General features: G+C 57.0%; 52 protein-coding genes, 1 other RNA gene and 1 other annotated feature (1 of these 54 running past the window's edge). Of the genes, 28 read left to right on the top strand and 25 right to left on the bottom strand.

Annotation, left to right across the window (positions count from 1 at the left end):
- The 4 genes in view from IM303_RS06090 to IM303_RS06075 are tightly spaced (at most 11 nt apart) and all read left to right on the top strand, a layout consistent with a single transcriptional unit that may run on beyond the window.
- Window positions 1-740: the 3' portion of a DUF1116 domain-containing protein gene (locus IM303_RS06090; RefSeq protein WP_048959576.1), read on the top strand. It extends 676 nt beyond the left edge of the window; only the last 740 of its 1416 coding nucleotides appear in the window; the start codon falls outside the window, past its left edge; the stop codon is at window positions 738-740.
- Between the two features lie 11 nt (window positions 741-751).
- Window positions 752-2302, top strand: a complete 1551-nt coding sequence (locus IM303_RS06085; RefSeq protein WP_088204888.1) for a xanthine permease — start codon at window positions 752-754, stop codon at window positions 2300-2302.
- A complete protein-coding gene (locus IM303_RS06080; RefSeq protein ID WP_193359715.1) occupies window positions 2299-3255 on the top strand; it encodes a carbamate kinase family protein in 957 nt (318 codons plus the stop codon). Before IM303_RS06085 ends, IM303_RS06080 begins: the two co-directional genes overlap by 4 nt.
- 1 nt (window position 3256) lies before the next feature.
- Window positions 3257-4636: an amidohydrolase family protein gene (locus IM303_RS06075; protein WP_048998563.1), complete on the top strand. Its 1380-nt coding sequence runs from the start codon at window positions 3257-3259 to the stop codon at window positions 4634-4636.
- Window positions 4637-4654: 18 nt separating this feature from the next.
- Here IM303_RS06075 and IM303_RS06070 read toward each other — a convergent pair whose 3' ends face one another.
- On the bottom strand, window positions 4655-5575 hold the full coding sequence (locus IM303_RS06070; protein ID WP_028014161.1) for a LysR substrate-binding domain-containing protein: 921 nt from the start codon (window positions 5573-5575) through the stop codon (window positions 4655-4657).
- Between the two features lie 215 nt (window positions 5576-5790).
- On the opposite strand from IM303_RS06070, the gene IM303_RS06065 reads away from it, so the two are divergent.
- From IM303_RS06065 to IM303_RS06045, 5 genes are all read left to right on the top strand, one after another.
- A complete protein-coding gene (locus IM303_RS06065; RefSeq protein ID WP_041908551.1) occupies window positions 5791-7122 on the top strand; it encodes an MFS transporter in 1332 nt (443 codons plus the stop codon).
- A gap of 36 nt (window positions 7123-7158) precedes the next feature.
- On the top strand, window positions 7159-7908 hold the full coding sequence (locus IM303_RS06060; RefSeq protein WP_003862216.1) for an SDR family NAD(P)-dependent oxidoreductase: 750 nt from the start codon (window positions 7159-7161) through the stop codon (window positions 7906-7908).
- 12 nt (window positions 7909-7920) lie between these two features.
- Window positions 7921-8766, top strand: coding sequence for a transketolase (locus tag IM303_RS06055; RefSeq protein WP_048957980.1), 846 nt, complete (start codon window positions 7921-7923; stop codon window positions 8764-8766).
- Window positions 8766-9764 carry a transketolase family protein gene (locus tag IM303_RS06050; protein ID WP_047364369.1) on the top strand — a complete coding sequence of 333 codons (999 nt, stop codon included), beginning with the start codon at window positions 8766-8768 and terminating at the stop codon, window positions 9762-9764. The genes IM303_RS06055 and IM303_RS06050 overlap by 1 nt, the downstream gene beginning before the upstream one ends.
- A 74-nt stretch (window positions 9765-9838) precedes the next feature.
- Window positions 9839-10573 (top strand): bifunctional 2-polyprenyl-6-hydroxyphenol methylase/3-demethylubiquinol 3-O-methyltransferase UbiG, encoded by a 735-nt coding sequence (locus tag IM303_RS06045; protein WP_193359714.1) that lies wholly within the window; start codon window positions 9839-9841, stop codon window positions 10571-10573.
- On the opposite strand, the gene IM303_RS06040 is transcribed toward IM303_RS06045, so the two are convergent.
- Window positions 10567-11169, bottom strand: coding sequence for a short chain dehydrogenase (locus IM303_RS06040; RefSeq protein WP_028014155.1), 603 nt, complete (start codon window positions 11167-11169; stop codon window positions 10567-10569). The genes IM303_RS06045 and IM303_RS06040 overlap by 7 nt on opposite strands.
- Before the next feature lie 97 nt (window positions 11170-11266).
- Here IM303_RS06040 and IM303_RS06035 point away from each other — a divergent pair, with 97 nt between their 5' ends.
- Both IM303_RS06035 and IM303_RS06030 read left to right on the top strand, forming a co-directional pair.
- Entirely contained in the window at window positions 11267-12154 is an 888-nt protein-coding gene (locus tag IM303_RS06035) for a LysR family transcriptional regulator (RefSeq protein WP_048998566.1), read from the top strand.
- Between the two features lie 20 nt (window positions 12155-12174).
- Window positions 12175-13356, top strand: coding sequence for a PLP-dependent aminotransferase family protein (locus tag IM303_RS06030; RefSeq protein WP_048998569.1), 1182 nt, complete (start codon window positions 12175-12177; stop codon window positions 13354-13356).
- A gap of 45 nt (window positions 13357-13401) precedes the next feature.
- On the opposite strand, the gene IM303_RS06025 is transcribed toward IM303_RS06030, so the two are convergent.
- The gene (locus IM303_RS06025; RefSeq protein WP_049136897.1) at window positions 13402-13821 is read right to left on the bottom strand and encodes a nuclear transport factor 2 family protein; all 420 of its coding nucleotides are present in this window, start codon (window positions 13819-13821) and stop codon (window positions 13402-13404) included.
- A 97-nt stretch (window positions 13822-13918) separates the two neighbouring features.
- On the opposite strand from IM303_RS06025, the gene IM303_RS06020 reads away from it, so the two are divergent.
- Window positions 13919-14650, top strand: a complete 732-nt coding sequence (locus IM303_RS06020; RefSeq protein WP_048998571.1) for a helix-turn-helix domain-containing protein — start codon at window positions 13919-13921, stop codon at window positions 14648-14650.
- Between the two features lies 1 nt (window position 14651).
- Here IM303_RS06020 and IM303_RS06015 read toward each other — a convergent pair whose 3' ends face one another.
- The 8 genes from IM303_RS06015 to IM303_RS05980 form a co-directional block, all read right to left on the bottom strand.
- Complete coding sequence (locus IM303_RS06015; RefSeq protein ID WP_047367527.1) at window positions 14652-14999, bottom strand: HigA family addiction module antitoxin; 348 nt, start codon at window positions 14997-14999, stop codon at window positions 14652-14654.
- Window positions 15000-15009: 10 nt separating this feature from the next.
- Entirely contained in the window at window positions 15010-15309 is a 300-nt protein-coding gene (locus IM303_RS06010) for a type II toxin-antitoxin system RelE/ParE family toxin (protein WP_048957972.1), read from the bottom strand.
- A 303-nt stretch (window positions 15310-15612) separates the two neighbouring features.
- Window positions 15613-16782, bottom strand: coding sequence for an HlyD family efflux transporter periplasmic adaptor subunit (locus IM303_RS06005; protein ID WP_088204896.1), 1170 nt, complete (start codon window positions 16780-16782; stop codon window positions 15613-15615).
- A 10-nt stretch (window positions 16783-16792) separates the two neighbouring features.
- On the bottom strand, window positions 16793-18988 hold the full coding sequence (locus IM303_RS06000; RefSeq protein WP_028014148.1) for a type I secretion system permease/ATPase: 2196 nt from the start codon (window positions 18986-18988) through the stop codon (window positions 16793-16795).
- Complete coding sequence (locus IM303_RS05995) at window positions 18985-20388, bottom strand: TolC family outer membrane protein (protein WP_041908566.1); 1404 nt, start codon at window positions 20386-20388, stop codon at window positions 18985-18987. The genes IM303_RS06000 and IM303_RS05995 overlap by 4 nt, the downstream gene beginning before the upstream one ends.
- 80 nt (window positions 20389-20468) lie before the next feature.
- Entirely contained in the window at window positions 20469-30575 is a 10107-nt protein-coding gene (locus tag IM303_RS05990) for a BapA/Bap/LapF family large adhesin (RefSeq protein ID WP_048998573.1), read from the bottom strand.
- A gap of 821 nt (window positions 30576-31396) precedes the next feature.
- On the bottom strand, window positions 31397-31753 hold the full coding sequence (locus IM303_RS05985) for a hypothetical protein (RefSeq protein ID WP_028014145.1): 357 nt from the start codon (window positions 31751-31753) through the stop codon (window positions 31397-31399).
- A 401-nt stretch (window positions 31754-32154) separates the two neighbouring features.
- Complete coding sequence (locus IM303_RS05980) at window positions 32155-33072, bottom strand: LysR family transcriptional regulator (protein WP_048998575.1); 918 nt, start codon at window positions 33070-33072, stop codon at window positions 32155-32157.
- A gap of 98 nt (window positions 33073-33170) precedes the next feature.
- Between IM303_RS05980 and IM303_RS05975 the strand changes: the two genes are divergently transcribed.
- The 3 genes from IM303_RS05975 to IM303_RS05965 all read left to right on the top strand — a co-directional run bounded on the left by IM303_RS05975 (window position 33171) and on the right by IM303_RS05965 (window position 35863).
- Window positions 33171-33893: an SDR family oxidoreductase gene (locus IM303_RS05975; RefSeq protein ID WP_193359713.1), complete on the top strand. Its 723-nt coding sequence runs from the start codon at window positions 33171-33173 to the stop codon at window positions 33891-33893.
- 163 nt (window positions 33894-34056) lie between these two features.
- Entirely contained in the window at window positions 34057-34833 is a 777-nt protein-coding gene (locus IM303_RS05970) for an isocitrate lyase/phosphoenolpyruvate mutase family protein (RefSeq protein WP_193359712.1), read from the top strand.
- Complete coding sequence (locus IM303_RS05965) at window positions 34817-35863, top strand: bifunctional transcriptional activator/DNA repair enzyme AdaA (RefSeq protein WP_045631577.1); 1047 nt, start codon at window positions 34817-34819, stop codon at window positions 35861-35863. Before IM303_RS05970 ends, IM303_RS05965 begins: the two co-directional genes overlap by 17 nt.
- Before the next feature lie 141 nt (window positions 35864-36004).
- On the opposite strand, the gene ssrA is transcribed toward IM303_RS05965, so the two are convergent.
- Both ssrA and smpB read right to left on the bottom strand, forming a co-directional pair.
- Window positions 36005-36368: a transfer-messenger RNA gene (gene ssrA / locus IM303_RS05960) on the bottom strand.
- A gap of 89 nt (window positions 36369-36457) precedes the next feature.
- A complete protein-coding gene (gene smpB, locus IM303_RS05955) occupies window positions 36458-36940 on the bottom strand; it encodes an SsrA-binding protein SmpB (RefSeq protein ID WP_024908331.1) in 483 nt (160 codons plus the stop codon).
- Window positions 36941-37096: 156 nt separating this feature from the next.
- Between smpB and IM303_RS05950 the strand changes: the two genes are divergently transcribed.
- Both IM303_RS05950 and IM303_RS05945 read left to right on the top strand, forming a co-directional pair.
- Window positions 37097-37534, top strand: coding sequence for a type II toxin-antitoxin system RatA family toxin (locus tag IM303_RS05950; RefSeq protein ID WP_014832955.1), 438 nt, complete (start codon window positions 37097-37099; stop codon window positions 37532-37534).
- Window positions 37524-37811: an RnfH family protein gene (locus IM303_RS05945; protein WP_048998847.1), complete on the top strand. Its 288-nt coding sequence runs from the start codon at window positions 37524-37526 to the stop codon at window positions 37809-37811. Before IM303_RS05950 ends, IM303_RS05945 begins: the two co-directional genes overlap by 11 nt.
- 102 nt (window positions 37812-37913) lie before the next feature.
- Here IM303_RS05945 and bamE read toward each other — a convergent pair whose 3' ends face one another.
- The 3 genes from bamE to nadK all read right to left on the bottom strand — a co-directional run bounded on the left by bamE (window position 37914) and on the right by nadK (window position 41016).
- Entirely contained in the window at window positions 37914-38252 is a 339-nt protein-coding gene (gene bamE / locus IM303_RS05940) for an outer membrane protein assembly factor BamE (protein WP_028014132.1), read from the bottom strand.
- A gap of 138 nt (window positions 38253-38390) precedes the next feature.
- Window positions 38391-40052, bottom strand: coding sequence for a DNA repair protein RecN (gene recN, locus IM303_RS05935; RefSeq protein WP_048957964.1), 1662 nt, complete (start codon window positions 40050-40052; stop codon window positions 38391-38393).
- An 85-nt stretch (window positions 40053-40137) separates the two neighbouring features.
- A complete protein-coding gene (gene nadK, locus IM303_RS05930; RefSeq protein ID WP_008502500.1) occupies window positions 40138-41016 on the bottom strand; it encodes an NAD(+) kinase in 879 nt (292 codons plus the stop codon).
- A gap of 122 nt (window positions 41017-41138) precedes the next feature.
- Here nadK and grpE point away from each other — a divergent pair, with 122 nt between their 5' ends.
- On the top strand, window positions 41139-41732 hold the full coding sequence (grpE, locus tag IM303_RS05925; RefSeq protein WP_032644906.1) for a nucleotide exchange factor GrpE: 594 nt from the start codon (window positions 41139-41141) through the stop codon (window positions 41730-41732).
- A gap of 51 nt (window positions 41733-41783) precedes the next feature.
- Here grpE and IM303_RS05920 read toward each other — a convergent pair whose 3' ends face one another.
- On the bottom strand, window positions 41784-43070 hold the full coding sequence (locus IM303_RS05920) for an HlyC/CorC family transporter (RefSeq protein WP_193359768.1): 1287 nt from the start codon (window positions 43068-43070) through the stop codon (window positions 41784-41786).
- Window positions 43071-43089: 19 nt separating this feature from the next.
- Complete coding sequence (locus IM303_RS05915; protein WP_032645009.1) at window positions 43090-43881, bottom strand: inner membrane protein YpjD; 792 nt, start codon at window positions 43879-43881, stop codon at window positions 43090-43092.
- A gap of 166 nt (window positions 43882-44047) precedes the next feature.
- Here IM303_RS05915 and ffh point away from each other — a divergent pair, with 166 nt between their 5' ends.
- The 7 genes from ffh to IM303_RS05880 all read left to right on the top strand — a co-directional run bounded on the left by ffh (window position 44048) and on the right by IM303_RS05880 (window position 49466).
- Window positions 44048-45409 (top strand): signal recognition particle protein, encoded by a 1362-nt coding sequence (ffh, locus tag IM303_RS05910; protein WP_003863132.1) that lies wholly within the window; start codon window positions 44048-44050, stop codon window positions 45407-45409.
- Window positions 45410-45525: 116 nt separating this feature from the next.
- Entirely contained in the window at window positions 45526-45774 is a 249-nt protein-coding gene (gene rpsP / locus IM303_RS05905; protein ID WP_022649067.1) for a 30S ribosomal protein S16, read from the top strand.
- 15 nt (window positions 45775-45789) lie between these two features.
- Window positions 45790-46329, top strand: coding sequence for a ribosome maturation factor RimM (gene rimM / locus IM303_RS05900; protein WP_028014127.1), 540 nt, complete (start codon window positions 45790-45792; stop codon window positions 46327-46329).
- A gap of 31 nt (window positions 46330-46360) precedes the next feature.
- Complete coding sequence (trmD, locus tag IM303_RS05895) at window positions 46361-47128, top strand: tRNA (guanosine(37)-N1)-methyltransferase TrmD (protein ID WP_003863138.1); 768 nt, start codon at window positions 46361-46363, stop codon at window positions 47126-47128.
- A gap of 43 nt (window positions 47129-47171) precedes the next feature.
- Window positions 47172-47519: a 50S ribosomal protein L19 gene (gene rplS, locus IM303_RS05890; RefSeq protein ID WP_002914145.1), complete on the top strand. Its 348-nt coding sequence runs from the start codon at window positions 47172-47174 to the stop codon at window positions 47517-47519.
- Window positions 47520-47651: 132 nt separating this feature from the next.
- A complete protein-coding gene (locus tag IM303_RS05885; RefSeq protein WP_045260864.1) occupies window positions 47652-48056 on the top strand; it encodes a DUF2946 domain-containing protein in 405 nt (134 codons plus the stop codon).
- Window positions 48057-48095: 39 nt separating this feature from the next.
- Window positions 48096-49466 (top strand): PepSY domain-containing protein, encoded by a 1371-nt coding sequence (locus IM303_RS05880; RefSeq protein WP_048998846.1) that lies wholly within the window; start codon window positions 48096-48098, stop codon window positions 49464-49466.
- Window positions 49467-49468: 2 nt separating this feature from the next.
- On the opposite strand, the gene IM303_RS05875 is transcribed toward IM303_RS05880, so the two are convergent.
- From IM303_RS05875 to IM303_RS05860, 4 genes are all read right to left on the bottom strand, one after another.
- Window positions 49469-49954, bottom strand: a complete 486-nt coding sequence (locus IM303_RS05875) for an OmpA family protein (RefSeq protein ID WP_028014123.1) — start codon at window positions 49952-49954, stop codon at window positions 49469-49471.
- Window positions 49955-49966: 12 nt separating this feature from the next.
- The gene (gene dgcN, locus IM303_RS05870; RefSeq protein WP_028014122.1) at window positions 49967-51187 is read right to left on the bottom strand and encodes a diguanylate cyclase DgcN; all 1221 of its coding nucleotides are present in this window, start codon (window positions 51185-51187) and stop codon (window positions 49967-49969) included.
- Window positions 51180-51641, bottom strand: coding sequence for a YfiR family protein (locus tag IM303_RS05865; RefSeq protein WP_370528543.1), 462 nt, complete (start codon window positions 51639-51641; stop codon window positions 51180-51182). The genes dgcN and IM303_RS05865 overlap by 8 nt, the downstream gene beginning before the upstream one ends.
- A gap of 228 nt (window positions 51642-51869) precedes the next feature.
- Complete coding sequence (locus tag IM303_RS05860; protein WP_041908636.1) at window positions 51870-52244, bottom strand: DUF2799 domain-containing protein; 375 nt, start codon at window positions 52242-52244, stop codon at window positions 51870-51872.
- Window positions 52245-52457: 213 nt separating this feature from the next.
- Here IM303_RS05860 and aroF point away from each other — a divergent pair, with 213 nt between their 5' ends.
- From aroF to IM303_RS05845, 3 genes are read left to right on the top strand one after another with little or no spacing between them, the layout of a single operon-like run.
- On the top strand, window positions 52458-53528 hold the full coding sequence (aroF, locus tag IM303_RS05855; RefSeq protein ID WP_041908638.1) for a 3-deoxy-7-phosphoheptulonate synthase AroF: 1071 nt from the start codon (window positions 52458-52460) through the stop codon (window positions 53526-53528).
- Between the two features lie 10 nt (window positions 53529-53538).
- A complete protein-coding gene (tyrA, locus tag IM303_RS05850) occupies window positions 53539-54660 on the top strand; it encodes a bifunctional chorismate mutase/prephenate dehydrogenase (RefSeq protein WP_028014119.1) in 1122 nt (373 codons plus the stop codon).
- 60 nt (window positions 54661-54720) lie between these two features.
- On the top strand, window positions 54721-55593 hold the full coding sequence (locus IM303_RS05845) for an SMP-30/gluconolactonase/LRE family protein (protein ID WP_193359711.1): 873 nt from the start codon (window positions 54721-54723) through the stop codon (window positions 55591-55593).
- Here the strand turns inward: IM303_RS05845 and pheA are convergent.
- The 3 genes from pheA to raiA form a co-directional block, all read right to left on the bottom strand.
- Complete coding sequence (pheA, locus tag IM303_RS05840; protein ID WP_028014117.1) at window positions 55590-56750, bottom strand: bifunctional chorismate mutase/prephenate dehydratase; 1161 nt, start codon at window positions 56748-56750, stop codon at window positions 55590-55592. The two genes, IM303_RS05845 and pheA, sit on opposite strands and share 4 nt — an antisense overlap.
- A gap of 30 nt (window positions 56751-56780) precedes the next feature.
- Window positions 56781-56906, bottom strand: a sequence feature (Phe leader region).
- A complete protein-coding gene (gene pheL, locus IM303_RS05835) occupies window positions 56858-56905 on the bottom strand; it encodes a pheA operon leader peptide PheL (protein ID WP_100249759.1) in 48 nt (15 codons plus the stop codon). Its footprint overlaps the feature before it by 48 nt.
- Window positions 56907-57009: 103 nt before the next feature.
- Window positions 57010-57351 (bottom strand): ribosome-associated translation inhibitor RaiA, encoded by a 342-nt coding sequence (gene raiA, locus IM303_RS05830; RefSeq protein WP_003863162.1) that lies wholly within the window; start codon window positions 57349-57351, stop codon window positions 57010-57012.
- Window positions 57352-57671: the final 320 nt, after the last annotated feature.

Below are 57671 nucleotides of genomic sequence, written 5' to 3'. Positions count from 1 at the left end.
TGCGCCTGATGCTGGCCCAGGCGCTGCACATGGGCGACGAGTGCCACAACCGCAACAACGCCGGCACCACGCTGCTGATCCAGGCGCTGACGCCGGGGCTGATTCAGGCGGGCTACCCGGTGGAGCAGCAGCGCGAGGTGTTTGAGTTTGTCGCCAGCAGCGACTATTTCTCCGGCCCGACGTGGATGGCGATGTGTAAAGCCGCGCTGGATGCCGCTCACGGCATTGAATACAGCACCGTGGTTACCACCATGGCGCGCAACGGCTACGAGTTCGGCCTGCGCGTTTCCGGCCTGCCGGGGCAGTGGTTTACCGGTCCGGCGCAGCAGGTGATTGGCCCGATGTTCGCAGGCTATAAGCCGGAAGACTCCGGGCTGGACATTGGCGACAGCGCCATCACCGAAACCTACGGCATCGGCGGCTTTGCGATGGCGACGGCACCGGCCATCGTTGCGCTGGTGGGCGGCACGGTGGAGGAAGCCATCGACTTCTCGCGCCAGATGCGCGAAATCACCCTCGGCGAGAACCCGAACGTCACCATTCCGCTGCTGTCGTTTATGGGCATTCCAACCGCCATCGACATCACCAGAGTGGCGGGCAGCGGTATTCTGCCGGTGATCAACACCGCCATTGCCCACAAAGACGCGGGCATTGGCATGATTGGGGCGGGCATCGTTCACCCGCCGTTTAGCTGTTTTGAAAAGGCGCTGTTGACCTTCCGCGATCGCTACGTTCTATAAGGTATGCATCCATGAAAAACATGAAACTGGAGTGGAAAAGAGGTGACTGGGCGGCCTATTTCGGGTTGATGACCAACAACCTGACTAATTTGCTGACCATGATGGGGCTGCTCATTTTTGTCGTCGGCATCCCGAAGGAGATTGTTTATGGACGCATCGCGCCGGCCTTCGGGCTGGCGGTGCTGGTAGCGAGCTTATGCTACACATGGTTTGGCCTGCAAATGGCGCGCGCCACCGGACGTACGGACGTCACCGCGCTGCCGTCCGGCCCGAGCGCACCCTCGATTTTTACCGTGACCTTCCTGGTCCTGATGCCCGTCTACCAGCAAACCGGCGATGCGGATTTCGCGATTCAGATTGGCCTGGTGTGGTGCTTCGTGGAAGCGATGATCCTCGCGGGCGGCTCGTTCCTGGGTGAGACCATCCGCAAGATGATCCCGCGTACCGTGCTGCTGTCGTGCCTGTCCGGTCTTGGCCTGCTGCTGCTGGCGATGAACCCGATGTTGCAGGCGTTCGAAGCGCCCACCGTGTCGTTCATCGTTCTGCTGCTGATCTTCATTAACTGGTTCGGTAAAAAGCCAATTTTCGCCAAAATCCCGACCGGCCTGCTGCTGCTGATTGCCGGAACGGCGCTGGCGTGGATTTCCGGACTGCAAAGCCCGGATGCCATTAAGGCGTCCATGTCATCCTTCGGCTTTAACCCGCCGGAAGTGCACGTGGACAGCTTTATGCAGGGCCTGCCGCACGCGCTGCCGTATCTGGCGTCCGCCGTACCGCTGGGGCTGGCGAACTACATCTTTGACCTGGAGAACATCGAAAGCGCCCACGCAGCGGGGGATGAGTACCCGACCCGCAAGGTGATGCTGGCGAACGGCCTGGCTTCCATGCTCGGCTGCCTGATGGGCAACCCGTTCCCGGTCACGGTCTACGTGGGCCATCCCGGCTGGAAGGCGATGGGGGCGAGCATCGGCTACACGCTGGCGTCCGGTGTGACCATGTTTATCGTGCCGCTGTTCGGGCTGGGGGCCTTTATGCTCGCCATCATACCGATGACCGCTATCGTGCCGATTCTGGTGTTTATCGGCGTTGTCACCGCCAACCAGGTGGTGCGGGAAACGCCGAAAGTGGAGGTGCCCGTCATCTTTATCTGCCTGTTCCCGTGGATCGCTAACTGGGCGCTGACCATGATGAACAGCGTGATGAGCGCGGCGGGAACCAGCGCGGCGAAAATTGGCACCGACGTGCTGCACAGCAAAGGGATCTACTACGAGGGGCTGATGCACCTCGGCAACGGTGCGCCGCTCGCCAGCATGCTCTGGGGCTGTATCGCTATCTTCGCCATCATTAACAAACCGCTGCGCGGGGCCGCCGCCGCCGCAGGAGGCGCGCTGCTGGCGCTGTTTGGCGTGATCCACGCGCCAGTGGTGGGCTTTGCCGAGGGCAGTTCCCTGATGTTCGTCACGGCCTACCTGATGATGGGCGGCATGTTTGTGGTGAAGCATTTCCTCGACAGCCGCGAAGTTGCGAGCGCTGAAGTTACTGTTGCGAAGGAAAACGTATGAAAGAGCTAATGGTCGTCGCCATCGGCGGCAACAGCATTATCAAAGACAACGCCAGCCAGTCGGTTGAACATCAGGCGCAGGCGGTCAAAGCGGTGGCCGAGTCGGTGCTTGAAATGCTGGCCTCCGACTATGACATCGTCCTCACCCACGGCAACGGCCCGCAGGTGGGGCTGGATCTGCGCCGCGCCGAGATCGCTCACGAGCGGGAAGGGCTGCCGCTGACCCCGCTGGCAAACTGCGTGGCGGATACTCAGGGCGGCATCGGCTACCTGATCCAGCAGGCGCTTAACAACCGCCTGGCGGCGCGCGGCGAGCAAAAGGCGGTCACGGTCGTCACTCAGGTGGAGGTGGATAAAAACGATCCCGGCTTTACGCACCCGACAAAACCGATCGGCGCGTTCTTCAGCGAGGCACAGCGCGACGAGCTACAGCTCGCGCACCCGGACTGGCATTTTGTCGAGGATTCAGGCCGGGGCTATCGCCGCGTGGTGGCCTCGCCCCAGCCGCTGCGCATCGTCGAGGCGGATGCGATTAAGGCGCTAACGCAGAAAGGTTTTGTGGTCATCGGCGCGGGCGGCGGAGGCATTCCCGTTGTGCGCAGCGAGCAGGGGGATTATCAGAGCGTGGATGCGGTTATCGATAAAGATCTCTCCACCGCGCTGCTGGCCCGTGAGATTTGCGCCGACGTGCTGGTGATAACCACCGGCGTGGAGAAAGTCTGCGTTAACTTCGGCAAGCCAGACCAGCAGGCGCTGGACACCGTCAGCGTGGCGCTGATGAAGCGCTACATGGATGAAGGACACTTTCCGGCGGGCAGCATGCTGCCCAAAATCGTCGCCTCGCTGGCATTTTTACACCACGGCGGCAGGCGGGTGATCATCACCTCGCCGGACTGCCTGCCTGCGGCGCTGCGCGGTGAAACGGGTACCCACATTGTTAATGAAGGAAGATAAGATGAGTGAAAACAAAAGCCGCCGCGAGTTTATCAGCCAGAGCGGCAAAATGGTCACCGCCTGCGCGCTGTTTGGCGCCACCGGCTCCGTCGCGTATGCTGCCGACTCTGCAAAGGCAACCTGTGAGACGGGGAAACCGATGAAGATCATCGCGAAACATTACTATCTGGACAACGTGCTGCTTGAAGCCGGGTTTAATTTCGAGGGCAGCGTGGCGACGAGCACCCGCACCGAGATGAAAACGCTGGAGATTAAAGACGGGAAAATTGTCGCCCTGCGCGACAACGGCAGCCATGCCGACGCGACCCTGCCGCACTACGACGCGGGTAAAAAACTGATGCTTCCGGCGATGCGCGACATGCACATTCACCTGGATAAAACCTTCTACGGCGGCCCGTGGCGCTCCCTGAACCGTCCGGCTGGCACCACCATTCAGGACATGATCCGCCTGGAGCAGAAGCTGCTGCCGGAGTTACAGCCCTACACGCAAGAACGCGCCGAAAAGCTGATCGACCTGATCCAGTCCAAAGGGTCCACCATCGCCCGCAGCCACTGCAATATTGAGCCGGTTTCCGGCCTGAAAAACCTGGAAAATTTGCAGGCGGTGCTGGCGCGCCGCAGCGCAGGTTTTGACTGCGAAATCGTTGCCTTCCCGCAGCACGGCCTGCTGCTCTCCAACTCTGAAAAGCTGATGTGCGAGGCGATGCAGGCGGGGGCGCACTATGTGGGCGGGCTAGACCCAACCAGCGTTGACGGCGCGATGGAGAAATCGCTCGATACTATGTTCCAGATTGCGCTGGATTACGACAAAGGGGTGGATATTCACCTCCATGAAACCAGCCCGGCGGGCGTGGCGGCGGTGAACTACATGGTGGAAACCGTGGAGAAAACGCCGGAGCTGAAGGGGAAGCTGACCATCAGCCACGCCTTCGCGCTGGCGACGCTCAATGAGCAGCAGGTGGATGAGATTGCCACCCGCATGGCGGCGCAGCAGGTCACCATCGCCTCCACCGTGCCGATTGGCACCCTGCACATGCCGCTGAAGCAGCTGCGGGAGAAGGGAGTATTTGTTATGACCGGCACCGACAGCGTGATCGACCACTGGTCGCCGTACGGTCTGGGGGACATGCTGGAGAAAGCCAATCTGTACGCCCAGCTCTATATTCGCCCGAACGAGCAGACGCTCTCCCGCGCGCTCGGCATCGCCACCGGCGACGTGCTGCCGCTGAGCGATAAAGGTGAACGCGTATGGCCGAAAGCGCAGGACGACGCCAGCTTTGTGCTGGTGGACGCCTCCTGTTCCGCCGAGGCGGTGGCGCGCATTTCTCCGCGCACCGCGACGTTCCACAAGGGGAATCTCGTCTGGGGCACGGTCGCCTGACGCCACGATGGGGTATCGCTACAGGTGATACCCCGACAATCGCAACTCCCGATCAATCCACTCGACGAACTGCTGGATCTTCCACGCGCGTTCGTTCATGTGCGGCATTACCAGATGATGCGCGTTAATGGCGATTCCCATCTCATCCGGCAGCACCTGTACCAGCGAGCCATCCTTCAGGTGATCGGTAGCCATCATTTTGCTCTCCAGAATAAACCCCAGCCCCATGCGCGCCGCTTCAAAGCTCATGTAGGAACGGTCGAAGCTGAGGCTGAAATTGAGCCAGGGCCTGTCGATATTGTGCCAGGCGAACCATTTTTCCCAGTTCACCAGAGTGCTGGTGGAGGAGATAAGCGACTGTTGCAGCAGATCGGCGGGCGTGCTGATGGGATGCTCTTCTGCATAGCCCGGCGAGGCCAATACTACCAGCGTGTCGTTTTTAATGGTCATCACCCGGTAAGCATCCCAGTCCGGAATACCATGACGGATATCAATGTCGATATTATCTCTGGCGAACTGCAGGTTCTCATAGGAGCAGGTGAGATTGATGGTGATATCAGGATATTCGGCGCGGAATCTGCCCAGACGGCGCAACAGCCATGACAGTCCGAAGGTGGGGGAAGAGTGCACGCGAAGCACAGCATTGTCTTTTTCTTTCACGATCTGATCGGTGGCGCGCCCAATGGCGCTCATCGCCGCCGAGACCTCCCGCAGATATTTTTCTCCCGTCGGGGTGAGTTGAACCCCTTTGCCGCTGCGGATAAATAATTTCTTGCCCAGCCACGATTCCAGCGACGCGATCTGGTGGCTTACCGCCGAAGGCGTGACGTTGAGCTGTTCCGCCGCCTGATGGATGCTCAGGGCGTTAGCAACGGCGATAAACGCCTGCAAATTTCTGAGCGAGGGCAGCGATAACGTCTGGCGATCCTGCGCGGACATGGCCTACTCCTTACACGATAATTGATAAAAAACATAACATTGAGACTGCGAGCGGGCAATTTTATCCCGATGTTATTTTTTTGAGCTGTATCGCGAATCAAATTTATCTCAGCAATAAATGAGCTTTATTGAATGGCGTTTCATGGGTGAGCCGATATATTGACGTTGAACGCAATAATAAAACGACTCACGGTGTTCGAATAATGAGGTAAGTTATGTCTCGTATAGAACAAGCTGTCCCCTACATAAAGACTAAAAAAACCAATTACCGTTTCGTTGTGCTGGCATTAATTTTTATTGTTTATGCCATTAATTATGCTGACCGAACAAATATTGGTGCGGTACTGCCGTTTATCATTGACGAATTTCATATCAATAATTTCGAAGCCGGTGCCATCGCCAGCATGTTTTTTTTGGGATACGCCCTGAGCCAAATTCCTGCGGGCTTTTTTATTGCCAAAAAGGGAATTCGCGGCATGGTGGCACTGTCGATATTCGGCTTCTCTGCCTTTACCTGGCTGATGGGCACCGCAACCTCGGTTCTGGGCCTGAAGTGTATCCGCCTGGGGCTGGGGTTAACAGAGGGGCCGTGCCCGGTCGGGCTGGCCTCCACCATCAATAACTGGTTTCCGCCAAAGGAGAAGGCCACGGCCACGGGCGTCTACATCGCCGCCACCATGTTCGCGCCTATCCTCGTGCCGCCGCTGGCCGTGTGGATCGCCATGACCTGGGGCTGGCGCTGGGTCTTCTTCTCCTTTGCGATCCCTGGATTGGTCATTGCCGTCCTGTGGTATCTGCTGGTACGCACGAAGCCGTCCGAGAGCGCATTCGTCTCTAAAGCGGAGCTGGAGACCATTACCGCCGGTCAGGAGACGCCGGACGCCAGACGTGAAAACATCGTGATTTCACCAGGCTTTGCACGCCTCGATCGGCTGATCCGTGTGCGGGAGTTAGCCCCGGTAAGCACGGTGAAAGGGCTGTTTACCTCGAAGAATATTCTCGGCGACTGCCTGGCCTATTTTATGATGGTCAGCGTGCTGTACGGACTGTTGACGTGGATCCCGCTCTATCTGGTGAAAGAGAAAGGCTTTACGTTTATGAGCATGGGGCTGGTCGCCAGCATGCCGTGCATCGGTGGATTTATCGGTGCGATTTTTGGCGGCTACGTCTCAGACAAACTGCTCGGCCGCCGACGTAAACCGACCATGATGTTTACCGCCATCAGCACCGTTTTAATGATGGTCATTATGCTGAATATTCCGCAAAGCACCGTGGCGGTTTGCGTCGGACTATTTTTTGTCGGTCTCTGTCTGAATATTGGCTGGCCCGCTTTTACAGCTTATGGCATGGCTGTTGCGGACAGTAAAACCTATCCCATTGCCGCGTCCATCATCAATAGCGGCGGTAATCTCGGCGGATTTGTTTCCCCGATGCTGGCAGGTTATCTGCTGGATAAAACAGGTAGTTTTAATTCCGTGTTTATTTATTTCGGTATTTGCGCAGCCATTGGCTTAATTATGATTATGCTGCTGGAAGAACCGAAATAAATCATTAAATCTCTCTTGTCCGAATGGAGTAAATATATGCTACTGAAAAATAAAGTCGCCGTTATTACCGGCGCGGCTTCCGTACGCGGTTTGGGTTTCGCTACGGCGAAATTATATGCCGAACAGGGTGCGAAAGTGGTGATTATCGATTTAAACGCTGAAGCCAGCCGGGCTGCCGCCGCGAGCCTGGGCGACGAACATCTGGGCCTTGCGGCGAACGTCAGCAATGAATTACAGGTTAATGCCGCCATTGAGCAGGTGCTGGGGAAATACGGGCGCATCGATATTCTGGTGAATAACGCCGGCATTACTCAGCCGATCAAGCTGATGGATATCAAACGCGAAAATTACGATGCGGTGCTTGACGTCAGCCTGCGCGGCACGCTGCTAATGTCCCAGGCGGTTATTCCCACTATGCGCGCGCAAAAGTCGGGCAGCATCGTCTGCATTTCATCGGTATCGGCCCAGCGCGGCGGCGGCATCTTCGGCGGCCCACACTACAGCGCTGCAAAAGCGGGCGTGCTGGGACTGGCAAAAGCCATGGCGCGTGAGCTGGGGCCCGACAATGTGCGGGTAAACTGCATCACGCCGGGTCTTATCCAGACGGACATCACCGCAGGCAAGCTGAGCGATGAGATGAAAACGTCCATTCTGGCGGGCATTCCGCTTAACCGCCTCGGAGACGCGCAGGATATTGCCCGCGCCGCGCTGTTCCTCGGCAGCGACCTCTCTTCTTACTCCACCGGTATCACGCTCGACGTGAACGGCGGGATGCTGATCCATTAAGGAGATACGACGATGACGGATACCACAGTTCAACAGGTTGCCGCCGCGGCCTGGCGCATTCGCCGCTACGCGCTGCGCATGGGCGAAGTGCAGGGGCAGGGCTACATCGGGCAGGCGCTGGGCTATGCCGATGTGCTGGCCACCGCGTTTACCCACGGAATGAACCTTAAGCCGGGCGAGCCGGAGTGGGAAGGGCGTGACCGTTTTCTGCTCTCCCACGGCCATTACGCCATTGCCTGTTATGCGGCCCTGATTGAAGCCGGGATCGTTCCTGAAGAGGAGCTGGAGACCTACGGTGCGGACGACAGCCGCCTGCCGATGTCCGGTATGGCAACCTACACGCCAGGTATGGAGATCTCTGGCGGTTCGCTGGGGCAGGGCTTAAGCATTGGCGTTGGCATGGCGCTGGGGCTGAAGCACAAGCAGAGCGCGGCATGGGTCGTTAACTCCATGTCGGACGGCGAGCTGGACGAAGGGTCAACCTGGGAAGCGGCGATGTCGGCGGCACATCACGGCCTGTCGAACCTGATCGTGCTGGTGGACATTAACCGCCAGCAGGCGGATGGCAACTCGCACGCGATCCTCGGCTTTGAGCCGCTGGAGGATAAATGGACCTCCTTCGGCTGGTACGTCCAGCGCGTGAACGGCAACGATGTTCCTGCGCTGGTGACGGCGTTTGATAATGCCAAACGCTACCCGGAAAACCAGCCGCGCGTCATTTTGTGCGACACGCTGATGGGCAAGGGCGTGCCGTTCCTCGAAAAGCGTGACAAGAACCATTTTATTCGCGTGGATGCTGACGAGTGGCAAAAGGCACTCGCCGTGCTGGATGCCAACAAACCTGAAGGAGTGCTGTAATGAGCCAGACCACGGAGAAAAAACCGCGTTTAACCACGTCGGCGATGATTGCCTCTATCGCGGAAGAGGGCCAGGAGACGCGCGCCGCACCGTTCGGTCACGCGCTGGTGAAGCTGGCGGAACAGCGACCGGAGATCGTCGGCATGACGGCGGATCTGTCGAAGTACACCGATCTACACATTTTTGCCCAGGCCTACCCGGAACGCTTCTTCCAGATGGGCATGGCCGAACAGCTGCTAATGGGGGCCGCGGGCGGCATGGCGAAAGAGGGCTTTATTCCTTTCGCCACAACCTATGCCGTCTTCGCTACCCGCCGCGCCTACGACTTTATCCATCAGGTGATTGCTGAAGAGCACCTGAACGTGAAGATCTGCGCGGCGCTGCCGGGGCTAACCACCGGTTACGGGCCGAGCCACCAGGCGACGGAAGATATTGCGATTATGCGCGGTATTCCGGGCATGACGATTATCGATCCCTGTGACGCAATCGACACGGAACAGGCGGTGCCGGCGATGGCAGCGCACGATGGCCCTGTCTATATGCGCCTGCTGCGCGGCAAGGTGCCGGTGGTGCTGGACCAGTACAACTACCAGTTTAAGATTGGCAAAGCTGCGCTGCTGGAAGAGGGGAGCGATGTCCTGATCGTCGCCTCAGGCCTGATGACCATGCGTGCGCTGGAGGCGGCGAAGCAGCTGCGTAAGGATAACGTCAGCGTGGCGGTGCTGCACTCGCCCACCATTAAGCCGCTGGACGAAGAGACGATCCTGGCGCAGGCCGCGAAGCCGGGACGGCTGGTCATCGTGGCGGAAAACCACAGCAGCGTAGGCGGGTTGTGCGAAGCCGTCGCGTCGCTGTTGATGCGCAACCGCGTGAACGTGGATTTCGATACCGTCGCGCTGCCGGACGCGTTCCTTGATGCGGGCGCGTTGCCCACCCTCCATGACCGCTACGGGATCTCAACCACAGCCATGGTGGAGAAAATCCGGCGCAGGCTGTGATTTATCAGACGGATACGTTGCCAACGGGCGAGGGGGGCTTTACCCTCGCCTCTGTTGCGATAAAGGAGTCCGTCATGGCACAAAACATCTACGACAACCCGGCGTTTTTTGAAGGCTACGCTCAGCTTCCGCGCTCGGTGCACGGGCTGGACGGTGCGCCTGAGTGGCCTGCGCTCAAGGCAATGCTGCCTGATTTAACCGGCAAAGCGGTTATCGATCTCGGCTGCGGTTACGGCTGGTTCTGCCGCGCGGCGCGCGCGCTGGGCGCTTGCGACGTTACGGGCGTCGATATCTCAGAAAAAATGCTTGCCCGCGCGGCTGAACTGACGGATGACGTGCAGATTCACTATCAGCGTAGCGATCTGGAATCTCTTCAGCTTCGCGAAAACAGTCTCGATCTGGTCTACAGCTCGCTGGCGCTACACTACCTGCCGGAGCTGGGCACGCTCTTCGCCAACGTTCAGCGCGCGCTAAAACCGGGTGGCAGCCTGGTCTTCTCGATGGAGCACCCGATTTACACCTGCGCCACCCGTCAGGGCTGGCTGACCGACGACAGCGGCGAGCGGTTCTGGGGCGTGAACCATTATCAGGACGAAAGCCATCGCGTCAGCAACTGGCTGGCGGATGGAGTGATTAAATACCACCGCACGCTGGGCACCACGCTTAACGCGCTGATAAAGGCCGGGTTAACGATAAGTGAAGTCAATGAGTGGGGACCAACGCAGGCGCAGATTGACGCCTGGCCTGCATTGTCCGAAGAGGCGGAGCGCCCGATGCTGGTGCTGATTTCCGCCCGTAAGGCTCAGTAACCTACCTTGTACACCCGCCCGCTCTGCACCCCTTCCACGCTGCGGCGGTAGGCCTGGGCCACGGTCGCGGCGGGAACGCTTTCAAAGCCGGGGAAAAACCCGTCATACGCTTCGGCGGATTCCGTCAGTACCGTTGGGCTAATCAGGTTGATGCGGATCCCGCGCGGCAGTTCGCAGGCTGCGGCGCGGACAAACCCTTCCAGCGCCGCATTGACCGTGGTGGCATTTACGCCCTGCGCAATCGGCTCGTGCGCCACAATCCCACTTATCAGCGTAATCGAGCCGCCTTCGTTCAGATAATGCTGGCCGGTCAGCGCCAGGCGCACCTGCCCGAGCAGCTTATCCTGCAGGCCCTGGTTGAAGTCGCTGTCCTTCATGGTCGCGAGCGGGCCAAAGTAGAGACCACCGCTGGCGGAGACAATCGCATCCACCGGGCCGATTTTCTCAAACAGCGCCTGCACGCTCGCCTGCGAGGTGATATCCACCTGGTAGTCGCCCCGCGTGCGACCCACGCGGATGACCTCGTGACGACGGCTTAACTCTTCGGTTACGGCACGACCGACCGTACCGCTGGCACCAATAATGACGATTTTCATATCCGACTCCTCATGTTGTGAGCCCTCATTCTTTAATAAATAAAAAGTCAGATAAACTGGGCTAAAGTTAGATGATTACTAACCAGGGGTTTGGAATATGGATAAGCTTCGCGGCATGGAGACGTTTATCGCGGTGGTAGAGAGCGGCAGCTTCACCGGCGCGGCGGCGCGGCTGGAGATGTCGGCGGTGATGGTCGGGAAATATATTGCGCTGCTCGAATTTCAGCTCGGCACGCGGCTGCTGGAGCGCAATACCCGTCGCCAGAGCCTGACCGACGCCGGACGCGTTTATTTCGAAGAGGCCAGGCGCGTGCTGGAGCAGGTCTCGATTGCCGAAAGCGCGGTTGAACGGCTGCGCGCGGCGCCCGCCGGCACCCTGCGCGTCACCGCCCCCACGTCGTTTGGCGGCTGCGCGATCGCCCCTCTGACGGCCACATTTTTGCAGCGCTACCCGGAAGTGCGTATCGAACTGGATCTCACCAACCGGATGGTTGATCTGGTGGAAGAGGGGGTCGATCTGGCCATTCGCATTGGCGATATCCGCAATGACGATCTGGTGGCGAAATATCTGTGTCCCTACAACATGGTGATCTGCGCCGCGCCGGATTATCTGGCGCGACACGGCACGCCGCAGACGCCCGCCGATCTGGTGGATCATCTGTGCCTGTCGCACACGGTGTGGACCGCGCGCAACGAGTGGCGGCTGCCGGGTGCGGAAGGGGAGGTGCGCTGGAAGCGGGATGCGATCTTAAGATGCAACGACGGCTACGGCTTACGCATGGCGGCGCGAGCCGGGGCAGGGCTGCTGCTGCAACCGGAAGTGCTGGTGGCGGAAGAGCTGGCAAGCGACAGGCTGGTGCGTGTGCTGGAGCCGTTCACGCCCGCGCCGAGGCCGGTGCATTTACTGTGGCGTCAGGATTTGCGTCCCCTCCCTAAGCTAACGGAATTTATTGCGCATATTCTGCTAAGATTGGGCACAATATAAAAAAAGAAGGTAATCAAAGAATGTCTGCAAACAAACTCGCCAGCAGCGCGCAGGGCCTGCAATCATCTGCCATCCGTGAATTATTAAAACATAGCAAAATGGCGGGCGTGATTTCGCTGGGCGGCGGTATTCCCAATCCGGACCTGTTCGATCGCGAAGGGCTTAAAATTGCCGCCGATGCCGTGTTGTCACAGAATTTTGGCGAGGCGTTCCAGTATGGCCTGACGGAAGGCGTACCGGGGCTGCGCGAAGAAATTAAACGCATCTGCGAGGGGCGCGGCATCGCCTGTAAGGCCGATGACGTGGTCATTACTTCCGGCTCTCAACAATCTCTGGACGTGCTGGCGCGTGCGTTAATTAATCCGGGCGATACGGTTGTCGTTGAACGTCCTACCTATCTCGCCGCGCTGCAGGTCTTTGGCCTGGCACAGGCGAATTTTGAATCCGTCGGCACCGACGGCGACGGCATGAAGGTCGATGAACTTGAGGCGTTGGTGGCGAAGAAAACCATCAAGGCGGTTTATATCGTTCCAACCTTTGGTAACCCTGGCGGCGTAACGCTTTCCGAAGCGCGCCGTAAACAGCTGGTGGAATTATCAAAGCGCTATGATTTCGTGATTATCGAAGACGATCCGTACAGCGAAATTAACTACACCGACGACGTGTTCCGCCCGCTGATTGCCCATGCGAAAGATATCGGCAATGAGGATAACGTGGTGTACACCTCTACCTTCTCCAAAATCCTCGCGCCGGGCACCCGCGTGGGCTGGGTGCTGGTGCCGGAATGGCTGAAGCGCGCGGTGGTGAACCTCAAGCAAACCACCGATCTGCACACCAGCACGCTGTCCCAGCTGATGACCTACGAGTACCTGAAAACCGGGCGTCTGGCGAACCAGATTAAAATGATCCGCGAGGCCTATCGCCAGAAATACCTGACGTTTGCAACGGAACTGGAAGCCGAGCTGGGCGATGTGATGTCGTTCCACAAGCCGAAGGGCGGGATGTTCCTGTGGGCAAAAATGAACAACGGCATGAATACGACGAAATGGCTGGAAAAAACCTTAAGCAACGGCGTGGTGTTTGTACCGGGCGAGTTCTTCTACTGCAACGAACCGGACCCGACAACGCTGCGCATGTCATTCGTCACCCCAACGGATGAGCAGCTTAAAGAAGCGGTTCGACGCCTGAAGATCTCCCTGTAACAGAGCGCGCATAACGGCAGTTGCCGTTGCGCGCGCAGGGTGAGCTTATTGCGTGGCGTGGGCGAGCGCGCGGTCTGAAGCATCGCCGCCGATCGTCTGCGTCACTTCATGGATACGACAGATTTTCCCCTCGCGCAGTGCGGCAAACATATACACCTCTAATTCCGCCTGGCGACCATCTGGATACGTCACCGTAGCCCAGTGCCGGTCTGCTAAAAGATTCTCGTGACAGGCCAGCTCTTCTACCCTGAATGCGATCGCGCGGATCTGCGAGCGGACGTGGTTCAGGTGCTGCACAAAACCCCGAAAATCAAGCGCGTGACCATCCGTGTACTGCTGGTAATCGGGCGTGAACACCTCTGCGGGATCTAATTCGCCTTTGAACAAGCGGCTTAACAGGCACGCCATTTTCTCGCGCTGTAGGGTATTGTCAGGCTGGGCTATCAGGGTTGTGATGATGCTCATGTTGGCTCCTTGTGAAGTTGAGCCACCATTATCCTTGACAGTCGACGGCGCAGTTTCTGTAATACGTCGATGAATAACGATTTTCGGCCAGGATAAGATGATCGGTACAGAGACGCTCCGCCATCCCGGCGGTTACCGCACCGCGTGGCACAGCCATCCCACCGGACAGCTCTGGCGTATTGCAACGGGGCTGCTGGTGATTGAGACCCAACAGGGGCGTTCGGTTGTACCGGCAAACCATATTGGCTGGATCCCGCCGGGCCAGCAGCACGCCGCCTTTTCTGAAAGCGCGATAGAAGGCTGCGCTATCTATCTTGACCCTGCGTGCTGTGCAATGCTTCCCGATGCCCCCGCGCTGTTCGAGCCCGACGATCTCACTCATGCACTGTTTTCCCGCTTAAGCGTTGCAGAAAACGAGTACGATCCGCGAAAGCTCACCCTGCTGCTGGATGAGCTTGCCCTGACGTCTCAGGTGCACTTTTATCTGCCCGTACCGACGGATCCGCGTCTGAAGAACGTGGTCAGCCACTTGCTGCAGTGTGTCGATGATAATCAAACGGTCAAGAGCCATGCCAGCCATGCCGGGATGAGCGTGCGTACGTTTAACCGTCGATTTAGCGCCCAGACGGGAATGAACTTCGTCAACTGGCGGCAGCTGGCGCGCGTCATGCAGGCAATGGAGTGGCTGGCGGCGGGGAAGCCGGTGGGATGGATTGCGCTGTCCTGCGGCTACAGCAGCGTCAGCGCATTTATTGAGGTTTTCAGAATGTGGACCGGTAAAACGCCGGGGCAGTGGGGGATTAAAGGTGGCGCTGTAGAGCCGGTTTGATTCAGGCCACATCCGGCTGGCCTGATTTCCTTTTTGCCATGATTTCTGCAATCGTTTTTATACGGCTCAACTCCTCCTGAGTCCGGGAATTAGTTTGTGCTTCCCAGACGTCGACGTTTAGCTGCAGGTTCAACCAGAATTCAATGGTGGTATCGAATGCCTTGGCCAGTCTGATTGCCATATCGGCCGTCAGTTTACGATTATTATTAACGAGAGCGCTGATGGTGTTACGGTGCACGTTAAGCATTTCCGCGAGATCGCTAATTTTCAGATTGAGCGGCTCAAGATATTCATACTGCAACACATCGCCCGGCGTGGTGGGTTTGCGTAGAGCCTGTTGAAGAGTCATAGGTAATGCCTCATTTGTATGGCGTGTACTTGTGCGGAGAGAGGTAGAGATCGTCTGCTTTGCCCTCTGACCACCTGAATACCAACCTGTATTGCCTGTTAACGCGAATCGCAGAGTACCCTGCAAGCGGGGGATTCAGCGATTCATACATATTGCCTGGCGGGGATCTCAGCTCCCGGTGCGAGGTGGCAGCGTTGATCATATCCAGCTTCCTCGCTAAGGCTGATTCAAGGCTTGAAGGGATCACATTGCTGGATTTCCCGTACAGAAAAAAATCCTTAAGCCATTGATCACGAAAATGATTAATCATAGCGCTTATGAGCTCCACTCCATGAAGCTATGTGAATAGTAATGCACTCTTGCACAGTGCGCAAGTGCGTTTCGATTGGCGGCTATGTTACCCTGATGCAGGCTGAAGGAAAGCGGAAGGCGTCATTAAAAGCGGTTTCTTCGAGGCGGATTCCAGAAAAGGGGGATTGTGGTGTGGGTGCGGCATGATGCCCTCTCCCACAGGGCTGAAGAATCCCCACAAATTACTGCGAGCAGCGAATCATCCCCTCGCCCCTTTGGGGAGAGGGTGAAGGGGAAGATCGTAGCCGCCGCCCGGCGAAGACTACCGCTCCCTCAGCGCCTCCTTCGCCCGGTTAAACGGCTTGATCAGATAATCCAGTACCGTTTTCTCTCCGGTCTTGATGTCCACTGTGGCAATCATCCCCGGCACGATCGAGAAATGCCTGCCCGCCTTATTCACCAGGTAATCCTGGCTGGTGCGGATAAACACGCGGTAGTAGAACACCTCCGGCTTGGCCTCGTCCTGGATAGTGTCCGGTGATATGGTCTCCACCACCCCGTGCAGCCCGCCGTAGATGGCGTAATCGTAGGCGGTGATCTTCACCAGCGCCTCCTGGTTCGGGTGGATAAAGGCGATGTCGCGCGGCGAGAGGCGGGTTTCAATCAGCAGATGATCGTCCACCGGCACAATCTCCATCAGCTCGCCGTTGGGCGGGATCACGCCACCGATGGTGGTGACTTTGATGTTTTTCACGATCCCGCGCACCGGGGATTTTACCGTCAGGCGGGTGACGGAATCCTCGCGGCCTTTGAGGATCGCCGAGACCATATCCACCTCGGCGTTGGCCTTGGATAGCGCCTCGCGCGCCTGAACGTAATACTGGGAACGCACGTCGGTGAGCTTCAGCTCCAGGTCGCTTTTCTGCCGCTGCAGGCGGAGCACTTCCACGTGGCTGGCGGCGCCGGTTTTTACCAGCCGCTGGGTGATTGCCAGCTCTTTGTTTGCGAGATCTAACGCTGAACGCAGTTCACGCTGCGTGTCCTCCAGCTGCGCGCGGCGCGAATTGTAGAGCCGCGTTTCGGCGGCGGTCAGTTCGGTCCATTTCTCCAGCGAAGGCGGGAACTTCAGCGGCAGATCGTTCACCTCGGCGTACAGACGGGCGCTGGAGGCCAGCGACGCGCGGTAGCGCGCCGCGCTTTCGCCGACGTTCGATTCGGAACGCGTTGGATCCAGCCGCGCCAGCACCTGTCCGGCCTGCACCTGATCGCCTTCGTGTACGTTCAGCTCGGTGAGGATCCCCCCATCCAGCGACTGCAGCACCTGCTCGCGCGAACTGGGGATCACTTTTCCGGTTCCCGTTGAGACTTCATCCAGCATCCCAAACCACGCCCAGACGCCCAGCGCCACAAACATCAGCAGCGAGAAGATCACAATTCGCCGCGCGCCGGTATAGCCGCTTTCTGAGTCGAGCGCATTATCCAGATCGTCCATCGCGGCTACGTCACGCTGACTGATTTTCATTTTTCCACTCCCGTCCGGTTGCTGCCTGCTGCTGTTGCTGCATTCGGCTGTTGTTCAGCGCCTGCGCTTTTGGCGCGTCCATGACCAGCATCCCATCTTTCAGCACGACCACGCGCTCCACCAGCTCCAGCACCGGCACGCGGTGGGTGGCGACAACCAGCGTCCGGTTGCCGAGCCACGCCCCCAGGCGCTGGATAAATTCCCGCTCGGTGTGTTCGTCAAGGGAGGCGGTCGGCTCGTCCATCAGCACGATATTCGGATCGCGCAGCAGCATCCGCGCCAGCAGAATCGACTGCCGCTGCCCGCCGGACAATCCCACGCCATTCTCCATAATCGGGTAGTCCAGCCCCTTTGGCAGCTTCTGCACAAAGCTGGCCGCGCCGCACATCTCCAGCACCTCGAAAATCTCTTCGTCGGTGGCGCGCGGCATGCCGAGGGTGATGTTCTCGCGCAGGGTGCCGTAAAACAGCCGCGCGTTCTGGGTCATAAAGCCGACGTTTCGCCGCACGTCGGCCACGTCCAGATGCGGTAGGCTGAGGTTGTCGAGCCGCAACTCGCCGGCCGCCAGATCCATGCCGCCCGCCATCGCCTGCAGGAGAGTGGATTTGCCCGCGCCGTTACGCCCGAGGATCGCCACTTTCTCGCCCGGCCTGATCTCCAGACGGTTAATGCGCAGCGCCATGCGCGGATCTTCCGGCTGATAGCGGAACTGCGCCTGCTCGAAAAGATAGTGTCCGCGCAGCACGTCCTGGCGGATCGGCGTCTCTTCACGCTGATTTTCAGTAGGAAGCTGCATAATGCTGTCCAGCCCCTCTTTGGCGGCCTTAACCTGCTGCCAGCGGGCGAGCACGCCGCACAGCGTCGCCATCGGGGCGATCATCCGGGAGGCCAGCATTGAGGCGGCCACCACCGAGCCGGTGGTTAGCGTGCCGTCAATCACCATAGGCGCGCCAACCACGATCACGGCGGCGTAAACCAGGCTCTGAACGGTCATCCCCCAGCTGATCAGGTTCTGCGTCAGCTCGCGGGTGCGCAGGCCGGATTCCGCGGTGATCTGGATATAGCTGTTCCACTGCTGTAAAAAGCGGTTCTCCGCCTGCATCAGCTTGATGTCCTCCAGCCCCTGCACGCTCTCCACCAGCACCGCGTTGCGCAGGGTGGATTCATGCGCCGACTGCTTCGCCAGCTCCGCCAGCTTCTTTTGCAGCAGCAGGCCCGGCAGGACCATGATCACTGCCGCTACCGGGGCGATCCACGCCAGCTGCGGGGCGATGATCGCCAGCACCACCACAAACAGGAAGAAGAAGGGCAGATCGACAATCGTCGAGATGGTGGAGGAGGTGACCATCTCGCGGATCTGCTCCAGCTCGCGCAGCTGGGAGATAAAGCTGCCGGTGGAGCGCGGAATGGCGCTGTGGCGCAGCCGTAACGCGTGGCCGAACACGCGATCCGAGACGCGCAGATCCGAGCGTTTGCCCAGCAGATCCATAATGTGCCCGCGCGCAACGCGCAGCACAAAGCCAAACAGGGTGGCGATCAGCACCCCGATGGTCAGCACGTAGAGCGTCGGGTAGGACTGGGCGGGGATCACCCGGTCATACACCTGCATGGAAAAGACAATGCCGGAGAGGGAGAGCACATTGATAAACAGCGCCGCCAGCATCACCCAGCTGTAGGGGCGCAGGTCGCGCATCACCAGCCGGTAGAGCCAGTCCGGACGGTACTTTGAGATGTAGGCGTCCACGCGGCTGTCCTTAAGCGCGGCCAGCGGACGCAGGGCGATAACGTGGCGGATGGCGGGCAACATTGCGCTCATCGACAGGCGGTTGGTGTATGTCTTGTCGTCGAAAAAGCTGACCTCGAGCGTATCTTCTCCGTCGAAATTCTCGATCACGCCGATTTTTCCGTCGTTCAGCGCCACCACCACCGGCAGACGCCAGCTGTTGATCGATTGCTGATCGGCCGTCAGCAGCTGGAACGTCAGCCCGGCTTCACGGGCAAGCTGAGTCAGCGCGGGCACCATCGGTTTGCCTTTCAGCCACGGCGCGCCCGCGACGAGCGAGCCTGGCGAACAGGCAACGCGGTAGCGCGTGGCGACAAAGCCAAACGCCTGAGCCCACTGCTCCAGCGCCTCATCCGTCATCGTTTCCCCCTGCGGGATGTCGCGTTGCTTCATGGCTGGATCTCCACGGTCTGGATGGTGCGGTTATCAAGATCGAACGCATGACGCAATTGCCCGGTGTTATACAGGCAGTTGAGCTGCAGCTGATGCAGCTGACCGAGGGTCTGCTGCTGGGTAAAGCGCGCCTGATAGACCTCCTGCTCGGCGTTGAGCACGTCCAGCAGCGGGCGCGAGCCGAGATCGAGATACTGCTGCTGGTAGAGCTCGCGGGTGCGGGCGCTGAGCGCCTCCTGGCGGCCCTGAATTTGCAGCGTGCTTTGCAGGCTCATGACCTGGCTGCGGGCCTCCAGCAGCTTCTGGCGGACATCGAGGCGCGTGCGCTGAATGGTCGACTGCGCCGCTTCCACCGCGTGACCGGCGGCGTTGCGTCGGGCGGTGAGCCCGCCGCCCTGATAGAGCGGCATCTGGACTTTCACCCAGGCGGAATATTGGGTGCGGTCCCGCGTTTCGTTACCCGCGTAGCGATCGTTCAGGTAGTGACGGACTTCCGGCTCCAGCGAGACGGTTGGCGTCATCTGCGCGTCGGCGTAGTCAAGGTTAGCCTGAGCGACGTTCGCCTGTGCCCAGGCGGCGAGGACCGCAGGCACCAGACGATCGTCCGGCTCGGCGATATCGCAACTGCGGGCCAGCTTCTGCGGAAAGTCATTGCTGATATCGTTCAGGCTGTTCCAGCCGAGAAAGCTCATCAGCGTGGCGCGGGCGCTGTCGAGGCTGGCCTGATACTGCATCAGCTGGGCGCGCGCCCCTTCAATGCGCGCGTCGGTCTGCACCACGTCAGACAGGGAAGTGGCCCCTTCGTCGTTACGCTGGCGGGTCAGGGTGCCTATTGATGAGAGGGCGTCAAGCTGCTCTTTGGCGGTGTCGACCATCTGCTGCCAGGTTTGCACCTGCACCATGGCGATAGCGGTATCGTGGGCGATGGTGTCGATGCTGACCAGCACGTTGGCCTGCTGCTGGGCGACCCCGGCGTTTTCGGCCCGCACCTGGCTTGCCACTTTGCCGAAGTCGTAGAGCATCTGTGAAAGAGAGAGCACCAGCGACGGCGTAAAGCCGTTCTGGTCGCCGTCGTGGGAATAGCCGTTGTCCATGCCGGCGTTGATTTGCGGATAGTATTTCGATTTGGCGACGTCGACCTCTTCGTTCTGTTCGTAGAGTTTGCCCACGGCTTCAGCGATCGCCGGGTGCCAGGTGACGGCGCGATTAACGGCCTCGCCAAGCTGTAGTGAACCGGGAGCGGCTTTGCCTGCCACCGGAGCGACGCGACCATTTAGTGAGGGGAGTTCCTGCGTTTCGCGGAGCTGTCCGGTATTGATGGTTGCCGCCGGGTTTGCCGCGATGGCGGGTACAGATATCAGGCAGCACGAGAGCCACCAGTAAGGCATCTTTATTCCCATGTCTTGTCCCTAATAAATAAGTACAGCTTTATTATTTATGCCCGGGCGCTGTGCGCCCGGGTCATGTCCTGCAGGTGCTATCAGGTAATGATGTGTTGCTGGTTCACAAGCTCGTCGTACGTGGTCTGCACGTTATCAAGCGTAACGAGTGCAGTATTAGTGTAGGTGCTCCCTGCGCCGTCACGGTCGATGGAGATCACAGTGTTGCTACCGCTTTGCGTGACATTGATATAATTCCCCAGCGAGGCGGTATTACCGTCCCAGCCCACCAGCAGATCGCCAATGTCGATCTTGTCTCCCTGCGCCAGGGAGAAGTTCGTCCAGTGGTCGCCGCCGGCGCTGGTGATGTTGCCCCCCGTCGCGTTGCCCGCCGTGCTGTTCAGCACCTGATAAATCAGCGTGTCGCCGTAGGCCGTACCGCTAATCACATCGTTATGCTCCGAACTGATAAATTTCGGCGCCATGTTGATGGTCAGCGACGCGGTGTCCGTGGTGCCGTTGGCATCGGTCAGGGTGTAGTTAAAGACCTCCTTTGTGGTAATGGTAGAGAGCGATATCCCCGGGTTGAGCGTATAGGTGTAACTGCCGTCTGCGGCAATCGCCAGCGTGCCGTAGTGACCCGTGATGCTCGACTGCGTGCTGCCGGTGTAGGGATCCAGCGTAGTGGTAACGCCGTCGTAGCCGGTAATGCTCACGCGGGTATCCACCGAGTGCAGCTGGTCCATCGTCCCTGCGGAACCGGTGCCGTCGAAAATGTTGCCGTCAACGGTGTGGGTGCCCGTGGCGTCGAACTGCGACAGCGAGTAGCTTGTGCCGGTGACGCTTGGGGTGATGGTGATATTTCCTACTCCCAGCGGCCCCATTCTGCCGGTATAGCTCAGGGTGTAGGTCCCCGCCTCCAGGTCGAGACCCGTCAGGTTGACCGTTGCCGTGCCGCCCAGCAGCAGCCCGCCGTTGAACGAGCCGGTTCTGACGGTGGTGGCGCCGTTGGTCAGCGTCCAGTCAACCGTCAACCCTGTAAGCGTCAGCAACGAGGCGACGTTAAACGATAGCACCACGTTGTGCAGCGCGGTATTGGCATCCACCACGAAGGTGCCGGAGCCGGAGCCCTGGGTTGAAGCGAGCAGCGCGGCGTTCCAGCTCGCCGACCCGACGGTTGTATCCGAGTACGCGGCGGTGTGGTGTACCGACGTCACGTCCATCGCGGTGCTGACATCATTCACCGCATTCATCGGCTGCGCGGTTGGGGTGATGTTGAGCGAAGCCGTGTCTTTCGTGCCGTCCGGCGCGGTAATGGTGTAGACGAAGGTATCCGGGGTGCTGATGTGGTCAACGCCGACGCCGCTATTCAGGGTGTAGGTGTACTCCCCGGCCGCGTTGATGCTCAGCGTACCGTACTCACCGGTAATGTTCGTCAGACCGCTGCTGTTCACCGCTACGCCATTAACTTCCGTCACCAGCGTGCCGACTGGCGCAATATCATCCGACAGAACGTCCCCGGTAGTGCTCGCGCTGACGCTCGCCACGCTGTAGACATGATCCTGCAGCACGTCCAGCGTGTAGGCCGTCAGGGCGGTGATCCCCGCAGCCGTATTCAGCAGGAACAGGTACTCACCGGCCGGCAGCTGCAGCGTCAGCTGAGGCGAGGTGCCGCCCAACAGCGGCGCGCGCAGCCAGCCTGGTTCAACGCGCATCTGCTCGAAGGTCTGGGTCGCGTTGTTGAACTTATAGACGTACAGATCAAACACCGACGCCAGCGCCACGCCGCCTACGGAGGCCTGGATGGTCATGGTGCGGGTAGTGCCTTCCTCCACGTTATAGATGATGGGATTGGTCATATCGTCCAGCAGGTTCAGCCCCAGCGTGTTGCCGAGATTGATTCCCACCAGGGTAAAGCCGCCCTGGGACGACGTACCGTTGTCAATCGCGTTGACGGTGGTATCGAAGGTCAGCGAGTTCGTATCGTCAACCGCGACAATACCGCTGGTGGCGGTACCGGTGCCCAGCGACAGCACTAGATTCGCCGACGCGCTGACGCCGTTATGCGTGATGGTGTAGCTGAAGCTCTCCGTCCGGCCAATCACCGATGCGCTGGTGTTGGTCAGATCGTAGGTGTAACTGCCGTCGCGGTTAATGGTCAGCGTACCGTACTGACCCTGGATCACCGTGCCGTCGGCAGTGACGCTGGTGGTGACACCCTGGGCGTTAGTGACGGCCGTGACCGTTGCCCCTGCCGGAGCGTTGTCGCTGCCTGCGGTTGGGTCAACGTCGGTGATCACGTTACCGCCGAGGCTGGTGTCGCCCGTAACGGTGCCCGGCCCGGTCTCTTTCACCGCCACGTCGAGGCTGGTGTAGGAGCCGGTTGCCAGCAGGTTGGTGTTATAGCTCAGCACGCGGTAGTTGCCGTCTGCCAGCCCGGTCAGGTTCAGCGATACGCCGGTTGCGCCGAGGGTCAGCAGGTCAGCAAACTGCGGCTGTCCGGTATCGACTACGGTAGTCCAGGTGTTGTTAACGGTGTCAAAGCGCTGAACCACCAGCTCAAGGGTGTTGAGCAGAGAGAGCACGGCCCCCGTGGCGTTGGCGTTCACGACGATATCCGCGCTGCCGCCGCTGCCCACGGTGAAGTTGACCTGAGCGGTGTCATTACCGAGCAGCGTCAGGACGTTGCCCACGGCGCCGACCAGCAGGAAGCCGTAGTCGCTGTACTGGCTGTTGGTGACGGTGGCCGTGGTGCTGAGATCCAGCTCTTCGACATTATTGCTGGCGGAGAGCGGCACCACCGGCGCGAGCGCCGAGCCGGGCTGTGAGATATTGCCCGCCGCGTCGGTGGCGGTGATTTGCAGCGTCTGGCCTTCAGTCTGTTTGTTAACGAAGGTGTAGCTGTACGTGCCGTTGCTGCCCGCTGTGGTCGTGACCGTTGAGCCGTCCGCGAGACGGATGGTGACGGTACTGCCTGCTTCAGCATTGCCGGTTAATACGCTACCGTCGGCGTTGAAGGTTCCGGTTGGTGCCGTTGGCGCGGTCAGATCGACGATAATCGTCGTCACGGCCGATGCCGGGCTGGTGTTGCCTGCGGCATCGGTGGCCGTGGCGGTGAAGTTGTGGGTGCCCTGCGTCAGCGTGGTGGTTTCCGGCAGCGTCCAGTTGCCATTGCCGTCGGCGGTGACGGTGCCCACCAGCGTGATGCCATCGTAGATCCGTACCGTTGCATTCGCTTCGGCGGTCCCGCTCAGGGCCGGACGCGTGTCGTTGGTCGGGGTGGTGCCGGTTACCGGACCGATGACGCTACCGACATCATCAATTACCGAGCTGATGACCGGCGCTGCCGGAGCAAGGGTATCGACGTTAATCGTGTACCCGGCGGTTGGCGCGCTGGCATTGCCCGTCGCATCGGTGGCGGTAAAGGTCAACGTGTGCGGGCCGTTGCCCAGCGCCGGAGAAGGCGTATAGCTCCACGCCCCGCCGGTGGCGATCACGCTGCCGATCTGCACGCCGTTATCGAAGATTTTCACCGTAGAACCCGCTTCCGCCGTACCGCTGAGGGTTGGCTGCGCGTCGTTGGTTATTCCTCCGTTCGCGACTGGCGTTGCCGCATTGCCGACGTCATCCAGAATGCTGGTGAGCACCGGCAGCGCTGGCGGCGTGGTGTCAATCGTCAGACTGAAGCTTGCGGACGACGCGCTGGTGTTGCCTGCGGCATCCGTAGCCTGCGCGGTGAAGCTGTGCGCTCCCTCTGTCAGCGTGGTATTGAGTAAGATACTCCAGCTGCCGCTGCCGTCTGCGGTGCCCGTCCCGACCAGCGTGGTTCCCTCATAGATATTCACGGTGGCAAACGGTTCGCTGGTGCCGACCAGCCGCGGTACGGTGTCGTCGGTCGTCTGCCCGGACGTGATTGGCCCGGTAATGCTCCCCACATCGTCAATCGCCTGGCTGATAACCGGCGCGGTGGGTGCCGTGCTATCGACAACCAGCGTAAAGCCTGGCGAGGCGGGGCTGATGTTCCCTGCGGCATCGGTGACCGTGGCGGTCCAGGTGTGGCTGCCAGCCGCCAGCGGCGTGGACGGCGTAAAGCTCCATGCACCGGTACCGTCTGCCAGCGCGGTGCCGACAGGCTGCCCGTTTTCATAGATGGTGACCGTGGCGTTGGCCGTCGCGGTGCCGCTCAGCGTTGGCGTGGTGTCGTCGGTGCTTTGCCCGGAAGTGAGCGGGGTTTGAATACTGCCCACGTTATCTGCCGCGGCTGAAATGACCGGCGCAGACGGCACACCCGTATCCACCGTCAGGTTAAACGGTGCCGTTGCAGTACCCACGTTGCCCGCCGCGTCGGTGGCGTTGAAAGTAATGGCATGCGGTCCGTCGATCAGATCGGTACCCGGCGTGAAGGTCCAGCTGCCCTGGGCATTGACCACGGCGGTGCCAATTTCGTTGCCATCAACAATCACGTGCACCGTAGAACCCACGTCGCCCGTACCGTTGAAGGTCGGACGCGCGTCGTTAGTGCTGTTACCCGACGTGAGCGTCCCCGTGGTCGGTGCGACATCGTCAATCACGCTGGTCACCACCGGCACGCCGGGGCCTGCGGTATCGACGGTGAAGGCGAAGACCGACGAGTTCGCCGAGGCGTTGCCCGCGGCATCCGTTGCGTACGCGCGCAGGGAATAGCTGCCGTCGTCCAGCGGCGTGGTCGGGGTGAAGGACCAGTTACCGTTTACGTCGACGGTCGTCGTACCCAACTGCGTACCGTTATTCATGATGTAGATGGTGCTGCCTGCCTGTCCGGTGCCGCTAATCGTTGGGGTGTTGTCGTTGGTCGCCTGCCCGCTGATGAGATTGCCTGTGACGCCGCCAGGGACGTTATCACTTACCGTATCCAGCGTTGGAACCGTCGGCGCCGTGAGGTCAACCACCACGCTCCACGGGTCGGAGAGCAGGCTCAGGTTACCCTGCGGATCGGTTGCCTGAACCGTGAACGCGTGTGGCCCTTCGACAAGCGCGGTCTCTGGCGTAAAGCTCCACGCGCCGGTGCCATCAGCCGTAACCACGGCAATCTGGGTAGCGCCATCGAAAATGGTCACGATGCTGTTTGCGTCCGCTGTCCCCGAAAGGGTTGGCGTGGCGTCGTTCGTTTCGCTGCCGCTGGCTACCGGGGTGGCGGTATTGCCCACATTATCCGTTACGCTGGTGATGACCGGCGTGGTGGAAATGGAATCCACCACGATGGTGAAGTCCGCCGAAGGACCGCTCTGATTTCCCGCCGGATCGGTCTCGCGGATGGTCAGAACGTTACTGCCTTCTGGCAGGGTGGGCGTGGTGTAGCTCCAGGTGCCGGTATTACCAACCACCACGCTGTCCAGCAGCACGCCGTTGTTGTAGATGGAGATGGTATCACCCACCGCGCCGGTGCCGGTGAGGGTCGGCTGGCTGTCGTTGGTGGTCTGGCCGCTGGTCAGCGGACCGGTGACAGGACCCACGTCATCAATGACCGAGCCAATAGTTGGCGTGCCCGGCGCGGTCAGATCGACGGTTACGCTGGCCGCCGGAGAGCGGCCGCTGGTGGCACCGTTGAGGGTCGCGGTCACCTCAAAGGTGTGCAGCCCCTCGCCAAGCGCGGCCGGCGTATAGCTCCAGTTGCCGCTGCCGTCGGCGGTCACCGTTGTCAATGGCGTCGTGCTACCGTCCTGATAGATAGTAATCACGCTGCCCGCTTCGGCCGTACCGGTAAGCGTTGGCGTGGTGTCGTTGGTGGTTTTGCCTTTCACATCGCCGGTGACCGGGTCCACGTCATCGACGATGGCCGTAATGACGGGTACCTGGGGCAGCTCAAGCGGCGAGTCGGTAACGATAAAAGGCACGTCAGCGCTGGCATTTCCTGCTGCGTCCGTGGCGGTCACGGTCAGCGTGGTTGGATCCAGCTGCGCCGGGCTCAGCGCAATGGAGAAGCTGCCGTCGCTGCCGACAACGCCGGTACCAATGACCGTAGTACCGTTTGTCACGGTAATGATGCTGCCCGCTTCACCGGTACCGGTCAGCGGTGTTCCTTCATCTGGCAGGCTCATGTTGCCCGGATCTGCCGGGGCAACGGTATCTACCGTCACGCTCACCGGTGCGGAACTCCCTGAAATATTGCCCGCCGGATCGCTGGAAGAGACGGTGAAGGCATACTGGCCATCCGGTAGCGTTGTGCCTGCGGTCCAGCTCCAGCTGCCGTCCGACTGTATCGTTACCGGTGCTCCTGACGGGGTACCGTCGATGGAGACGATAACGGTGGCGCCGGGCTCGCCGGTCCCGGTCAGGGTCGGCGTGCCGTCATTCGTATAAAGCAGGTTATTAGACAGCTGGCTGCCCTCAACCTCGGTAATGGCCGGGACTTCAGGCGCAAGGGTATCGAGCGTGACGGAAACGACCGGGCTCGGCGCGCTGACGTTACCTGCGGCATCGACTCCCGCAACGGTGATGTTCAGCAGGCCGTCCTGCTGTGGTGGCAGGACAAAGCTCCATTCTCCGTTAACGACATCGACACGTCCTACCTCAACGCCGTTGTTGTAAACGATGACCGTGTCGCCAGTCGTGCCGGTACCTCCGACGGTTGGCGTCGCATCGGTGATTAAGCCCCCATTCGGCTGGCCCCCGACGGCGTCAAATACCGGAACATCCGGTGCTACGGTATCCACGGTAATCGTAATCGCTGGCGACGGGTCAGAGACGTTGCCCGCCTCATCGGTGGCGGTGGCGGTATAGACGTGGCTGCCTTCCCCAATATTACTGTCAGGACGCCAGCTCCAGTTGCCGTTGCTGTCTACCGTCACGGTGCCCACGATGGTCGGTGTGCCGTTAACGGTATCAGTGATGTTGATAACGTCATTCGCCGTACCGGTGCCGCTCAGGACCGGGCGCGGATCGTTGGTGGTTCCGCCATCGGGAACGGGGCCGGTTATCTGGCTGACGCTGTCGGTAATCACCGGTGCTGCTGGTGCTGTTGGCGCATCGGTATCAATGGTGATGGTGACCGGCTGCGACGGGGCGCTTTCGTTGCCCGTGCCGTCCATATTGGTGACGGTCAGGGTAATGTCATAGGTGCCGTTAGGCAGCGGGGTAGCTGGCGTCCAGGTCCAGTTGCCGGTGCCGTCCACGAGCACATCATCAAGCTTGACCCCACCGTTGTAGATGGTCACGGTATCGCCCGGATTGCCGGTGCCGCTCAGGGTCGGCGTGGTGTCGCGGGTGGTTTCTCCCGGGTTCAGCGGCGTTTCTGTGCCGTCAGGATTGACGGTGATTGCCGGGATCTCCGGCGTGGCTGGCGGAACGGTATCTACCGTCAGTTCAAACGGCGTTGAGATGGTGGTATTGCCCGCGGCATCCGTGGCATGCACCGTCAGCGTATGCGGGCCGTCGGTGAGCGGGATAACGGGGGTAAAGCTCCAGCCGCCGCTGCCGTCGAGGGTCGCGGTGCCGAGCAGGGTGGTGCCGTCATAGACGGTAATCACCGCATCTGCCGGCGCGGTGCCGCTCAGGGTAGGCGTGGTGTCGTCGGTGGTGTCGCCGCTGGTAAGCGGCCCGTTAACGCCGCCGACGTCATCGGTTACGGTGGCGATGGTGGCCGCCGCTGGCGGCGTGGTATCGACGGTCAGGGTAAAGCCGCCTGACGGCTGGCTGGTATTACCCGCTCCATCGGTGGTGACGGCGGTAAAGGTATAGGTGCCGTTAACAAGCGGTGTGGTTGGGGTATAGGTCCACGTGCCGCTGCTGTCGATCACAATTGTCGTGAGATCGACGCCGTCCTGGCGGATGGTGACGGTTGAGCCCGGCTCCGCGGTGCCGTTTAGCGTCGGCGTGGTGTCATTGGTGCTGTCGCCAGAGTTGAGCGCGCCGAGGCGCTCTGGCACGTCATCCACCACCTGGGTAATGACCGGCGCATCCGGGGCAACGCTGTCAATGATGATGCCCCAGCTGTTGGAAACGTCGCTAATGTTGCCCGCCGCGTCAGTTGCGACGGCGGTCAGGGTATGTTGACCCTCAGCGATCGGGGTGTCCGGAGTAAAGCTCCACGCGCCGAGGCCATCGGCGACGGCGGTTCCAATATCAACCCCATCCACGCGGATGGTGACCGTGGCGTTGGCCGCGGCGGTACCGCTGAGCGTCGGAGTTGAATCATTGGTGGTCTCATTGAGGTCGAGCGAGCCGGTGCGTCCGGGCACATCGTCAACGACCTGCGTAATCACCGGGGCGGCCGGTGCCGTCCCGTCGACGATAATGGTCCACGCGTTCGATTGTCCGCTCGGGTTACCGGCGGCATCCGTCGCCGTTGCCGTCAGCACGTATGTGCCATCGGCCAGCGGTGAGGGCGGCGTAAAGTTCCACAGGCCGGATGAGGGGACGACCACCGTGCCGATGATATCGCTGCCGTTGAAAATCGTGATGGTCGAACCGGGTTCGCCCGTGCCGTTCAGGGTCGGCGCCCGGTCGTTGGTCAGCCCATTCTGGTCCACGGGACCGGTTGTGTTCAGCACGTCGTCAATCACCGACACGATAACCGGGGCCTGCGGTGGGGTGATATCCGGCGCTGCTGCGGAGGTTGCTGGCCCCGTGTTGCCCGCAGCGTCGGTGGCGTCTGCGGTCAGGATTTCGCCGTTGAGCTTAGGCGGGGTCAGCGTCAGGCTAAAGTTGCCCTCGCTGTCGGCCACAGGGGTGCCAAGGATAGCGTCGCCTTCACGGATGGTTACCGTGCTGCCAGGCTCCGCGGTGCCGGTGATGGTGCCGCCATCATTCGATACGACGAGGTCGCCGGGGGCCAGCGGCGGCGTGGTGTCCACGGTGAAGATGATTGGCTCTGAGGCCGCACTCTGGTTTCCGGCTGCATCGGTTTCAACGACGGTTATCGTGTGCGTTCCGTCCGCGAGCGGGCCGTCTGGCGTGACGCTCCAGGTGCCGTTCGGCAGCACCGTTGTGGTTCCAACCGCAACGCCGTTATCGTAGATAGTGATTGTGCCACCGGGCTCGCCCGTTCCCGCCAGGATCGGCTTTGACGCATCGGTAGGCGTGCCTGCGGTTATGGTCCCTCTGATCGCACCCGTGTCGTCGGTCAGCACAATCGCGGTTGGCGCGGTCGGCGGAGTAAGATCCACGGTGAGGGTAAATACCGGTGAGGCCGGTCCGAGGTTGCCGGCGGCATCGGTTGCCCGCACGGTAATCTGGTGGGTGCTTTCAGTCAGATCGGTTGACGGGGTAAATGTCCAGGTGCCGTTGCTGGCGACGAGCGCCGTGCCAATGGCGACTCCGCCATCATAGATGGTTACGGTGGAGCCCGCCTCCGCGGTGCCGCTGAGCTGCGGGCGTGGATCGTTGGTGCTGCCGCCGTTTGTGACCGACCCCGTTTGAGGATCAATATCGTCCGTCACGCTGCCGATCGTTGGGGCATCGGGTGCGGTGAGATCCGGCGCCGTAATCGTTGTGCCCTGGCTGGTATTCCCGGCCGCATCCGTCGCGGTGGCGGTCACCTGTTCGCCGTTGGTCAGCGGAGTGCCGAGAGACACGGTAAAGTTGCCGTCACTGCCTGTTTTTCCGGTGCCAAGGACGTTGCCGTTCGCGTCTTTCAGCGTGATGGTACTGCCGGGCTCGGCGGTACCGGTGACGCTTTTACCGTCCGACGAGAACTGAAGGCCGGAGGGTGCATTCGGCGGTGTTGTATCCGGGTTGGTGGGATCGACTGGCGTACTGGGGTTAGGGTTAGGATTGTTGTTATTCCCATCATCGTCATCCCCGCCGCCCCCGCCGCTGGAGCTTGCCACCGCCGCGATGGCGCCAGCCGCGACAATGCCGCCCAGCGCCCACGGCCAGATGGCGGCACCACCTGCATCACTCCCGGATGCGGCCAGCAAGGCGTCCGTGGACGCGATGGATTCGTACGTGGCGGCTCCGGTGGGATCTTCAATCCACCATAACGCACCGTCACTCTCCTGGAGCACCAGCTGGCTCACGCCCTGCGCGTCGGTGACATAGAAATTTTTAAGGGTGATCACTTCCCCTGAGTGCAGTGTCACCACCAGATCGTTACCACTTCGCGCGAAGTGGGAGACATCGGCTCGCTCTACATGAAGCTCAACGATAGAGGAATGGCTCAGCGTAACCTGTGTGCCTTCCGTAGTCGTTTCCACGCCAGTGAGTTTTGATATAACAGAGATTTGGCTCATTTAGGTATTACTCCAGCAGAGTTATCGTGAACGACGAGCAAGACGAGCCATCTCTGGAGAAGGTAAAGGGCGCCCCCGGCGGAGTTACTGTTTTTTAAACAGCACTCACCGTCTTTTTTAGAGCGAACGATGCCCGCCAGGATTCAGAGTGGCAACATCAGAGCGAATGTAATTACTTACGAGACAGAATGTTTGTTATGCGTATTTTGTGCCTTATAAAACCCTGTAATTAATAGAGGATTTGGTTTTGAGAATATAAAAATGATATAGCCAGAAAACGGTGAATGTGCAAATTAAGCTTTCGTAAATAAAGAGGTAGGTCGTAAAGAGGCCATTAATTTATTGATGAGGTTTATGTATTTGTTTTATTAATAGATTGTTTTTGTTGGATATTTTCTGATTGTAGTATACTTTTTTATTTATGTTTTAGATGTAGTTTAATAATTGGCAGTGTCGTTTTTGAATGCAATTAAAAATGTTATTATTTAAAGCTGCTTAATCATGGTTTAAGTTAGGATAACATTCTTGATGTAGGATATATTATATTAATAGAGATTTAAAATATATTCTTATGTGGTGTTGGAATTATGCTACTGCGAGCAGGAAATATAATAACCTGCTGTATTTTCAATACGGTCATTCATTAACCTGATACTGAGGGCGAAAAAAAATGACCGCAGGGATGGGCATCCGGACATTTGCATCAATCCTATCTGTCGTCATAAGGCGGCGAACAAAAAGGGGCAGATATACACGACGTATCGCTTATATTCGAAGCAATAAAAAAGGCCGCTAACGCGGCCCTGAGGTGAGTATGTCGGTTATTCAGTGACTTTCTTTTCCAGCTCGCTGGCACCTTCTTTGGTTTTGTTCCAGCCTTTCTCTGCGCCTTCTTTAGTGGCATCCCACCCCTTCTCGGTGCCTTCTTTGGTTTTATGCCAGGCTTTCTGGGAATCTTCGCTGACTTTGCTGCCAAAGCTTTCGCTTTTACCTTCCGCAGCATGCTGCTGTTTCAGCTTCAGCTCTTCGCCTTTGTTCTGCTCTTCGTGCAGTTTTTGCTTCGCTTCGTTGGCGTTTGCGTTCGCCGCAGCGACGGTATCGTCAGTTGCATGTGTGGTCGCAGCAAATACTGGGGAAGCCAGCAGAACGGCAGATAATGCGATAATTGTTTTTTTCATAATATCCTCATTTAACGTTATCGGTTATGAGCGTGATTCAGCATGGCACAGACGAAGCGGGGTGGCTTTAGGAAAAAACTGTAATGAGATCAAAGTACCCAGGTAAGCGCCTCCTTGCTTGAGGATCACCCGAAGGATAAAAAACCTATTTCTATGAGGGCTGCAAGGGTCAGCAGAATAAAGAAAATAACGACCATGGGTCTGTACATTTTAAGGCTCCATCCTTGTGTGATGTCTTGTCCAGCGTACGGGATACATCGTTAAGCCATCCCCGGCACGACATATCCCCTGAGTGAATTGTGTCCGTTTTTACTTTTCCATGGGAGGAGGGCGGTGTCGTTGATGTTTATCAAAGGGCAGCGGCAGGGTAAGGAAAATCTGCATGAAAGTTTCTGGCCTTGTTAGCGTTGAACGCTTTGCGTTGCTGCTGGCTGTCGCCACTGGCGGACGTGCTCGATCAGGGCTCTTAGCTTGGGCGCCATATTATGACGCTGGGGAAAATAGAGATAAAAGCCTGGAAAAGACGGAAGAAACGTATCCAGCAGGGCAACAAGCTGCCCCGTTTCAATATACGGAGTGAATGTATCCTCCGTGGCTAAGGTTATGCCGCCGCCGGCCAGTGCCAGGCTGAGCATAAGGCGCAGATCGTTTGTGGTGATCTGCGGTTCAATCGCCACATCGAAAGGAACGCCCGCCTCCTCAAATTCCCAGCGATAGGGGGCAACGTCCGGGGCTGGGCGCCAGCCGATACACCGGTGAGCCACCAGCTCGCGGGGGTGCTCAGGTACGCCGTGAGTCGCCAGATAGGACGGTGAAGCCACCACCCTCTCACGCTGCTGACCCGTAAGGGGAACGGCGATCATGTCTTTTTCAATAACTTCACCCAGCCTTACCCCGGCGTCATAGCCCGCCGCCACGATATCGAACTCCTCGTCCGACACGAAGATATCAAGCGATACCGCAGGATGCGCAGCCGCAAACGAAGCGAGCAGCGGGCCAGAGAGAAACGCTTCCGCGATTGAGGTGACCGCGATTCTGAGCTGGCCGCGCGGTGTGCTGTCCGACGCGACGTCTTCAAATGCCGCTTCAATATTGGCGATAGGGGCCTGCAACGATTTACGCAGCCGTTCACCTGCTTCAGTGAGGCTTACCGAGCGCGTGGTGCGCATCACCAGCAGGGTTTGAAAACCATCTTCAAGCCGCCTAATCCCCTGGCTGACAGCGGAGCGGGTTATGCCCAGCCGCGCGGCGGCAGCGCTAAAGCTGCGCTCCTCGGCGACCGCCAGAAAAACGGGTAACAGATTGAGATCGATTTTCATTGTTTAAAATTGCTAACCAGTGAGTCCAGTAAATGCAGGATACAAGAAACAATGGTGAGTATCTATTATCACGTTGAACTCAACGTAAGGAGCAAAACATGAACAAAGTTATCTTAATTACCGGTGCATCAAGCGGTATCGGAGAAGGTATTGCCAGAGAGTTAGGCAAGGCAGGCGCGAACGTTTTCCTGGGCGCTCGCAGGCTGGATCGCATCAACGCCCTGGCTGCTGAAATCCGCAGTGCAGGGGGGGAAGCAGAGGCCGCAGTCTTAGACGTTACCAGCCGCCAGTCGATGGCTGAATTCGTACAGGCAGCGCGTGAAAAGTGGGGCCGCATTGACGTGCTGATTAACAACGCGGGCATCATGCCTCTTTCTCCGCTTTCGGCAGGCAAGCAGGATGAGTGGGAGCGCACCATTGACGTGAATGTCAAGGGCGTGCTGTGGGGGATAGGCGCCGTTCTGCCGATTATGGAAGCCCAGGGGTCGGGACAAATCATTAATATCGGCTCGATTGGTGCCTTGTCCGTGGTGCCCACGGCTGCCGTCTACTGTGCCACCAAATTCGCCGTACGGGCGATTTCGGATGGTTTACGTCAGGAAAGTTCGAACATCCGCGTGACCTGCGTTAACCCTGGGGTAGTGGAAAGCGAACTGGCCTCGACCATTACGCACCCGGAAACCATGGCGGCGATGGACGCGTACCGTGCTATTGCCCTCAAACCTGCTGATATCGCCCGCGCTGTGCGCCACATCATCGAGGCGCCTGAGAGTGTCGATACAACAGAAATTACGATCAGACCGACGGCATCTGCGAACTAACGTTGCGGATGAAAAAATGCAGGTTAGCGCAGCTGGTTTACAACAGATCTGACTGGTCTGCGAATCCAGACTACGCTTGCTAAAAAATGGTCGTCTGAATTTCGGTTGTGACGTTCATACTGAATGCTTAGATTCATTTTCAATCTATTGAGAGGAAATGAATATGAATTTTGCAGAACTCCACAACCAGGAGCAGCCCCTGCTTATCGCTAACGTTTGGGACGCCGCCAGTGCTGTCGCAGCGCAAGAAGCAGGCTATCAGGCACTGGGAACGTCCAGTGCAGCAATAGCGTCCATGCTGGGATATGAAGACGGGCAGGGAATGCCGTTTGATGCGTTATTTTATGTGGTCACCCGTATCCGGGCTGTCAGCAGCCTGCCATTGAGCGTTGACATGGAAGCAGGATATGGTGATTCAGCCAAAGAGATAGTCGCTAATCTCAGGCGCCTTGCTCAGACAGGCGTAGCAGGCGTTAACCTTGAAGACAGCAGAGTCATTAATGGTAAGCGTCAGCTTGACGATATCTCTGATTTTTCCCGTAATCTGAGAACAGTATGCAATGCGCTGAGAAGCGAAAACTGTAGCCTGTTTCTGAACATTCGGACTGACACTTACCTGCTCGGGCATGAAGACGCATTGCAGGAGACGATATTACGGGGTCAGAGCTATAAAGCTGCAGGTGCTGATGGCCTTTTTGTTCCCTGTCTGACGTCAGAGAAAGACATCAGCCTCATTGCAGAGGCAACGGGTCTGCCTCTGAACGTCATGTGTATGCCCGATCTTCCGTCGTTCGACAGGCTGAAGCTGGCCGGGGTAAACCGCATTTCAATGGGCAATTTTGTTCATTCAGCCATGCAGTCAACGCTGAGTGATGTAATGCATGCGATTCGAGCTCGTCAGACGTTTGCAGGACTTTTTAGCGATGAAAATAACCGATAAGAATTTGTGTGATATCTGGTATCAGGCATTACTCGAACGAGATTCAGAATATACCGGCGTATTTTTTGTTGGCGTCAAAACTACTGGCGTATTCTGCATTTCGGTATGCCGGGCGCGAAAGCCCAGGCGCGAAAATGTTGAATTTTATAAAGATGCCAAATCTGCCCTGGCGGACGGCTTCCGTCCCTGTAAGGTCTGCAGACCCGCTGAAAATGCGCACAGCGCGCCATTATTTGTTGAACAGGCGCTTGCGCTTGTCAGGCGCGATATTAAATCCCGTGTGGCTGACGCGCAGCTTCGCCAGCACGGAATCAGTCCGGAGCGGGTAAGACGCTGGTTCCTGCAACATCACGGCATCACTTTCCAGGCTTTCCAGCGAATGCAGCGGGTGAACGTTGCCTTGCAGGAGCTTAAAAGCGGACGAGCGGCTACTGACGTTGCGCTGGACAATGGCTATGAATCCCTGAGCGGGTTTGGTTACATCTACAAGCGGCTTACTGGCGCAGCGCCGACTCAGGCAACCGAGGTGATTGTCATTCATCGGTTTACCACTACGCTTGGGCCTATGTTTGTCTGCGCGACTGAGCGGGGAGTGTGTCTGCTGGAGTTTACCGATCGCCGGATGTTAGAAACGGAATTCCGCGATATCCAGCGTTTATTTAACGCCAGAATTGTCACCGGAGAAAACAGCCATACCCGGCAGACAGTAAAAGAAATCAGCGAGTATTTTGCCGGAACTCGACGACAGTTTGAGCTCTCTGTGGATGCCCCGGGCAGCGATTTTCAGCAATCCGTCTGGCATGAGTTGCGTGCAGTTCCTTATGGACAGACCTCGCACTATCAGGCCATTTCGCTAGGGATGAATAAGCCCAATGCTGTGCGCGCCGTCGCTGCAGCTAATGGTGCAAACCGGATTGCGATTGTGATCCCTTGTCACAGAATAATTGGCAAAGATGGAAAGATGACGGGTTACGGCGGTGGTATTTCGCGCAAAGAATGGCTCATTGAGCATGAGCGAAACAATGTTTGATGGCGTAATGTTCCATTGTTGCCGGAATATTTTACGCACTTCGCGGGATAAAATGCAGACACAAAAAAGCCCGCAGGGCTTGCGCCGTGCGGGCTCTTAGGACTTCATCGGATGACTCTGGTAATCACCGATGGAGAATTTTGGTGGAGCTGGCGGGAGTTGAACCCGCGTCCGAAATTTCTACATCCTCGGTACTACATGCTTAGTTTGTCTTTACATTCGCACGCCAGCTGCGGACAGACACGCCACTAACGAACTAGCCTGATTAGTTTTAACGCTTCAACCCCAGGCAGGGCTTCCACGCGATCTCTTTTGGGTTTGACCTCTCTTTGATCCCCGTCTTAAGAGCGGAAGCTAGGGAGAGAGGGCTCAGAGCAGGTTATTAAGCTGCTAAAGCGTAGTTTTCGTCGTTTGCGACTATTTTTTTGCGGCTTTTAACGAGGCAAACCGCCCCTCGGCATGCACCTTGGGTTTCGCAAATCCCGTCGAATCCAGAATCAGCCCCAATAGTGTTGAACTAAGTATACCAGATTTCACTTCCTGGATACCAGCCCGGAACGCTAACTTATTGAATAGTACAATAAGTGTGCAGAATCAACGTCCTGCGTTTTTCATGATGCGCGCTTTATCCAACTGCCACTCGCGTTCTTTCAGGTCAGTACGTTTGTCGTGCTGTTTTTTACCTTTCGCGACGCCAATTTTCACTTTGCACCAGGCATTTTTCCAGTACAGTGACAGGGCGACCACGGTGAAACCTTCGCGGTTGATGCGTCCGTAGAGGGATTCCAGCTCACGCTTGTTCAGCAGCAATTTACGCGTGCGCGTTGGGTCACACACATAGTGTGAAGAGGCGACGGTCAGCGGCGTAAAGTTCGCGCCGAACAGGAAGGCTTCGCCATCTTTCAGGATCACGTAGCTATCGCCGATGTTGGCTTTCCCGGCGCGCAGCGATTTTACTTCCCAGCCCTGCAACGCAAGGCCAGCTTCGAATTCTTCTTCAATGAAATACTCGTGGCGAGCACGCTTGTTGAGCGCAATGGTCGCCGAGCCTGGTTTATGTGCTTTTTTCTTCGTCATAAGTGTCGTAAAGCCGTCGGTAATCTGATTTCAAAAAGTCACCTCATTGCGTCCTGTGAGGTCTAACGCGCTATCTTAGCACGAGATGAGGCTTAGCGTTTTTTTAACAGGTGATAAATGTTATTATTTGTCCGTTGTGTGACCATGGGAAATGCTATGCCTCAGATTAGCCGTACTGCGCTTGTACCTTACAGCGCGGAACAAATGTATCAGTTAGTGAACGATGTTCAGTCTTATCCAGAGTTCATTCCGGGATGCACCGGAAGCCGCGTACTGGAGTCCGGCCCAACCCAGATGACCGCGGCGGTGGATGTCTCCAAAGCGGGGATCAGCAAGACGTTCACCACCCGTAATACGCTGACGAGCAATCAGAGTATTTTGATGCATCTGGTGGATGGTCCGTTTAAAACCCTGATGGGGGGCTGGAAGTTTACGCCGCTGAGCGCTGACGCCTGCCGCATTGAGTTCCATCTGGACTTTGAGTTTACTAATAAGCTGATTGAGCTGGCGTTTGGCCGCATCTTTAAAGAGCTGGCGTCAAATATGGTTCAGGCGTTTACCACCCGCGCCAAAGAGGTTTACAGTGTCGCATAAGATTGCTGTAGAGGTGGTCTACGCGCTGCCGGAGAAGCAGTATCTGCAGCGCGTGACGCTGGAAGAGGGGGCGACCGTTGAGGCGGCTATCCGCGCGTCCGGCATCCTTGAGCTTCGCAGAGATATCGACCTGGCGAAGAACAAGGTCGGGATTTACAGCCGTCCGGTGAAGCTGGGCGATGTGCTGAGGGAGGGCGACCGGGTCGAGATTTATCGTCCGCTGATTGCCGATCCGAAAGAGCTGCGTCGCCAGCGCGCGGAGAAGGCGGGTAAGTAGCGCTTCTTCCCCTCACCCTGTTCCTCTTCCCAAAGGGGGGAAGGGATAAAGAAAAACAAAAAAGGTGCTCGTTGAGCACCTTTTTGCATTTCTGGTTTCTGATTATTTTGTCAGGGCAGGTTTGTTATCGATGTTGGTCAACACACCGGCGCTGCTGAAGGTCAACGTCAGGGTCTGCTGGGTCACGCTTTCGTGGCCTGGCTGCTGACGGAATACATAGAACCAGGTGTTAGTGCCGAACGGATCGGTCATCATCGGGGTTCCCAGTGCATAAGCGACCTGCTGTTGTGTCATCCCCACGCGGATTTTGGACACATCGTTAGGGGTAAGGTAGTTCCCCTGGTTGATGTCAGGACGGTAAACCACTTTCTCCAGAGTGGAACAGCCTGCGGTCAACATCAGAAGAACCGCTGCGGCAGCGGTCAGCATTTTACAACGCATAGTGATTTGATTCCTTTTCGGGCCCGAGCAGAACGCGGCTCATATGTAATATGCCGATGATAATAGACCTTGCCCCACTTTGAAACCGGTCTGGCGGCGTTTTTGTTGTTCTGTATGACCCTGAGATCCCGAAAAAGTTTATGCCGCCAGCAGTTCTTTCGCGTTCGCGAGCGTATTACGCGTGACTTCACTGCCGCCGAGCAGTCGTGCCAGCTCCTGAAGACGCGCGCGTTTATCCAGCGGCTTCATGTGCGTTTCGGTCATTTCGCCGTCGGTTTCTTTACTGACAATAAAGTGATGATGACCACATCCCGCGACCTGCGGCAGGTGGGTGACACACATCACCTGCGTTGACTCACCTAGCTGGCGCAGCAGTTTACCCACCACTGCCGCCGTTGGGCCGCTGATGCCCACATCCACTTCATCGAAAATCAGCGCCGGGGTTTCCATTTTACGCGCGGTAATCACCTGAATCGCCAGCGCAATACGCGACAGTTCACCGCCGGATGCCACTTTGGAGATTGCCTGCAGCGGCTGCCCCGGGTTGGTGGTGACGCGGAACTCGATGCGATCCGCCCCTTCTGCCGTCAGGTGGTTCTCTTCAAAACGGACATCAATAGTGAATACACCGTGCGGCATCGCCAGCGTGTGCATGCTGTCGGTGATGTGCTGGCTTAGCTCCTGAGCGTAATGTTGACGGATCTCATGCAGTTTTTTCGCCGTGGTCAGCGCCTGCTGATGATGCAGGTTCACGGCCAGAGAGAGGGTTTCCTGCGAATCCGCCTGATCGTCAAGCTGCTGCTGTTCTTCGAGCAGAGACTGATAATAGCCTGGTAGTTCTTCCGGCGTGACATGGTGCTTGCGCGCCAGTGAAATCTGACGAGAAAGGCGCTGCTCCAGCTCAAACAGGCGGTTCGGGTCGAGGTCCAGCCGTTCACAATAATGACGCAGTTCGTCACTGGCTTCTGAGATTTGAATCGCGGCCTCTTCCAGCATATCCAGTACGCCAGAAAGTTTACTGTCCATGCCGGCCAGTTCGGTGACCAGTTGACGGACATTGTACAGCTGGCTCTGCAGGTTAACGTCTTCGCCATCTGCCAGCATGTTGAGGGCATTCTGGCTGGTTGAGAGCAGGTGGCCGCTGTTGGCGAGGCGCTTGTACTCTTCGTCAATTTGTTCAAACTCACCCGCCTGCGGGTTAAATTCGTTCAGCTCTTTAAGCTGGTACGCCAGCAGCTCCGCACGCGCGGCGCGCTCCTGGCTTTGCTGCTGGTGCTGGGCTAGCTCGCGGCAGCTCTGATGCCACTGGCGGTAGTGCTCCGCCATAAGTTGAGTAAGCGCGTACTCACCCGCATAGCCATCAAGCAGGGCTTTCTGCTGTTCTGGTTTGACGAGTTGCTGATGCGCGTGCTGACCGTGGATCTGGATAAGCAGCTGGCCGAGTTCGCGGAGCTGGGAGAGCGGGACTGCCGTGCCGTTGATAAAGCCTCGGGAGCGCCCGTCGCTGCTGATCACGCGGCGAAGTAAACACTCACGTCCATCTTCGAGCTGATTTTGTTCCAGCCAGCGCAGGGCTGCAGGGGTATCTTTCAGGGAGAAACGTGCGCAAAGATCGGCACGGTTTGCGCCCATGCGCACCATGTCGCCCTCTGCACGGCCGCCAAGGCACAAGCCGAGGGCATCAATGGCAATGGATTTACCCGCACCGGTTTCGCCGGTGATCGCCGTCATGCCGCTGTGGAAATCGATCTCAAGCTCACGAACAATGGCAAAGTTGCTGATGGTCAGTTGTGCCAGCATAATTGTTTTCCTGTATGAAAAACCATAACTGTGTTTTCATACAGTATAAACTGGTTTTTTATACAGTAAAGTACTGGATGCAAAATCAGAACAATTTTTTTGACCAGCCAAGCTTCGAGCTTAATGTGTTGAAATAGCTGTAATCTTTCGGGTGAATCAAGTTCAGGTGGTAATCACACCGGCGAATAAGAACATCTTCACCTTCCTGGATTGGCAGCGCGATCTGGCTGTCGCAGCTGATCTCCAGGTCGTTACGGCGGTGCGAGAAGCGCAGACGTATCGTGCTGTCGCCGTTAATCACCAGCGGGCGCGCGGAGAGCGTGTGCGGGAACATCGGCACTAGCGTAATAGCATCCAGAGAGGGCGTCAGGATCGGGCCGCCCGCAGAAAGCGAGTAGGCGGTTGAGCCGGTCGGGGTGGAGATAATCAACCCGTCAGAACGCTGGGAAAAGGCAAAGATTTCATCGATATAAACTTCGAACTCAATCATGTGTGCCACTTTGCCGGGATGAAGCACCACCTCGTTAATCGCGGTGCTGATGCGCTTCTGACAGTCCTGCTGGCACACCTGCGCTTCCAGTAAAAAGCGTTTTTCGCTGATATAATGACCTTCCAGCACGTCGGCCAGCTGTTGCTGCGCGTTGTCCGGGTCGAGGTCGGTTAAAAAGCCGAGATTGCCGCGGTTGATACCGATGACCTTGATGTCATAACGCGCCAGCGTGCGTGCCGCGCCGAGCATGTTGCCATCGCCGCCCACCACCACGGCGAGATCGGCCTGTTGGCCAATTTCCGCCAGCGTGCCGGTTTTGACGCTCTTCAACTGCAGTTCCTGCGCAATTTGCTGCTCGACCATCACTTCATAGCCTTTGCTACACAACCAGCGATACAACATTTCATGTGTCGTCAATGCGGTAGGGTGACGCGGATGCCCGACGATCCCAATACACCTGAAATGATTATTCATTTTCTGGAGGTCCTTGTGCCTGATGAATGATGACAATCTCTCTTGTTCCCTTGAATCCAGGAAACTGATCCCCATAATAAGCGAAGTTAGCGAGATGAATGCAGAAAAACGCGGAGAAATTCATGAGTAGTAAAGAACAGAAAACGCCTGAGGGGCAAGCCCCTGAAGAAATTATCACGGAACAGCACGATGAAGTTGAGGCTGTAGAGCCAGACGCATCTGCTGAGCAGGTGGACCCGCGCGATGAAAAAATTGCGAATCTGGAAGCCCAACTGGTAGAAGCACAGAATCGCGAACGCGACACCGTTCTGCGCATCAAGGCGGAAATGGAAAACCTGCGTCGTCGTACCGAGCAGGACGTTGAGAAGGCGCATAAATTTGCGCTGGAGAAATTCGTCAACGAACTGCTGCCGGTGATCGATAGCCTTGACCGCGCGCTGGAAGTGGCTGACAAAGCGAATCCGGACAACGCGGCGATGATCGAAGGTATCGAACTGACGCTGAAATCCATGCTCGACGTCGTGCGTAAGTTTGGCGTGGAAGTGATTGCGGATACCGATGTGCCGCTGGATCCAAACGTTCACCAGGCCATTGCGATGGTGGAATCTGAAGAGATTGAAGCCGGTAAAGTGCTGGGCGTGATGCAGAAAGGTTACACCCTGAACGGCCGTACCATTCGCGCTGCGATGGTGACCGTGGCGAAAGCGAAAGCCTAATTTGCTACCTGTAGTGCCGGGTGGCGGTATTCGCCTTACCCGGCCTACGTTTTATTCAGCAATACTTTCCCGAAGTGGCGTAACGGGCAGCACCTTCACCTGCTTAATCATATTGCCCTGCACGTCCAGGATATCAATATCGTACTGCTCAATGCGCACACGCGTGCCCGCCGCTGGGATCTCTTCCAGCGCTTCCAGAATCATCCCGTTCATGGTACGAGCTTCATCTTCCGGCAAATGCCAGTTAAAGGCTTTGTTGAGTTCACGGATGTTCGCGCTACCGTCAATCAGTACCGAACCGTCGTTCTGCGGAGTCACTTCCTCCGCGAGGGAAGGGGACATCGACGTGGTAAAGTCTCCGACAATCTCTTCCAGAATATCTTCGACCGTCACCAGGCCCTGAATATCGCCGTACTCGTTGACCACCAGGCCGACTTTTTTCTTGTTGCGCTGGAATTTAACCAGCTGCGTGCTGAGCGGCGTACCTTCCGGCACGTAGTAAATCTCGTCGGCGGCGCGCAGCATCACCTCTTTGGTGAACTCTTTTTTCTCGGTCATCAGACGGTAGGCTTCGCGCACGCGCAGCATGCTGATGGCGTCATCCAGCGAGTCGCGATAGAGCACGATGCGCCCATGCGGAGAGTGCGTCAGCTGGCGGACAATGGCTTTCCAGTCGTCGTTGATGTCGATACCGACGATTTCGTTACGCGGCACCATGATGTCGTTCACGCTCACTTTTTCCAGATCCAGCACCGACAGGAGCATATCCTGATTGCGCCGGGAGATCTGCGAGCGGGATTCGTTCACGATGGTGCGCAGCTCTTCTTTGCTGAGCGCGCTGCTGATAGTGACGTCGGCTTTGATCCCCACCATCCGCATCAAAACGCGCGTGACCATGTTCAGCAGCCAGACCAGCGGCATCATCAGGATCTGCAGCGGCGCCAGCAGGAAGCTGCTCGGGTAGGCCACCTTTTCCGGGTAAAGCGCGGCGATGGTTTTTGGCAGTACTTCGGCAAACACCAGCACCACAAACGTCAGCACGCCGGTGGCAATCGCGACCCCGGCGTTGCCGTACAGGCGCATCCCAACGATGGTGCCGAGGGCTGAGGCCAGAATATTGACAAGGTTGTTGCCGATAAGCACCAGGCTTATCAGCCGATCCGGCTTGCGGAGCAGTTTTTCAACGCGGCGGGCGGCACGGTTACCCTGTTTAGCACGATGACGCAACCGGTAACGGTTTAAGGTCATCATGCCGGTTTCCGAGCCGGAGAAATAGGCGGAGATGACCACCATGACGATCAGGATAACGATCAGCGTGGTGGTAGAGATGTGTTCCAGGGGGAACTCCTTTTATAACTTAGCCAGCAAATTGCTGTATGAAGCGGCTGCCAAAATAGGCAAGGGTGAGAATGCCCGCACCCGCGACGTTGAACCAGACGACGCGACGACCGCGCCAGCCTTCATGATAATGGCCCCACAACAGGACAATATAGACAAACCACGCGATGATGGAGAGCACTGCTTTATCGATATTCTCCACGCTGAACAGGTTCTTCATATAAAACAGGCCGGTGCAGAGCGTGAGCGTCAGCAGCACCACGCCTATCTGGGTGATGTGGAACATCTTACGCTCAATGACCATCAGCGGCGGCATTTCATGGTTGAACGCCAGCTTTTTGTTTTTCAACTGGTAATCAATCCAGGCGAGCTGCATGGCGTAAAGCGCGGCGATGATCAGCGTCGCATAGGCGAACAGTGACAGGCCGATGTGCACCAGCATCCCCGGTGTCGCCTCCAGATGCGTAATGAATTCATTGGGCATAAAGGTGGCTAAAGCCAGATTGATCAGCGCGAAGGTATAGACAATCGGCAGCAGCAGCCAGCCGCGATTTTTAGACGCGACGATGGTCATTACCGTACAGATCATCAGGCTGACCAGCGAGCCGACGTTGAGGACGCTCAGGTTTTGCACGCTGCCGTCGCCGGGAATAATGCGTGATTCCAGCGCAAACGCGTGGCTTATCAGTGCGATGACCGCCGAAAGAATAGCCATGCGCCGCCAGCCGCTGTTTTTTTGCAGCAGTCCGGGAATAATCAGCGCGAGGCTGACAGAGTAGGCAACAAGGGCGATCAGTGCGAAAACAGGCATATAGGCATCGACAGTTGTCTTAATAAGAAAGAGAAGCAGTATAACGTTACGTGACGCCTGCTCCAACCGTTGCATAACAACAAAGGCGCCTTCATGTTATACTCCGGCAAAATTCTGTGTATGTGTCGCTCAATGCGGCCCAACGTTTCTACTCAGGCGAGAGACAATGTTTGATAATTTAACCGATCGTTTGTCGCGCACGCTGCGCAACATCAGCGGCCGCGGACGCCTTACTGAAGAGAACATCAAGGAAACGCTGCGCGAAGTGCGCATGGCGCTGCTGGAAGCAGACGTGGCGTTGCCGGTTGTTCGTGATTTTATCAACCGCGTAAAAGAGAAGGCGGTTGGTCATGAAGTTAACAAGAGCCTGACTCCGGGTCAGGAGTTCGTCAAAATCGTTCGTAACGAACTGGTTTCGGCGATGGGCGAAGAGAACCAGGTGCTTAACCTGGCGGCTCAGCCTCCGGCAGTGGTGCTGATGGCGGGCCTGCAGGGTGCGGGTAAAACCACCAGCGTCGGTAAGCTGGGTAAATTCCTGCGCGAAAAGCACAAGAAGAAAGTGCTGGTGGTCTCTGCGGACGTCTATCGCCCGGCGGCGATCAAGCAGCTGGAAACGCTGGCCGAGCAGGTCGGCGTGGACTTCTTCCCGTCCGACGTTGCCCAGAAGCCTGTCGACATCGTTAACGCCGCGCTGAAAGAAGCGAAGCTGAAATTCTACGACGTGCTGCTGGTGGATACCGCCGGTCGTCTGCACGTTGACGAAGCGATGATGGACGAAATCAAGCAGGTGCACGCTTCTATCAACCCGGTAGAGACCCTGTTTGTCGTTGACGCCATGACCGGTCAGGATGCGGCAAATACCGCGAAAGCGTTTAACGAAGCGCTGCCGTTAACCGGCGTGGTGCTGACCAAAGTCGACGGCGACGCCCGCGGTGGTGCGGCCCTTTCGATTCGCCACATCACCGGTAAGCCGATCAAGTTCCTCGGCGTGGGCGAGAAAACCGAAGCGCTGGAGCCGTTCCACCCGGACCGTATCGCCTCCCGTATCCTCGGCATGGGCGACGTGCTGTCGCTGATCGAAGATATCGAGAGCAAGGTCGACCGCGCGCAGGCTGAAAAGCTCGCCAGCAAGCTGAAAAAAGGTGACGGTTTCGATCTGACCGACTTCCTTGAGCAGCTGCGTCAGATGAAAAACATGGGCGGCATGGCAAGCCTGATGGGCAAACTGCCGGGCATGGGCCAGATCCCTGACAACGTTAAATCCCAGATGGATGACAAAGTGCTGGTGCGTATGGAGGCGATCATTAACTCCATGACGCTGAAAGAACGAGCCAAGCCAGAAATCATCAAAGGTTCCCGTAAGCGCCGTATCGCTGCCGGTTGCGGCATGCAGGTGCAGGACGTTAACCGCCTTCTGAAACAGTTCGACGACATGCAGCGCATGATGAAGAAAATGAAGAAAGGCGGCATGGCGAAGATGATGCGCGGCATGAAAGGCATGATGCCTCCCGGTTTTCCAGGGCGTTAATCGCTTTTGAGATTGCTTTTTGCCCGAAAATGAGTAAAATTTTCGGGCTTTTAATATGACACCCGGGCTCCGTTCCTCGATGGGGCCCGGTTGTTTTATTCACACAAGAGGATGTTATGGTAACTATTCGTTTAGCACGTCACGGCGCTAAAAAGCGTCCGTTCTACCAGGTTGTTGTGACTGACAGCCGTAATGCACGCAACGGTCGCTTCATTGAGCGCGTTGGTTTCTTCAACCCACTGGCCTCTGGCGCAGAAGAAGAAACCCGTCTGGATCTGGATCGTATCGCTCACTGGGTTGGCCAGGGCGCTACTGTTTCCGATCGCGTTGCTACGCTGATCAAAGCAGCAAACAAAGCAGCTTAATCTGTCACGGTGGTCATGATGAGCAATAAAGCACCTGTTGAACCGATCGTATTGGGAAAAATGGGTTCTTGCTACGGTATCCGTGGTTGGCTCAGAGTGTTTTCCTCCACTGAAGACGCTGATAGCATTTTTGATTACCAGCCCTGGTTCATCCAGAAAGCCGGTAAGTGGGAAGAGGTCGAGCTGGAAAGCTGGCGTCACCACAATCAGGACATCATCATCAAGCTGAAAGGCATTGACGATCGTGATGCCGCGAATGCGCTGACTAATTGTGAAATTGTCGTGGATTCGTCGCAGTTGCCACAGCTGGAAGAGGGCGACTACTACTGGAAAGACCTTATGGGCTGCCAGGTAGTCACCACTGAAGGTTACAGCCTGGGGAAAGTCATCGATATGATGGAAACCGGGTCAAATGACGTTCTCGTCATTAAGGCAAACCTGAAAGATGCATTTGGCATCAAGGAGCGGCTGGTCCCGTTCCTCGATGGACAGGTTATCAAGAAAGTCGATCTCGCTACTCAAACCATTGAAGTAGATTGGGATCCTGGTTTTTAAATTCTCCGGATAAACGGTAAAAGACGGCGCTATGTGGATTGGCATAATTAGCCTGTTTCCTGAAATGTTCCGCGCGATTACCGATTACGGGGTAACTGGCCGGGCAGTAAAGAATGGCCTGCTGAGCATCCAGAGCTGGAGTCCGCGTGACTTTACTCATGACCGGCACCGTACCGTGGACGATCGTCCTTACGGCGGCGGACCGGGGATGTTAATGATGGTGCAACCCTTACGGGACGCCATTCACACAGCAAAAGCCGCGGCAGGTGAAGGCGCAAAGGTGATTTATCTGTCACCTCAGGGACGCAAGCTTGATCAAGCGGGCGTGAGCGAACTGGCGACGAATCAAAAGCTGATTCTGGTCTGTGGGCGCTACGAAGGGATAGATGAGCGCGTAATTCAAACCGAGATTGACGAAGAATGGTCTATCGGCGATTACGTTCTCAGCGGTGGTGAGTTACCGGCAATGACGCTGATTGACTCCGTCGCCCGGTTTATTCCGGGGGTACTGGGCCATGAAGCTTCGGCAACGGAAGATTCCTTTGCCGATGGATTGCTGGACTGTCCACACTATACTCGTCCTGAAGTGTTAGAAGGGATGGAAGTACCGGCAGTGTTACTGTCTGGAAACCATGCCGAGATACGTCGCTGGCGTTTGAAGCAGTCGCTGGGCCGAACCTGGCTTAGAAGACCTGAACTTCTGGAAAACCTGGCTCTGACTGAAGAGCAAGCAAAGTTGCTGGCCGAGTTCAAAACTGAACACGCGCACCAGCAGCATGAACATGATGGGAAGGCGTAATACGCTCCCGAATATCAGTTTACCCAGGATAAGAGATTAAATTATGAGCAACATTATTAAGCAACTTGAACAAGAGCAGATGAAGCAGGACGTACCTTCCTTCCGTCCAGGTGACACCGTGGAAGTGAAAGTATGGGTTGTTGAAGGTTCCAAAAAACGTCTGCAGGCATTCGAGGGCGTGGTTATCGCTATTCGTAACCGCGGTCTGCACTCTGCATTCACTGTTCGTAAAATTTCCAACGGCGAAGGCGTTGAGCGTGTCTTCCAGACTCACTCTCCGGTAGTTGACAGCATTGCTGTTAAACGTCGTGGTGCTGTACGTAAAGCTAAACTGTACTACCTGCGTGAGCGTACTGGTAAGTCTGCTCGTATTAAAGAGCGTCTGAACTAAGATTCGCTTAAGCGACATCCTGTTAGAAAGGGCTGGCCGAAAGGCTGGCCCTTTTTTTATCCCATCGCACCTCTCGCATTAACCCTTTCGTCATAAATCATTTACAATGCTTGCCTCTTGAATGGAGGGGACGTGGATAACGTACTGCATCAGCCCAACCGGAAACGCGCAGCGGCATTGACCGCGCTGTTTGCGATCCTGCTGATCGTGGTGGCACCCCTTATCTCCGTCTCGTTGCAGAAAGACCCCATGAGCGCCATGCCGGGCATGCATCATGACATGAGCATGATGTCGATGGACGAGCATCACGGCGATATGCCGCACACGATGCCGGTTGACCATGCGGAGGCGTGCGGCTACTGCGTGCTGTTAGCGCATGTCCCTGGCGTGATGCTCGCGCTGATAGTGCTGCTCAGTATCGTGCTGCAGAGGCTTCGCGTTAAGCCGCCGCGTCAGGCGGTCAGCCATTGGCACTTTTTCCCCTGGCTTTACCCTGATACCCGCGCGCCGCCGCGGCAGTCTGCTTTTTCCCTTTAAAAACTCAATCGATAACTTTTTGCCTTAAAAAGGAAAAGTATGACTACCTGCACTCCGCGCGCGGCATGGGGAAACCTGCTGCGTCGCCTCCATTTCTACGTCGGGCTATTTGTCGGCCCGTTTATCTTCTTCGCCGCGCTGACCGGTACGCTGTACGTGGCGACCCCGCAGCTCGAGAATGCGCTCTACCGGGACGCGCTCCACACGAATTCCGTGGGCGAACCGAAGCCGCTGGCGGAACAAATCGCCACGGCGGAAAAGGCCGTTGGCTCAGATTTGCGTTTGCACGCCGTTCGCCCGGGGCTGGTTGAAGGTGAAACCACCCGCGTGATGTTTGCGGACCCGACGCTGGGGCCCTCGGAAAACCGGGCAATCTTTATCGATCCGGTAAGCCTCACGGTGCTGGGGGATATGACGGTGTACGGTACCAGCGGGATTTTACCGCTGCGTCAGACCATTGATTATCTGCATACCTCTCTGATGCTGGGCGATATTGGGCGGCTCTATAGCGAACTGGCCGCTTCCTGGATTTGGGTGGCCGCACTGGGAGGGATTGCCCTGTGGTTTTATACCCGACCAAAACGCCGGATTAACAATCGCTTCCAGAACCGCCGTCGGGTGCATGTGACGCTCGGCTGGATATTACTGGGGGGCATGCTGCTCTTCTCTGCAACCGGCCTGACCTGGTCCCAGTGGGCGGGCGGGAACGTGGATAAGCTGCGTGCAGAGATGAACTGGCTCACCCCGCAGGTGAACACGACGCTATCCGGCCAACATGAGGTCGTGGATGAACATGCCGAACACCGTGGCCATCACGGCGGAATGGTGATGCCGGAAATGGCGATGGATCTGACGCGGTTTGACGGCGTGTTGAGCGCGGCGCGTAAAGCGGGGATTGATGCCAACAGGCTGGAGATCCGCCCGGCGAAAACAATGGATCGCGCATGGACAGTGACGGAGATCGACCGCAGCTGGCCGACTCAGGTGGACGCCGTTGCGGTTGATCCCGGTACGATGCAGATCCTCGACAGAACCCGATTCGAGGATTTCCCGCTCATGGCAAAACTGACCCGCTGGGGCGTGGATTTCCATATGGGGATCTTATTCGGGCTGGTGAATCAGCTGCTGCTCGTTGCTTTCGGCCTTGCCCTGTGCGTGCTTATCATCTGGGGATACCGGATGTGGTGGATGCGTCGTCCGGCACAGTCGGCAATGAATCCGGTGCAGACGCTTACTCAGAGCTGGCTGGCGCTGTCAGGGTGGGGAAGAGGTGTTACCGTGGTCATCAGCGCACTGCTGGGGCTGGCTTTGCCGGTGATGGGCGTGAGTCTGGCGCTGTTTGTTCTGATTGACTGGCTGCGCTGGCGAGCGGCAACAGGCGTGTCGCTCACCGAATCATCCGCTAAATAATCCTATGGCGCGCTGATAACCACTGACACCCGGCGGTTTTCAGCGCGCCCTTGTGCAGTGCTATTGCTCGCAATCGGATATTTTTGGCCTAATCCCCGGGTGGTGAGATTGCTGCGCGGGATATTCGCGCCCTTCGCCCAGGCGTCGGCCACGGCATTGGCGCGTTTTAACGACAGGGCTTCGTTGTAGCTTGCTTCACCGTAATTATCGGTATGACCGTCCATTCGCGCGTGATTCAGGCCAGTTTTCGCCAGACGAGAGGCCATGGACTGGATCTGTGTTTCACTTTCCGGACGCAGTCTGGCGTCATTCTTATCAAAGAGGATGGTGTCCGACATACCAAGCGACCAGTCGCCGTTCAGTTCGTTAAAACCGTATGACTTCATCGCCGCGATTTGCTCAGGTGTGAACTTGCCCTGGGGCGGCGACTGACAGCCAGCCAGAACCAGTGAGGCCATAACTAACGGCGCGAAGTATCGTTTTAACATAGTATTTCCTTCCTAACTTATTGTTTTTGTACGCTGGTTTTTGACCTGGTACATATTACGGTCGGCTTTCTCCAGTAATGCTTCAACGGACGCATTTTCCCACGCCAGAGCAAAGCCAATGCTGAGTGACATCGATGCTTTTTGTCCGTTATGCAGATCAAACGGACGGATAAACTGCTGCGCTAGCGCAGCACAAATGTGTTGAACCTCTGGTTCAGAATGCACCCCGTACAGCACCATGGCAAATTCGTCACCGCCAAGGCGGTAGGACTGGTGGCGTTTATCGCCAAATTCCACCATCCTGCTGGCGACTTCAATCAGCACGCAGTCTCCTGCCGCGTGTCCCCAGGTGTCGTTAATAAACTTAAAATTATCACCGTCGAGGAAGAGCAGGGCCGAGTTTGTTTTTGCCGAGGGGTCATTCATTAATGCCGCAATACTGTTACGAAACGCAGCGCGGTTAGCAAGACCGGTGAGCGGGTCGTGCATGGCGGTACGAAGCAGTTGAGCGTTTTTCGCCTGGAGCTTAAGCTGCCACTCCTCCATCTCGTCCAGCAGGCTGTTGAAGTCTTCTCCAAACTGATGGAATTCTTCAATGCGCCCATCTTTCACCCGACGGGAAAAGTTGCGATTGGTGCGGACGTCATGCACAACGTCGGTGATATTTTGCAGCGCCGTGACCATGCCGCGGTGCAGAGACTGGGTAATGGTGAGCGCGACGACGGTTGCAAAAAGAATACAGCCGGTGAGGACGGCAAACGACATCCAGATGAAATGGCTGATAAGGCTGTCACGCGCGGTAAGACGTATTTCACCTATCTTCGCGCCGTTGTGCAGGATGGGCTGCGCAACCGGAACGGGGAAAAGCCAGCGGCTTACCAGCGCCCCCAGCGTGTCGTTATTATCCTTCGGGTTCCAGGACCAGTAGGCAAAGCGCTTTTTATGCCCGTTGATGACTTCTGCTACGGCAAACTGCCCCTGCTTACCCAGCGCAGCGAGCGTTTCGTTGGCCGCCAGTGAATCGTTGAAAACCAGAGAGGCTTCAAGGCTGTGGCTCATTGTGGCGCCGGTTAATTCGAGATTTTTTTGCGCGTATTGTTTTAATGTTACGACCGAGGCAAAACAGAGCAACAGCCATATTAACGTCATTGTGATGATGACGCTTATCATGCTGTTTCGCCTCAGCGTTCTTTTAAAGGTCGGACGCTGCGTCGAGATGAAATCTTTATCCATGCTGCTTATTCCGTGCAAGCATCAATACATCCGGGTTAACCCTGACGCCACTGCGTGTCAACGCATCCAGATTGACGGAAAATCGCACCTGGCCACGATCGATTATCAGGCAAAAGGCGCTGCCAATAACACATTCCGGATTTTGCTCTGAGATTAATAGCAATGCTCTGCCCTGATATTGACTTATTAATTCAAGTTGTTTCGCAGGTGGTTCAGTCCCGAAATAAACAGCATCGCATGTCGCGGCCAGGGCTTCCCGATCGTTACGTACAATAACGGGGGTATAAGGTAACTCGTTATGCCCCTGGTTTTCGCTGAGCGCGTGCGTATAGTGAGAAGTGGCATAGATGCAGAGTTTAGGCTGACCGGAAAGCGACGGCCATCGCGTATAGCTCACTATGCCTGAGACAATAGAACGTACCGATTTATCTGTCTCCGAGAGCGCGCCTGCCATCGCCGGGCCCACCATAAGGAACAGCATTAGCACCAGAGTGAGTCGGAACAAAGAGTTCAAGTATAAATTTCTCACCAGAATCCGCCGTACCGCTCCGGAAATAGATGTCCTTAAGAGTTGCGGGCAGAATACCATTGTTTATCAGAACCGTCATTATGTCAGAAATAGCCCATGGCTGACCTAAGCTAAATCCTACAGTTGTTTATTTTCCAAAGAATAAAAGCAGACTTAATTAAGCCTGCTGGAACGCATACTTTCATCCATTCCTTTTTGCCATGACGCATGCAGTTTCGCTGCATTTTCAACAGTATCACAACTGGCTGGATAAGATTTGCCCGCTAATCCCCATGCATGAATAAAGCCTTCTTCACACACTTTCTTCTGACCATCAGCATAGCCGCGAAGATATTCATTACGATCGACGTGGGGGTCGTTAAAACTATCGGCCAGGGTCTGGTTATCTTTAACCGGCAGGCCATTTATGGCGTCTTCTTTACCCGCGCTGAACCAGTCCGGGCTCGTCCAGTTGGGCTGGAAAGTGTAAGGATTAATCTGACAGCCCGATAAAAACAGCGACAGCAGGACGAAAGCAATCGATCGCATAACCCTTCTCCTTTTTCTTCAGCATAGCCTGGCGGAAGAAATTTAGAGTGTAATTTAAAGTTTACGATTTTAGCGGCTGATTTTTGCCTTTATTGTGCGACTGTAAACTAATATGTACGTATTTTGGATTGAAATGTTTACTTTTTATGGTATCGTGGTTTCACCTCACTGAGGAAAACAACTATCGCAAACGAGCTTTACAGGATCGCTATCATGCAAAAAGACGCGCTGAACAACGTACATATCACTGACGAACAGGTTTTGATTACCCCGGATCAACTGAAAGCGGAGTTTCCGCTGAGCGCCGCGCAGGAGGCTCAGATCGAGCACTCTCGCCAGACCATTTCTGACATTATCGCTGGCCGCGATCCGCGCCTGCTGGTGGTGTGTGGTCCTTGCTCTATTCACGATCCTGAAACCGCCATTGAGTATGCGCGTCGATTTAAAGCATTAGCGGAGGAGGTCAGCGATAGCCTCTATCTGGTGATGCGCGTCTATTTTGAAAAGCCACGCACGACGGTTGGCTGGAAAGGATTGATCAACGATCCGCACATGGATGGCTCGTTTGATGTGGAAGCAGGCCTGAAGATTGCGCGTCGCCTGCTGGTGGAACTGGTCAGCATGGGGCTGCCGCTGGCAACCGAAGCGCTGGATCCAAACAGCCCGCAATACCTGGGCGATCTGTTTAGCTGGTCCGCAATTGGTGCGCGTACGACTGAATCGCAAACCCACCGTGAGATGGCGTCTGGCCTGTCGATGCCGGTTGGCTTTAAAAACGGTACCGATGGCAGCTTGGCGACGGCGATCAACGCCATGCGCGCCGCCGCCATGCCGCACCGCTTTGTCGGTATCAACCAGGCGGGCCAGGTGTGCCTGCTGCAAACGCAGGGCAACCCGGACGGTCATGTGATCCTGCGCGGCGGTAAAGCGCCAAACTACAGCCCGGCGGACGTGGCGCAGTGTGAAAAAGAGATGGAACAGGCGGGACTGCGTCCGGCACTGATGGTAGATTGCAGTCATGGTAATTCGAATAAAGATTACCGTCGCCAGCCAGCGGTTGCGGAATCCGTGGTCGCACAGATCAAAGACGGAAACCGTTCGATTATCGGCCTGATGATTGAGAGCAACATTCATGAAGGTAATCAGTCATCAGAACAGCCGCGCAGCGCGATGAAGCACGGCGTCTCCGTGACGGATGCCTGCATCAGCTGGGAAACCACCGATGCGCTGCTGCGTGAGATCCATAAAGATTTAAGCGGCCAGCTGGCGACGCGTCTGGCTTAAGAGGGTAGTTATGGTTGCTGAATTGACCGCACTGCGCGATCAAATTGATGAAGTGGATAAGGCGCTGCTGGACCTGCTGGCGCGCCGCATGGCGCTTGTTGCCGAAGTCGGTGAGGTGAAAAGCAAATACGGCCTGCCGATTTACGTCCCGGAGCGCGAAGCCTCAATGCTGGCCTCCCGTCGTAAAGAGGCGCAGGCGCTGGGCGTTTCGCCGGATTTGATTGAAGATGTTCTGCGTCGCGTGATGCGGGAATCCTATTCCAGCGAAAACGACAAGGGCTTTAAAACTCTCTGTCCGTCCCTGCGTCCGGTGGTGATTGTTGGCGGAGCAGGGCAGATGGGGCGTCTGTTCGAGAAAATGCTGACGCTTTCTGGCTATCAGGTGCGCATTCTGGAAAAAGAGGACTGGGCACAAGCACCGGAACTGATGAAAGATGCCGGAATGGTTATCGTCAGCGTACCGATCCACGTGACGGAGCAGATCATCGGGAAGCTTCCTCCTTTACCAAAAGACTGCATTCTGGTGGATCTGGCTTCCGTTAAAAACGGTCCTCTGCAGGCGATGCTGGCTGCGCATACGGGCCCGGTGCTGGGGCTGCACCCGATGTTTGGCCCGGACAGCGGCAGCCTGGCAAAGCAGGTGGTGGTTTACTGCGACGGTCGTCAGCCGGAAGCCTATCAGTGGTTCCTGGAACAGATTCAGGTCTGGGGCGCGAGGCTGCACCGCATCAGCGCGGTCGAGCACGATCAGAACATGGCGTTCATTCAGGCGCTGCGCCACTTTGCGACCTTTGCCTACGGCCTGCATCTGGCGGAAGAGAACGTGCAGCTTGAACAGCTGCTGGCGCTCTCTTCACCCATCTATCGTCTTGAGCTGGCGATGGTCGGGCGTCTGTTTGCGCAGGATCCCCAGCTTTACGCCGACATCATCATGTCGTCTGAAAATAACCTGGCGCTGATCAAGCGCTACTATCAGCGCTTTGGCGAAGCCATTACGCTGCTGGAGCACGGAGACAAGCAGGCGTTTATCGACAGCTTCCGCAAAGTGGAGCACTGGTTCGGCGATTACGCCACGCGTTTCCAGAGTGAAAGCCGCACGCTGTTGCGCCAGGCAAATGACAGTCGCCAGTAATCCAATGATGTATATACTGAAAGCCAGCAATGCTGGCTTTTTTCATTTTGGGGAACTGTCATGGCTGAACCGCAGCTGCTGTTGAACTACACCGGGCATCTGCCCGAATGCCCGACGTGGAGCGCAGAAGAAAATGCGCTTTACTGGGCGGATATTCTGGAAGGGGAGATCCACCGCTACCACCTGCCGACGGCGGAACATACCGTGCTTTCTTTCCACGAGGAGGTGGGCTGTTTCGCGCTGCGCGAGCAGGGTGGTTTTATCGTTGCGATGCGCACGGGCATCTGGCTAACCGATAAACACGGACTGCTGCGCCGCAAGGTGTGTGATAACCCCTCTAACCCGCAGCTGGCGCGTTTTAACGATGGGGGCACCGACCATCAGGGCCGGTTCTATGCGGGCACGTTCTGGGGGCCGGGAGATTACAACGGCGCCCTGCTGATGCGCATCGACAACGACCTGACGCCGAAGGTGATCCAGTGCGATATTCACGGGCACAACGGCTTAGCGTTTACCCCGGATAAGCAGTGGATGTTTACCTCAGACACGCCAAACGGCGTAATTTACCGCACGCCGCTTAACGAGCAGGGCGAACCCGGCAGGCGTGAGGTGTTTCGTCAGTTTAAAGAGGGCGAGGGGATACCGGACGGTGCGGCGATGGATGTGGAAGGCTGCTACTGGAGCGCGCTGTTTGACGGCTGGCGTATCGCGCGTTTTTCTCCACAAGGGGAGCAACTGGAAGAATACCGCATGCCGGTGCGTTGCCCGACGATGGTCTGCTTTGGCGGCGATGATATGAAAACGCTGTTCATTACCACCACGCGGGAAAATATGGATGCGGAGGAGGTGGCGAAGTATCCGCTTTCCGGAGCCGTCTTCACCCTGCCGGTTAATGTGGCAGGGATGAAGAAAAGCCGTTTTATCGAATGCTAGCTTGGATCGACCGGGACGACGTTTTCGCTCGGATAGCAGCCCAGCACTTTCATTGAACGGGTAATTTCACCCAGTTCGCGCAGGGCTTTCTGCATGGATGCAGATTCCAGGTTGGCCTGGATATCGAGGTAAAACATCTCTTCCCATGGATTACCGTGGATTGGGCGTGATTCCAGCCTGGTCATGATCAAATTGTGGTTGCGCAGCACCAGCAGGGCTTCTACCAGCGCGCCCGCCTGCTGGCCGGTCGCCATCAGCAGCGTGGTTTTCGCCGGCACCTGGTCTGACACGTTGATTGCCTTGCGGGCCAGCACCACGAAGCGGGTAATGTTTTGCGTCTGGTTAGCAAGATTGCGTTCCAGAACCTGTAAGCCATACAGCGCGCCGCCCGCTTCGCTGCCGAGCGCAGCAACGGTTGGGGAGTTGGCTTGCGCTACTTTTTCCATTGCCGCCGAGGTGCTTTCGGTGTACTCAATTTTCCAGTTCGGATAGCGGTTCAGAAACTGGCTACACTGCTGGAAAGGCTGCGGATGGCTGTAGACCGTTTCGATCGTGTTCAGGTCCGTTGAACCGGAGACCAGCACGCAGTGATCGATAGGGATCGTCAGCTCGCCGACCAGCGACAGGCTGGTATGCTGCAGTAGATCGTAGACGTCGTTGATGGCGCCGGAACTGGTGTTTTCAATCGGCACCACGGCGTAATCCGCCTGGCCGGTCTCAACCTGGTTAAAAATATCGGCGAATTTTGCGCAGCCGCTCTCAATAAACTCTTCAAAATGACGTGCGGCATACTGGCGTGCGGCCAGATGAGAGTAGGAGCCTTTAGGCCCGAGGAAGGCGATGCGCGCCGAGTGCGGGTTGGTTTTATTGAGATGCTGCTGGAGTAGCGCTTGCTGGGTCAGAACGGAATCTTCGATGATGAGCTGGAACAGCCGGGTGATGTAGTGGGCATCGAGGTGATGCGCTTTGCCGAGCTGGATGAGACGTTCCAGCAGATCCCGCTCGCGGTCGATGTCACGGACCGGACGATGGGAGTCCAGCTTGGCTTTGCCCACTTCAACGGCGAGGGCGCGACGTTCGGCCAGCAGCGCCAGTAATTTTTCATCCAGCGCGCTGATTTTTACTCGCAGATCCAGTAACGGGTTTTCCGGTGTCATAGTGTTGCCTGTCTCATTTTATCGTTATCAATAAAAAAGGCCCCCCGGTGTGGGAGGCCTTGTTGTTCGTCTTCGCATTCTTTATCACACGACGAAACGCCTCCCGTTCAGGGGAAGGTAAAAAAGAATGCGAAGAAGAACGGCGTAAGTTTCATAAAGTCATCCTGTGATTGATACCGTTAAAGTACCCGTACTGTTTTCACCCTGTCAATAAAAAACGCGCCCGAAGGCGCGTTGGCGGTACACTCAATTTAAAGGATTACTCTTCTTCAACTTCTTCCGCGAAGCTGGCGTCTTTCACCGACGTTGCGGCGCGACGGGCTTCACCTTTGTGTTGCACTTTATTGAGCTGCCGTTCCAGCTTGTTGATCAAATCGTTGATTGCGGTGTACATATCCTCATGTTTTGCGCTGGCGACCAGATGGCCGTTTGGAGTATTGATAGTTGCGTCAGCGATGAAACCCTGGGGCTCCTTGGACAGGATGATATGTGGATTAATCAAATGTGTTTGCCATTTATCCAGTTTGGCGAGACGGTCTGCGACGTGCTGGCGAATTGCCGGAGTAATTTCCATTTGTTTACTGGTAATGTTCATTGTCATAAATTTTACCTCTTGTCTTTCCGTCTTGGTGATTCCAGCATACCCGACCTAATGTCAAAATGTGTGATTTAGATCACGTTATTTTGTCGGTTTTTGTCAGGGAATCTTTTTTGTGAGGCAGGGCAGGAAGAGATGAGATTTACCTTGTGGAAGGTACGAATTACGGTCATAGTTGACGGGATGTGTTGAGGCTAAAGCGCTTCAGCGGATGTCTGAATTGAATAAAAAAACGGCAGCCTTCGGGCTGTAATGCCAGTCAGTTAAGACTCTGACTGGCCCTTTTTCGGGGCTGTGGGGTATCTCCAGGGCCTTTCCTTTAC

This window comes from Enterobacter cloacae complex sp. P38RS, assembly GCF_014930775.1.
Classification (GTDB): domain Bacteria; phylum Pseudomonadota; class Gammaproteobacteria; order Enterobacterales; family Enterobacteriaceae; genus Enterobacter; species Enterobacter bugandensis.
Note: the sequence above shows the minus strand (reverse complement) of the source record. Positions and strands in the feature narration are given on the sequence as shown.

Coding starts and splice junctions, on each gene's coding strand:
- IM303_RS06060 (WP_003862216.1), top strand. CDS start 7,159: ATGCTACTGAAAAATAAAGTCGCCGTTATTACCGGCGCGGCTTCCGTA.
- IM303_RS06045 (WP_193359714.1), top strand. CDS start 9,839: ATGGCACAAAACATCTACGACAACCCGGCGTTTTTTGAAGGCTACGCT.
- IM303_RS05970 (WP_193359712.1), top strand. CDS start 34,057: ATGAATTTTGCAGAACTCCACAACCAGGAGCAGCCCCTGCTTATCGCT.
- smpB (WP_024908331.1), bottom strand. CDS start 36,940: ATGACGAAGAAAAAAGCACATAAACCAGGCTCGGCGACCATTGCGCTC.
- IM303_RS05880 (WP_048998846.1), top strand. CDS start 48,096: ATGACTACCTGCACTCCGCGCGCGGCATGGGGAAACCTGCTGCGTCGC.
- IM303_RS05865 (WP_370528543.1), bottom strand. CDS start 51,641: ATGGCAGGCGCGCTCTCGGAGACAGATAAATCGGTACGTTCTATTGTC.
- rimM (WP_028014127.1), top strand. CDS start 45,790: ATGATGAGCAATAAAGCACCTGTTGAACCGATCGTATTGGGAAAAATG.
- IM303_RS05985 (WP_028014145.1), bottom strand. CDS start 31,753: ATGAAAAAAACAATTATCGCATTATCTGCCGTTCTGCTGGCTTCCCCA.
- IM303_RS06050 (WP_047364369.1), top strand. CDS start 8,766: ATGAGCCAGACCACGGAGAAAAAACCGCGTTTAACCACGTCGGCGATG.
- grpE (WP_032644906.1), top strand. CDS start 41,139: ATGAGTAGTAAAGAACAGAAAACGCCTGAGGGGCAAGCCCCTGAAGAA.
- IM303_RS06035 (WP_048998566.1), top strand. CDS start 11,267: ATGGATAAGCTTCGCGGCATGGAGACGTTTATCGCGGTGGTAGAGAGC.
- IM303_RS06020 (WP_048998571.1), top strand. CDS start 13,919: ATGATCGGTACAGAGACGCTCCGCCATCCCGGCGGTTACCGCACCGCG.
- IM303_RS06070 (WP_028014161.1), bottom strand. CDS start 5,575: ATGTCCGCGCAGGATCGCCAGACGTTATCGCTGCCCTCGCTCAGAAAT.
- IM303_RS05990 (WP_048998573.1), bottom strand. CDS start 30,575: ATGAGCCAAATCTCTGTTATATCAAAACTCACTGGCGTGGAAACGACT.
- IM303_RS06030 (WP_048998569.1), top strand. CDS start 12,175: ATGTCTGCAAACAAACTCGCCAGCAGCGCGCAGGGCCTGCAATCATCT.
- IM303_RS05975 (WP_193359713.1), top strand. CDS start 33,171: ATGAACAAAGTTATCTTAATTACCGGTGCATCAAGCGGTATCGGAGAA.
- IM303_RS06065 (WP_041908551.1), top strand. CDS start 5,791: ATGTCTCGTATAGAACAAGCTGTCCCCTACATAAAGACTAAAAAAACC.
- IM303_RS06055 (WP_048957980.1), top strand. CDS start 7,921: ATGACGGATACCACAGTTCAACAGGTTGCCGCCGCGGCCTGGCGCATT.
- raiA (WP_003863162.1), bottom strand. CDS start 57,351: ATGACAATGAACATTACCAGTAAACAAATGGAAATTACTCCGGCAATT.
- IM303_RS05845 (WP_193359711.1), top strand. CDS start 54,721: ATGGCTGAACCGCAGCTGCTGTTGAACTACACCGGGCATCTGCCCGAA.
- IM303_RS06085 (WP_088204888.1), top strand. CDS start 752: ATGAAAAACATGAAACTGGAGTGGAAAAGAGGTGACTGGGCGGCCTAT.
- recN (WP_048957964.1), bottom strand. CDS start 40,052: ATGCTGGCACAACTGACCATCAGCAACTTTGCCATTGTTCGTGAGCTT.
- IM303_RS06015 (WP_047367527.1), bottom strand. CDS start 14,999: ATGACTCTTCAACAGGCTCTACGCAAACCCACCACGCCGGGCGATGTG.
- tyrA (WP_028014119.1), top strand. CDS start 53,539: ATGGTTGCTGAATTGACCGCACTGCGCGATCAAATTGATGAAGTGGAT.
- IM303_RS05965 (WP_045631577.1), top strand. CDS start 34,817: ATGAAAATAACCGATAAGAATTTGTGTGATATCTGGTATCAGGCATTA.
- trmD (WP_003863138.1), top strand. CDS start 46,361: ATGTGGATTGGCATAATTAGCCTGTTTCCTGAAATGTTCCGCGCGATT.
- bamE (WP_028014132.1), bottom strand. CDS start 38,252: ATGCGTTGTAAAATGCTGACCGCTGCCGCAGCGGTTCTTCTGATGTTG.
- pheA (WP_028014117.1), bottom strand. CDS start 56,750: ATGACACCGGAAAACCCGTTACTGGATCTGCGAGTAAAAATCAGCGCG.
- rplS (WP_002914145.1), top strand. CDS start 47,172: ATGAGCAACATTATTAAGCAACTTGAACAAGAGCAGATGAAGCAGGAC.
- aroF (WP_041908638.1), top strand. CDS start 52,458: ATGCAAAAAGACGCGCTGAACAACGTACATATCACTGACGAACAGGTT.
- IM303_RS05875 (WP_028014123.1), bottom strand. CDS start 49,954: ATGTTAAAACGATACTTCGCGCCGTTAGTTATGGCCTCACTGGTTCTG.
- IM303_RS06040 (WP_028014155.1), bottom strand. CDS start 11,169: ATGAAAATCGTCATTATTGGTGCCAGCGGTACGGTCGGTCGTGCCGTA.
- IM303_RS06080 (WP_193359715.1), top strand. CDS start 2,299: ATGAAAGAGCTAATGGTCGTCGCCATCGGCGGCAACAGCATTATCAAA.
- IM303_RS05950 (WP_014832955.1), top strand. CDS start 37,097: ATGCCTCAGATTAGCCGTACTGCGCTTGTACCTTACAGCGCGGAACAA.
- IM303_RS06075 (WP_048998563.1), top strand. CDS start 3,257: ATGAGTGAAAACAAAAGCCGCCGCGAGTTTATCAGCCAGAGCGGCAAA.
- IM303_RS06005 (WP_088204896.1), bottom strand. CDS start 16,782: ATGGACGATCTGGATAATGCGCTCGACTCAGAAAGCGGCTATACCGGC.
- IM303_RS06000 (WP_028014148.1), bottom strand. CDS start 18,988: ATGAAGCAACGCGACATCCCGCAGGGGGAAACGATGACGGATGAGGCG.
- IM303_RS05980 (WP_048998575.1), bottom strand. CDS start 33,072: ATGAAAATCGATCTCAATCTGTTACCCGTTTTTCTGGCGGTCGCCGAG.
- IM303_RS05915 (WP_032645009.1), bottom strand. CDS start 43,881: ATGCCTGTTTTCGCACTGATCGCCCTTGTTGCCTACTCTGTCAGCCTC.
- IM303_RS06025 (WP_049136897.1), bottom strand. CDS start 13,821: ATGAGCATCATCACAACCCTGATAGCCCAGCCTGACAATACCCTACAG.
- rpsP (WP_022649067.1), top strand. CDS start 45,526: ATGGTAACTATTCGTTTAGCACGTCACGGCGCTAAAAAGCGTCCGTTC.
- IM303_RS06010 (WP_048957972.1), bottom strand. CDS start 15,309: ATGATTAATCATTTTCGTGATCAATGGCTTAAGGATTTTTTTCTGTAC.
- dgcN (WP_028014122.1), bottom strand. CDS start 51,187: ATGGATAAAGATTTCATCTCGACGCAGCGTCCGACCTTTAAAAGAACG.
- IM303_RS05995 (WP_041908566.1), bottom strand. CDS start 20,388: ATGGGAATAAAGATGCCTTACTGGTGGCTCTCGTGCTGCCTGATATCT.
- ffh (WP_003863132.1), top strand. CDS start 44,048: ATGTTTGATAATTTAACCGATCGTTTGTCGCGCACGCTGCGCAACATC.
- IM303_RS05860 (WP_041908636.1), bottom strand. CDS start 52,244: ATGCGATCGATTGCTTTCGTCCTGCTGTCGCTGTTTTTATCGGGCTGT.
- nadK (WP_008502500.1), bottom strand. CDS start 41,016: ATGAATAATCATTTCAGGTGTATTGGGATCGTCGGGCATCCGCGTCAC.